Raw genomic sequence first — 57,671 nt, 5'->3', positions numbered from 1 at the left:
AATGAGTGGTATAAATATTATGCTGTAAGGATTTGCAAAGTGGAAAGCGAACGATTTTTTGAAGCCAATTAATCAATAAGCTTTAAGTAGGTAGACCAACATCTTACACTGGCTTGTGTTACAATCGGATTAAAAGCACGATTGAAAGAACCACTTATGTAAACGTAAGGGAGCAACGAATTGACCTATGCAATTGAATGCCAAGATAATCCTCGATAAATGTGGCCACGTCTCCTATAAAAGAGGTGAAGCCTACTTTCAAACCAATAAAGTTAAGTTAGAGCAACTGAATACTCAATCGTATAAAGCAGAGGTGACAACGGGTAGGGCAACCTTTCATGTCACTGTCATGCATGATGAGGCAGGGGAGCTTCACACGACGTGTACCTGTCCAAAACTCACTTCGTTTCATAAAGCGTGTCAGCATGTTGCCGCTGTCTTATTCGCTATTCTAGATGGTGAATCCACTACTTCTCAGCATGCAATCAGTGACGAGTTACGTTCGTTGTTTACTCAACACCAGTCAACCTCAAGCAAGCAGCGCCGTCATTTTGAAGATCGGTATTTGCTTAAGGTCGCATTCATCTGCCGCGTGATTTTTCTCCCAGATCAGCGCTCAATGCTCGGTATTGAAATAGAAATCGAGCAGGAAGCTGTAAAAGATATCCGAGCGTTTTTAAATCAACTCAAGACAGGAAGCGCTTATCGTTTATCTGAGGCATTTATTTTTGATCCGAGTCAGCACTGCTTTGCTGTGGAGGTTGATGCGATTCTGCGCCTGTTTATTCAGATTATGGATGATGAAGCGTTATATGGAGGGGGTGCAGACACTAGTCATCAAGAGAATCCATTGCTTCTTATTCCCCCTTCATTTTGGGAACGCCTTGTGCCGCGTCTTGTCATGGCTCAATGCGTGATGATCGCCTATCATGATCAGTGCTTTTCTGGCTTTCAAGTTGTGAATGAAGCTCTTCCGTTACAATTTGAATTTGTTGCACCGTCCGCTGACAGTTACGAGCTGAAAATCGGTGGATTTTCACATCTTGTCATCCTATCTGCCTACAGAACGGTTTTCTATGAAGGGAAGCTCTTCCGCTTAGAGAGTCAGGACAGTGAGCGCTTAATAGAGCTTGAAGCTCTATTATCAGGTCTACACAATGAAACCATTCCGATTCCCAAACAACACATTGGGTATTATCTTGAAAAGGTTGCTCCGGCGCTAAGAAAATTAGGTGATGTCACGATTGCTGAAACGATAACGCATCAGCTCATGAATACGCCGCTCATTGCCAAGCTCTATCTTGATCGTCTTAATCACAAGCTGCTTGCGGGGCTTGAGTTTCACTATGATCACTACGTGTTTAATCCAATAGAAACCCAAGCGCTCACTATTCCAATCATGATCAAGCGAGAGTTAGACAAGGAAGAGGCTATCCTACAGCTGATGCGTGCTAGTGCATTTACGCTGACAGACGGTGGCTATTATATGCAAAATGATGACTTAGAGTATGAGTTTTTAACCTATATGCTCCCAAAACTGGAAAAGCTCGTTCAGGTTTATGCTACCACAGCTGTTAGAAATCGAGTCTCAAAAGCCGCTTTTCGCCCTCGGATACGCGTTAGGCTGAGAAGAGAGCGGATTAATATGCTTGAATTTAACTTTGAGTTGGATGGCATTATCGGCAATGATATTAAGGCCATTTTAAAGGTTTTAGAGGAAAAACGAAAATATTATCGTCTGCGTAGCGGGACGCTTGTATCTCTAGAAACAAAAGAGTTTTTAGACGTTCAGCGCTTTCTACAAATGCCGCAGCTGGCAAATCAATCCATGGAGAATGGATTAGTTTTACCGTTAGAAAAAAGTCTTCAGCTTCTTGATAATGTGACGGGGAGTGAGACGTTTCAATTGGAGGCTGATTTTCAGGAATTTGTAAAGCATTTGTATGAACCTGGAGCCTTAACCTTTGAAGTCCCGTTGACTTTAAAGGCGAGCTTAAGACCTTATCAGGAACTTGGCTATCAGTGGCTTAAGACGCTGGCTCATTACGGATTTGGAGGGATTCTTGCCGATGACATGGGACTGGGCAAATCCCTACAAAGCATTGCCTTTATTTTATCAGAGCTGCAATCTGTTCGAGAAAAAAGGCAGCCCGTCATCATTATCTGCCCATCGTCATTGCTCTATAATTGGCTGAATGAAATAAAGAAATTTGCACCTGAAATAAAAGTAACGGTGACAGTGGGGAATAGGAGAGAGCGACGCGCGCTTTACGATACATTAGATGAAAGAGATGTTGTTATCACCTCCTATCCCATCGTGCGGGCAGATATCCATTGGTATGCGAAGCAGTACTTTTATGCCGCTTTTTTTGATGAGGCACAAGCCTTTAAAAATCCTTTGACACAGACAGCACGCGCGGTAAAACAAATCCAAGCGGGCCATCGCTTTGCTTTAACCGGTACACCGGTAGAAAATGCCTCTGAAGAACTTTGGTCGATCTTTCATGTCATTCTTCCTGAGCTTTTTCTTAGTTTAAAAGACTATAGTAAGCTGAGCAATCAAATGATCGCTAGACGCATTCGTCCCTTTTTATTGCGACGTGTCAAGGCGGATGTTCTCGAGGAACTACCTGAAAAGGTTGAAACGATTGATGCTGTCATGCTGTTACCAGATCAAAAGAAGCTCTATGCAGCATACTTAGCTAAATTGCGTGTTCAAGCTTTAAAGCATCTCGACCAAGAAACCCTTCGGAAAAATCGCATTAAAATTTTGGCGGGGCTAACACGGCTGCGGCAAATTTGTTGTCATCCCGCTTTATTTGTAGAAGGCTATCAAGGCAGTTCTGCAAAATTTGAACACCTGCTGCGACTTGTTGATGAGGCACAAAAAGCAGGGAGAAGAGTATTGATCTTTTCACAATTTACCAAAATGCTTGATCTGATAGGGAGAACGCTCATGACGAAGGGTTGTGCGTATTTTTATTTAGATGGGCAAACCCCTTCCGAGGAACGGGTAACGATGTGTGAACGTTACAATGCAGGGGAACGTGATATCTTTCTAATTTCTCTAAAAGCCGGGGGAACAGGGCTAAATCTCACGGGAGCTGATACTGTCATCTTGTATGATACATGGTGGAATCCAGCTGTTGAAGAACAGGCTGCTGATCGTGCACACCGCATGGGGCAGAAGAAAGTTGTGGAAGTGATTAAACTGATTGCTAAAGGAACGATTGAAGAAAAGATGCATGCCTTGCAGGCACAGAAGCGCGACTTGATTAACGCTATTGTTTCAGCAAATGCGGAGCCTTCAGCTGTATTAACAGAGGATGAATTAAGAGAGTTATTGATGTTGTAACAAAATTTCAATTATTGCTAGATTCTGCTGTTAATCTGTAACACAGAAGCGCAAAAAGGGGGAGGAGCGGATGGGGGACCTACTGATTCTTTTCGTTATGGGTTTTATCCTGGTTTTTATCATTGGTGCGAGTTTGTGCTTAATGGTTATCCAGCGTATCAAAATGTCGAGACAAGCAATGAAGAAGAAAATAGAGCACCTTGAGAGGGAAGTAGATGAACTTAAAAGAACGCTTCACTAATGCCTTTAAGGGAGGACTAGAGGGTGGCAATTCTATCCACAAATAACGAGAGCCGGAAGCGGCTCTCGTTTTTGCTATCTATAAAGGGGTTTTTGTTGTCTTTTTTCTTTGCATAAGCAGAAAAGGATAAAAGATGATACCAATACCGATGAAAAAGATTCCCCAAAGGAATGTTTTCATATCGGAGGTTCCAGCAACAACGACATAGAGGGCATAAGCTGTACCTAAAATCCCAATAATTCCTTGTGACCATCCTGCTTTGTGACGTTCGGCTGGATCGCTGAACACCACTTTGATTTGGAAAAAAGAGGAGACAAGATAAGGCAGCAAGTAAGAAAGTGTGGCGATCGTTGTTACGAAGTTAAAAGCTTCAGCAATGGAGCTCGAAATAGTTGAGAAAATTAGGAGCTGTGTCGCCACGTTTGTAATCGTTAATGCCCCTGTTGGTGTTCCTTTTTTGTTAGAGCGCTCAAAGGCTTTTAAAAACAAACCTTGTTTTGCCGATTGATAAGGCACTTCTGCACTTAATAATATCCAGCCAATAGTAGAACCGAATAAGCTAATGACAGCAAGAATGGCCAGCAAGTAGCCACCGCCACTCCCAATGGCTACAGTTAGTGCATCGACAAGCGGCTTGGATGAATGGATAAGAACGGCTTGTTTTAAGGAGCCCATGACAAGCAGGGTAATCGCAATGTAAATCCCTGTAGCAATGAGGAGTCCCATAATGGTCGCACGTTTGACATCCTGTCTTTTCTTGGCCCGTGAGGAAAAGACAACAGCTGACTCAATGCCGACGAAAGCCCATAAGGTAGAGACAGCAGCATGATTTAATTGACCAAATAAGCCGACAGAATGTCCACCATCGACTTTAGGTGCAACAAAGGGGAGCAGATGACTCGACTGGAAGACAAAGAGTGTGGCAATAATGAATAATAGGAAGCCGATGACTTTAGTCGAAGTAGCGATCAAATTAACCTTGCCCGCACCTTCAATCCCATTTAAGATCAGAAAATGAATCCCCCATAACAACACCGAGCAAACAAGAAATGTTAACAAATGCCCGACGGTTAAATGATAATGATGAATAGAAAAAGCTGTGGCTTCGCTATTTAATATTGGAAAAAACGTTGAAAGATAGCCGGCAAATGAAGTGATAACGGCCACATTCCCAGCAAAATTAGCGACCCAATAGCCCCATGAGACAAAATAACCCGCAAGTGACGAGGCAGTGCTTCCTTCTTTAAAAAGCCCCTTAGCATAAATTTGCGGACCTCCTGTCATGCTTGGGCGTTTCATGGATAGGTATCCAAATATCAGTGCAATAAAGAGAACGCCAACACCTGTGAAGATCCAAGCGAGTAACACGCCTCCGGGGCTGGCGACTTGTGCTAGACTACTGGGTAACATGAAGATTCCTGATCCAACCATATTCCCTACAACTAAAGCTGTTAAAATCCAAATACTTAATTTACCTTGAGATGACACAACGGAACTCCTTTCATATTGCAAAACACCAATCAATAATTTCTGTAACACATTAGCGGATTAAAGTATATACCGATTCTCTTGATGAAATCAACCCTTTTTATATAACAAGTTTTACCTATTGCGAGTAGGCCCTTTCATTTTTGAATTATAGGAGTTTTCAAGATTTAGTTAAAAAGGTAAAATGTGCTGATGATTTAAGTGTTTTGTCCACTCTTTTATAGAGACTCTTACATATTTTATGTATTGTAAAGACTATTGTTAAAGAGAAAGGAGATAAAGGGTAATGTCAGAGGAACACAAACAACAGCATGAGCATGAACACGCTAAGCCTTCATCGCCACATTTATTTCCGAAGCCACCAAAGACATCTGTACAACCCATAGCAAAAAATACCCCATTATCACCACAAGTTTCTTCCGGTGCAAGCATTGCTAAAGTCCCTGTTGTTCTCGCCGAAACAACTGTGCAAATCGACCTTGATTCCACCATTAAATTGCCAGAACCCGCACTAGAAATCAAAAGGGTAAAGAAAAATCTTAAGCTTGTCCAATGCCGTTTATTACTTCCAACCAATAAATTATTTATCAAAGGCTTTGTTCGTAAAAATATTCAATATGCTGCACCCAGATATGGCAGTCATCATGGCGTTCAATCCGTTATTAAATCTTATACCGTAGATATTCCATTTAATCTGGTGACAGAGGTAAACTTTATAAGACAACCTGAATTCAAAGCTCTACCTGAATCAAAAGAGTTCTCTTTCTTTAGCAGTCAGCCGCTTCCTGCTGGCTTCGCACAAAAAGATAGCCTCTTATCTGGCGATTTTTCAGAATTTAACCAAATCAGCGGAGAGGTTTTCAACGAATTGCCCTATTGTGAGTTATTATCAAGTAAATTTATTGAGTATGATGAATTTCTTGACAGAAAGATGGGCGATGTATTCTCTAATGACTATAAAATCGTTGCACCGTTTGAAGAGGGTACATTTACTAAGATAGAAGAAAAAATGGTCGTTGAACTCTCTCTAAAAGTCCTTCAAAATCAACAGATTAAAGTTGGGGAACAGAACGAATGTCCTTCCGATACTAAATTTTCTGCAGACGAATAACACCCCTAAAGTCTGCCACCTGTTATGTCAGAATTTAGAAGATAACTTTTACAACCGATTTTAGCCTAGAGCTGAGGTCGGTTATTTTTATTCATGGCTCAAAGGAATGGATAGGGGATAATTAACCCTTCATCTATCATACATATAACAGTAAAAGGGGGAATGTGTGATGAACGATGAAGGTAAACGCCCTATAAAGGATGGCAGTCATTTTCCACAATTCCCAAACATGAAAACAGCAAAGATCTTTCAGCCGAATCCCAATCAGAAACATGCGGTTCAGTCAGCTTCACCCGATAGTACACTAAATGTTTCATTGGAACGCTACTCACAAATGGAGATCGCACGTGTGGAGATTGAAATCGCCTTAGAGGACCAATTAAAATTTGCGGAAGGCATTGAAGCCATTGACGATGTCGATTGGTCCGTTTACATTGATGCCTACCATTTGAATATAGAAGCGGCTATTGTGAATTTGAGCGGCACTTTGAAAGGCGATATCATGTATATCAATAGATATGGATCGTATAGTAGAAAATGCACAATCCCTTGGCAACACACATGTCCCGTTACTTATATCACCACACCTCAGCTTCCTCAACAAAAAAGTAAGCGTGAGCATGTATTTAAGGATGACCTGGGGGAAAGCAGTATTCACCGCGAAGTGGTTTGGCAATTTCACTACCCTGTTGCCTGTCATTTAGAAGCAGCAAAAATCACTTCAAGTGAGCAATTAAGGTCATCGGAAACCCTTACGCATCTTGAATTTCAAATTGTTTTACATATGGCCGTCGGGTTTACACAGCTTCAACAGGTTAATACTTGGTGATAAGGAGACGATAAATTCATTGGGATATCACAAAAGAAAAAGGCACCCATAATGAGTGCCTTTTGCCATATGAGTATGAATTTTTAATTACTGCATTCTTCCGCCTAATTGTTGTTGTGCAGTAGCGACAAGGCGTTTTGTAATTTCCCCACCTACAGAACCGTTTGCGCGGGATGTGGTGTCTGCACCTAATTGTACACCAAATTCTTGAGCGATTTCTTGCTTCATTTGGTCAATTGCTTGCTCTACTCCTGGTACTAAAATTTGATTGCTGTTGTTGTCTGCCATTTCTAAAATCACTCCTTTTTTGATTTACAGGAGTATTTTGTGTCATGCGGCGGTTTTTATGTGAGGAATTTTTTAAATAAGCTTAGTAAATGTTGGAAGGATTTTAGCTCATTAAAAGGATTTTGGCAGGACTTTGTCGTAGTTTAATTATCAGAGTCGTTAGAAACAATGGGACTTTACTACATAGATCGAATTCATTACACTTATCTAGGATATAAGTAGGACTCGGTTGAAAAGGCGATGAAAGGATGGGTAAGAGATGCATCAATCCATACGTGATATTGAGAAGCTATTTTTTCAATATGTTAATAAAATGAAGCATTATGAAGAAGCGCTGGCTTTGATCGGTTGGGACTTACGGACCGGCGCACCAAAAAAAGGAGTTGAACAACGCTCAGAAGTCATCGGCTCTTTATCTGAAGATGTCTTTAAAATGACGATAGCGGATGAATTAAAGGATTATATCGATGCTCTGACTGATGAAGGGGTTCAAAAAGAGCTTTCAGAGGTAACGAAACGCTCAGTTGAAGTCTGTAAGAAACGCTATGAACAAAATATTAATATTCCAGCGAATGAATATAAGGACTATATCATCTTACAGTCAAAGGCTGAAAGTGTATGGGAGGAAGCAAAGAAGAACAGCGATTTTTCGATGCTCCAGCCTTACTTAGAAAAGCTTGTTGCTTTTAAAAAGCGCATGGTGGAATATTGGGGACATGATAAAAATAAATATAATGCCCTACTTGATTTATATGAGCCAGGTGTGACTGTCGAAACCATTGATCGTGTTTTTGGCCAGTTACGGGAGCACATCGTTCCATTAGTAAAGGCAATTGGTACAACAGCACAGCCTGAGGCCTCTTTTTTAACTGTTCCATTTTCAAAGCAGCAGCAACGTGACTTTAGTGTATGGATGTTAAAAGAAATGGGTTATGATTTTTCAGCCGGTCGCCTGGATGAAACCGCGCATCCTTTTCAAATTTCTATCAATCCAGGGGACGTGAGAGTGACCACCCATTATGATGAACAGGATTTTAGGCCTGCCATATTTGGAACAATCCATGAAGGTGGACATGCCCTTTACGAACAAAACATTTCCAAGGATCTTATTGGAACCCCTTTATGTGAAGGGACCTCTATGGGGATTCATGAATCTCAATCCCTCTTTTTTGAAAATTTCATCGGCCGTAGTCGACCATTTTGGGAGCATTATTATGGGGCTTTCCAAAAAGCAGCGCATGGCGCATTCGATCACATTGGTCTTGATGCTTTTTATCGGGCAACCAATTTATCTCAACCGTCCTTTATCCGAATTCATGCTGATGAATTGACATACCCTTTACATATCATCGTTCGTTATGAGATTGAAAAGGCTTTATTTGATGGAGATCTACAGGTGAAGGACCTTCCAGGTGTCTGGAATGATAAAATGGAAAGCTATTTGGGGATTCGTCCTCAGAACGATAGCGAAGGGGTTCTTCAAGATATCCATTGGTCGGGAGGAGATTTTGGCTATTTTCCATCCTACGCCTTAGGCTATATCTATGCTGCGCAATTTCAGCATATCATGCTGAGGGACCTTCCCAACTTTGATAGCTTGCTTCAGCAAGGAAACATGAAGCCTATACGGCTGTGGCTTTCAGAACAGATACATCAGTACGGCGCTTTAAAAAAGCCAATGCAGATTGTCCAAGATGTCACTGGAGAAGCATTAAATGCCCAGTATTTAATTGACTATTTAAATAAAAAATATCGAGACATTTACAATTTGCATTAATTTATCATATGATGAAAGGCGTCCATATGATTTGTGTGAAGATGGGTTCGGATCGATTGATTTATAAATCAAAGATAGACATAATCCCCCATCTTTTATAAGGTGGGGATTTATCACTTGGCCGGCGCTATTTACCAAGGGTTATGAATCCACCCATTTACGAAAATTTTCCAAGTAAAAAGAAGCTCTTTAAGCAGTATGAAAAAAGTAATGCTTTATTAGAAACATCCGTTCTGATATGCTTAATATTAGGATTTATGTTGTACGAGGGAGGTTGGGCATTTGCCTAAAACAACAACGACTTATACAGATGATACAATACAAGTACTCGAAGGCTTAGAAGCGGTTCGGAAACGTCCAGGCATGTATATAGGGTCGACGGATGCTCGCGGCCTTCACCATTTGGTTTATGAAATTGTCGATAATGCGGTAGATGAAGCGTTAGCTGGTTATGGGAATGAAATTATCGTGACCTTATATCCTGATGAAAGTGTCAGTGTCATAGATCACGGACGGGGAATGCCAACTGGAATGCACCGAACAGGCAAACCCACTCCAGAGGTTATTTTTACAGTCCTACATGCTGGGGGAAAATTCGGGAATGCAGGGGGATATAAGACCTCAGGTGGTTTGCACGGTGTTGGCGCCTCAGTCGTTAACGCCTTATCCGAGTGGCTTGTTGTGACGATCAAACGGGACGGCGAGGTTTTCGAACAACGCTTTGAGAATGGGGGACACCCTGTTACCACTCTCGAAAAGGTGGGGAAGACGAAACAGACGGGCACAAAGATTCATTTCAAGCCTGACCCTACCATTTTTAGCACGACGCATTATAACTTTGATATCTTAAGTGAACGTCTTCGTGAGGCCGCCTTTTTATTAAAGGGCTTAAAAATCACTTTAATCGATAAACGGACAAATCAAGAAGAGAGCTATTATTATGATACAGGTATTGAAGCGTTTATTGATTACCTTAATGAGGAGAAGGATACATTACATCCAGTGGCATCTTTCGAAGGAGAACATAACGACATTGAGGTCGATGTCGCTTTTCAATTTAATGACGGCTACTCAGAAAACGTCCTTTCGTTTGTTAATAATGTGCGAACAAAGGATGGTGGGACTCATGAATCCGGCTTTAAGACAGCTGTAACCCGAGCTTTTAATGATTATGCGCGAAAAGCTGAGTTATTAAAGGAAAAGGATAAAAATCTCGACGGTACAGATATTCGTGAGGGATTCACAGGGATTGTCTCTGTACGTGTACCAGAGGATAAATTACAATTTGAAGGGCAGACCAAAGGCAAATTGGGTACCAGTGAAGCCCGTTCTGCTGTCGATGCTGTTGTATCAGAACAATTGGCGTATTTTCTTGCCGAAAATCCAAAAGTGAGTGAAATGCTGATCAAAAAGGCAATAAAAGCTGCTCAAGCACGCGAAGCCGCTCGGAAAGCCCGGGAGGAGGCACGCAGTGGTAAAAAAGGCAAACGCCGTGATACGGTGTTAAGTGGAAAGCTTACTCCAGCCTCATCGAAAAATAGTCAGAAAAACGAATTGTACCTCGTCGAAGGGGATTCCGCAGGCGGTTCTGCAAAACAAGGACGCGATCGTACCTTTCAGGCCGTACTCCCGCTTCGCGGTAAAGTCATCAATACGGAAAAAGCGAAGCTAGGCGATATTCTTAAGAATGAAGAGATTAACACGATCATCCATGCCATTGGTGCAGGCGTTGGACCAGATTTTTCGGTAGACGATAGCAACTATAATAAAGTGGTTATTATGACCGATGCTGATACGGATGGCGCCCATATTCAAGTACTGTTATTAACCTTTTTCTATCGCTACATGCGTCCATTAATTGAGGCTGGCAAGGTTTTTATTGCCCTCCCGCCACTATACAAGGTCAGTAAGGGCAGCGGGCGCAAGGAAGTCATTGAATACGCTTGGGATGAAGCAGGAATGCGTGAGGCGATCCAAAAGATTGGGAAAGGCTACGTGATTCAACGGTACAAGGGTCTTGGTGAAATGAATGCCGATCAATTATGGGAAACAACAATGAATCCGGAAACTCGCACGCTTATTAGAGTGAAAATCGACGATATCACCCGGGCAGAACGCCGAGTGGCTGTTCTTATGGGCGATAAAGTTGAACCGCGCAGAAAATGGATTGAGTCCCATGTGGCTTTTGGCATGGAAGAGGACACTAATATCCTAGAAAATGAAAATATATCAATAACCGAAAACGAAGGAGCAATTTAACCTATGGCGAAACCAGAAAAATTATTAGACTTACCATTAGAAGATGTCATTGGTGATCGCTTCGGGATATATAGTAAATACATTATTCAAGAACGAGCGTTGCCAGATGTTCGGGATGGTTTGAAGCCCGTTCAACGGCGTATTCTCTATGCGATGGCACAGGATCACAATACTCACGATAAACCTTTTAGAAAATCGGCAAAAACCGTCGGGAATGTTATCGGGAACTATCACCCACACGGTGATAGTTCTGTGTATGATGCCATGGTGCGAATGAGTCAGGATTGGAAGGTGCGCAACGTTCTCATCGAGATGCATGGGAATAACGGTAGCATAGATGGAGACCCACCGGCGGCGATGCGTTATACAGAGGCTCGCTTATCTGCCATCGCTTCTGAGCTTTTAAAAGATATTGACAAGGAGACCGTTGGCTTTATTCCGAACTTCGACGATACAACTGAGGAGCCGACAGTTCTTCCTGCCAAGTTTCCCAATCTTTTAGTGAATGGTTCCACAGGAATTTCAGCAGGATATGCCACGGATATCCCCCCTCACAATCTTGGAGAGGTGATCGATGCGACAATCTTAGCCATGGAAAATCCTGAGTGTACCATTGACGATTTAATGGGACATATCAAAGGCCCTGACTTCCCAACCGGAGGCATTTTACAAGGTGTGGAGGGGTTAAAGAAGGCCTATCAGACCGGAAAAGGTAAGGTTGTTTTACGAGGAAAAGCTGAAGTTGAGCCTTTAAAGGCAGGGCGTGAACAGATTGTTATTACTGAACTCCCTTATGAAGTGAATAAAGCGAACCTTGTTAAAAAAATGGAGGAGCTGCGCTTAGACAGAAAGGTGGAAGGTGTAGCTGAGGTTCGTGATGAAACAGATCGAACGGGCACACGTGTTGTCATTGAGTTAAAAAAAGATGGCGACGCAGAGGGTGTGCTAAACTATTTTTATAAAAACACCGACCTGCAAATTACTTATAATTTCAATATGGTAGCGATTGAAAATAAAACTCCTAAGCTTCTTGGGCTAAAGTCAATTCTTATGTCTTATATCGCACACCAAAAAGAAGTTATTACGTTGCGCTCGCAATTTGAACTGCAGAAGGCAAAGGATCGCAGCCATATTGTTGAAGGGCTTATCCATGCGGTATCGATTTTAGATGAAGTCATTGACACTATACGCGCATCGAAGGATAAAAAGGATGCTAAAGAGAACCTTTCCAAAGCCTATGGATTTACCGATGCCCAAGCGGAAGCCATTGTTAATCTGCAGTTGTACCGACTGACGAATACAGATATCCAAACCTTGCAAAAAGAAGCTGATGAGTTGGAAAAAACGATCGCCCGTCTTGAAGCTATTTTAAGCTCTGATAAAAAGCTTATCGCTGTCATCAAGAAGGAACTGAAAGAGATAAAAGAGCGCTATAGTGATGCCCGTAGGACAAAAATTGAAGAAAAGATTGAAGAAATCAAGATTGATCTGGAGGTACTGGTTGCTTCGGAGGATGTCGTAGTCGCTTTAACCAAAGAGGGCTATATCAAACGTTCAAGCCTGCGTTCATATTCGGCTTCAAAGTCTGAGGAAACAGCGATGAAGGACAGCGATCGCTTGCTGTGGCAGTCAGAAGTGAACACAACAGATACGTTGCTCGTCTTTACTCAAAAGGGCAATTATCTTTATATACCTGTTCATGAAATTCCTGATAAGCGTTGGAAGGAAATGGGGCAGCCAATCGCCCAGCTCGTTCCAATTGATAATGATGATGTAGTGATCAAGGCCATTCCTATAAAAGACTTTAACGTGCCATTGTATTTAACATTTATGACAAAGCTCGGTCAGATTAAGCGTACGGAGCTTGAGCATTATACAGCACAAAGACGCTCAAAGCCACTTGTCGCATTAAAGCTGAAAAATGAGGACGCACTAGTTAATGTGTTCTTAACTGATGGTACTTCTAATGTGCTTTTTGTCACCCATAAAGGCTACGGGCTTTGGTTTGATGAAAGTGAAGCTAGTATTGTTGGTCAACGCGCTGCAGGTGTTAAAGGGATTAACTTAAAGGACGATGATTTTGTTGTCAGTAGCCATACTTTTTCAGTAGGGGGCAATCCGGATCTTGTTATCGCAACGCAGAGAGGTGCTTTGAAAAAGCTGGCGATTTACAGGGAATTAGAGAAGTCGACTCGGGCTAGACGTGGTTTGGTGATGCTTAGAGAATTAAAATCGTCCCCGCATCGTATTGTAAAGGCGTTATTGGTTCATGATGAGGACATTGTTCGTGTGGAAAGTGACAAAGGTAAACTTGTCGATGTCCAGGCTAACCAGTTACGTGCTGCCGATCGTTACAGTAATGGTTCCTATTATCTCGATCAGGATGAGGACGGCAAGCTTATCGATGCTTGGCTCCTAGAGAGAGTCGATGAAAGCAAGGAAGATTAATTAAGTATTTCAATGGACGGGCATTTACCCAGTTTTCTTAAGATCAGAAAGTATAAATTTCTTTATAAAAGTAAAATCAACCAGCTCGAAATGATGCTGGTTGATTTTTGTCTTTCTATATTTGTTATTTGCCAATAAACTCTTGGGTCCAATAAGAACCGTAGGAGCCACCTTTAACATAGCCGACACCAATGGTTGTGTAATTAGGATTGAGGATATTTTCACGGTGACCTTCACTATTCATCCACGCTGTGACAACCTCTTGTGGCGTTTTTTGACCTGCAGCGATATTTTCACCTGCGGATGTGTAAGAAATATTGTACGCCTTCATCATATCAAATGGAGAGCCGTAGGTGGGAGACTGGTGTGAGAAATAATTTTTGTTGACCATGTCTTGTGATTTATCTCTTGCCATTTTCGATAACTTAGTGTTGAGAGTGAGTGGCTTAAGTCCACGGCTTGTCCTTTCTTTATTTGTAAGTGTGACTACTTCCTTTTCATAAGCGCTTACTGTATCCGTTGATTTAGAACTTGGAGCGGCAGCGCTCCCTTTTGAAGGTGCTGGGGCAGCGGCCTGTTGCTTGCTTGTTTGTTGCTGTGTTGTATTGGCGGCAGCTGGCTTACTTGTGTTATTTTTGTTTTCTGCTGTTGATTCTCCATTACAGAAGCCTTTACCTTCCTTCAAGAACTTCGTATATAAGTCTTTATAATGCGATTGTAGGTCCTCTAATGATTTAAAGTTAACATGAATGACTTTCTGTTGGGTTTGCTGAGAAGGGCTGTCGGTTGTTTGCGCATTCGCTGTGTGTCCTTGAGTAAAAGGTAAGGCGACCATACCTGCGAACGCCAGCATAAGCATTTGCTTTTTCATCTTAGTTCCTCCTTGTTTACTAGATTCATAAACAGGTTTCGGAAATCTAGCGAATGGATGGGGGGTGCGCTTACTGTTGGTTAACATTACCAAGAAGGGCATGAAGCGTGAAGCCGATAAAAAACAACAAAAAATATTACTTTTTCACTTTACAGTGTAAAAGGATATTGCTAAAATTGACTAAAAATAAAGAATGAAATGATTTGAATGAATAGTAGACGTTTTGTATGATGTGCAAAAATAACAAAAATGTGCCGAGAACTTGGCAAAATGCCAAGTTTTAAAATTTCATAAGAGGCTTGGGAGGAAGATTATGATTATTAACCGATCACAAATATTAAGAACCCCTGGACCAACTCCGATACCAGAGAGCATTCAACATGCAATGTCTCAGCCAATGATTGGGCATCGGGGGAGTGCATTCAGTGATTTATATAAGGATGTTACCCGTCGCCTTCAACCTGTTTTTGGAACGAAGCAAGAGGTTTTTGTATTGACGGGGAGTGGGACCTCAGCACTTGAAACAGCCGTGGTGAATAGTACTCAACCCGGTGATGAAGTTGCTGTCATTGTCACTGGTGCATTTGGAGCGCGCTTTGCGGATATTTGTGAGGCCTTTGATCTCGTTGTTCATCGCTTAGACATTGAATGGGGCAAAGCTTGTGATCCTGAAGTGTTGCGGCAATTTATCTCAAGCAAATCAGAGTTGAAGGCTGTTTTTATGACTCATTGCGAAACCTCTACAGGTGTCTTAAATCCGATTGCTCAATTAGCAGATGTGATCCACGAAGCGTCTGATGCCCTTGTTGTTGTAGATACCGTCAGCTCAGCGGCAGGTGTTCCAGTAGAGATGGATCGAAACAGTTTAGATATTGTTGTGTCTGGTTCACAAAAAGCTTTCATGCTGCCCCCAGGATTAGCATTTATCGCTGTAAGTGAACGCGCATGGAAGGTGATTAAGGCCAATGATACAAAGGCGTTCTATCTAAATTTGGCTGCTTATCAAAAGAACCATGAAAAGGGAATGACGCCGTATACACCAGCCGTATCAATTATTTTTGGATTACAGCAAGCACTGACCTTGTTAGAATCAGAAGGTCTTGACAATGTCTATCAAAGACATGATTTATTGAAAAAAATGACACGAGCTGCTATTCAGGGACTTGGCTTGACTCTATTGACAAGTGACGAGGATGCTTCTCCCACCGTTACTGCTATTAAAGCAACAAACACATTTGACAGTGAGGGATTGAGGAAAACTGCTTCACAATCTTTTAATCTCGTTTTTGCAGGTGGACAAGGGAAACTAAAAGGGAAACTCTTTCGTATCGGTCATATGGGGGCCTGTACGCCAGCCGAACTTTTACAAACCCTCACCCTACTAGAATTATCATTGTATAAGATGGGCTACTCGATCGTACCAGGGACGGCTGCTCAGAAAGCAGAGGAGGTCCTTATCCATGACTTATAAAATTCTCATAAGTGATCCCATCAGTGATACAGGCTTAGCAGCATTAAAGGCTAGTGAAACAGTAGAGCTCAATGTACAAACCGAGCTTACAAAGGAAGAATTGGTAAAAATTATAGGGAACTATGACGGATTGATCGTTCGAAGTCAGACACAAGTCGATGCGGCTATTATTGAGGCTGCTGACCATCTTCGGGTGATTGGCCGTGCGGGGGTTGGTGTTGATAATATTGACTTAGATGCAGCAACCAAAGCAGGGATATTGGTCATCAATGCTCCCGATGGCAACACAATATCTGCTGCTGAACACACCATGGCAATGATGACAGCTCTATCCAGACAGATTCCGGATGCCTGCAAGTCTCTAAAAGAGGGCCGTTGGGAGCGCAAGAAGTTTAAAGGAGTGGAGTTGTTTAAGAAAACCTTCGGGGTCGTCGGCTTCGGACGTATTGGCATGGAAGTGGCCAAAAGAGCCAAAGCCTATCAAATGAATATACTTGCCTATGATCCGTTTTTAACCGATGAAAAAGCACGAAGAGCAGGCGTGACGAAAGCCACATTGGATGAGATTTATACCCAAGCGGATTTCATCACGGTCCACACACCTTTAACAAAAGAAACCCATCATCTTATAGGTGCGGAAGCCTTCAATAAAATGAAGGCAGATGTCCGATTGATTAATTGTGCCCGTGGCGGCATCATTGATGAGCTGGCTCTCTATCAAGCGATTAAAGAGGGAAAGGTGGCCGGAGCTGCCATCGATGTTTTTGAAAATGAACCACCTGAAAATCACCCATTGTTGACGCTCCCTCAAGTGATTGCCACACCGCACTTAGGCGCATCTACTGTTGAAGCACAGGAAAAAGTCGCTCGGGCTGTCAGTGAAGAAATCCTGCAAATTTTTAACGGAGAGCCTGCTCAGCATGCCGTGAATCTGCCCCCTATTTCTGATCAGGTGAGAAGGGCGCTAGAGCCTTATTATCAATTGAGTCGTCAGCTAGGGGTTACTGCCGTTCAGTTAGTTAAAGGGGCGCCTCAGGATATTGAAATTACTTATTCAGGTGAGCTGACAGATATTGAAACAGCACCACTCACGCGATCCATCCTACAGAGTGTGCTTGCAAAATACCTTGGCGATCATATTAATCCTGTTAATGTGAAATATTACATTAAGGAAAGCGGCGTTACCTATAATGTAAAGCGTACACAACAGTCGCACGGATTCACAGGATTGATTAAGGTGAGGCTAACTTCTGAAACCGATGAACGCTCGATTTCAGGGACATTGTTAAATGGGTATGGACCACGTATAGTCAAAATTGATGATTATAATGTTGATCTGCCAACGGACGTCCATTTGTTGTACATTGAGCATCACGATCTTCCCGGATTAATCGGACAAGTGGGTACGGTCCTTGGGGAACACCACATCAATATCGGCTCCATGCAGGTGGGAAGGAAGAGTGTCGGTGGTCACGCAATCATGGTGTTGACTATCGATAAAAATGTCAATGAAACCCCCATCGACGCCTTACAACATCTTGAGCATATTCAAGCGGTAAAACTCATAAATCTATAAAAATTTCAGACTGGGTGTATGCACATTTAATTGTAATGGTGCTACTATGTTATCTACTCTCATGATTTTTTAAATGACTTAAGGGCGGGTTGGGTACAAGACCTTGACGGAAATCCAATCCAAATTGTTTGTAAAAGAAAAAAACAAGTTCATTCAGCTGAATCAATATCATAATGGCTTTTTGACAAAAGCGTAGAAACAGCATTTTCAGTTTCTCTTTTAAAAAATTGAGGGCTTAGTTAGCTATGGGTGCGCAAAGACGCTCGCTTTCTGTTGGTGAAGCGAATCGTGCGCCATCTTGAGCGCGTATTTTGAGCTCTGCGAGGGCTTCATCTGGCCCGCTGTTCACGGTCGAGTCTCACGTATTTTTCGTTTATTTAATCGGAGTGGTGACTTAAAACAAGCAAGTTAAGTAAAAGTAAAGTAACTATTGGGCATGTGCCTGGTATTATATACCGGGTTCATGCCTTTTCATTTCCTTTTTATAACTTAGGAAAAGAGTGGATAAAATAGAGTTATGTGTCTATTAGGGGGATGCCAATCATTTTTACAGCAAGTATGGTATTTTTAATGGTCATTCACTGATTGTGAACATAGACATAAAAATAAGAGAAACATTCTTAATGAACTCTATGTAGACAATCTTCACACGTGGAGAGGATGCCTATGAGAAAAAAATTCTTACCTATTGTTTTTATCCTTATTCTGTCCGGTGCTATTATTGGAACGAGAGTCTTTAAAGTCTATTCGCAATCACTTAGCACGTCTGATCTCGTGATGTCACAGCAGACAAAAAAGAAAGCAACACCTGCAAAGCTTCAGACGAAAGAGTCAGAGGATGTCACGATGCAAGTGCGACAGCAACGATTAACTAAGGTAAAAGCAGAGCGAAGGCCTTTTAAACTGCCTAGTGAAGCCCACCTTAATGTACCACTTATCAAACAGCTGCCAGAGCTGCCTAGGGGCTGTGAGGTCACGAGCTTAGCCATGCTCTTAAATTATGCCGGCTATTCAGTTTCCAAAGAAACATTAGCAAAACAAGTCAAAAAGGATCCTACCCCTTATAAAAAAACAAATGGACATGTTCATTTTGGTAATCCCAATCATGGATTTGTCGGAGCGATGGATACCTTTGATAAACCAGGACTTGGTGTTTATCACGGACCGATCGCCGAACTCGCTGAACGGTATATGGGTGAGCGTGTTATCGATTTAACTGGGAAGTCCTTTTCTACTGTTTTAAAACAACTTGCAGAAGGAGCCCCCGTCTGGATCATCAATAATACGCTGTTTACCAAGCTTTCGGATACCTACTGGGAAAAGTGGAGTACACCAGAAGGACCTATAGAGATCACTTATAAAGAACATTCAGTGCTTGTTACTGGATATGATAACCAGTGGATTTACTTTAATGATCCTTTAGCAGGAAAAAAAGATAGGCGTATTAAGAGAGCCTCTTTTATCGAAGGATGGAAACAAATGGGGAGTCAAGCGATTTCTTATGACGTGACAGATGCAGCACAGCTCGTTAACAACACGGTTCGTCCCGCACCTTAAAATGCATTCAAATCACGAAGCCTGTGAGCATCTGCACAGACTTCGTGTGTGTTGACAGAGAAATTCTGGACCACGATTAGTTAGCAATCGTATTTAATGTAGTAATGAAGCGCTCAACCTCCAACACATTGGATAAAATCACTTCGGCATGATGGGCTTCAAATTCCTCACGAGCTGCCTCACCTGTCAATCCCGTTAGCACCGCTGCAAAATGGGCACCGATTTCTTGAGCAGCCAAACAATCTGCGAGGGAATCCCCAATAATTAGCAGTGAGTCTGCTTTAGCGAGTGGGAGAGACGCTTTTAAGACGCGTTCGGTTGCGGTTTGCTTTTTAAAGAACCCGTGCAGATAAGTATAGGGATGAGGTTTACCGAGTGGAAGGTACTCAGGAAACTGTCGCTCTGCCTCAATAACATCTGTTGCTGTTACCATGCGATCAGGGTCAATATAGTCAAGGAGGCCTAATGCTTTTAATGGTTCGTGGCTCTCTATTGCTGGTCGTCCTGTGCCAATCCCGATAACAATTCCCTGGTCCCGAATTTTCTTAAAAAGCTGTTGAAGCTCTTCGGTTGCTGCCAGTGGAATTTCCTCTTGCAAAAATCCGTGTTTTCCAGCCTGATAGGCTTTTTTTCCAATGGATGTCTCAATAAAAGCATCGCCGAGATACCATTCTTGATAGGTTTCTTGACCGATTTTCCACAGGGTGCCACTTCTAGAGAACAGTTTAGACGTGCGGCCCAATTTTTCTTCACAGATGGTGTCGATATAAAGTAATAAATCTTGTTTTGTACCGGGGCTTTTTTCGAAATCAGTGACAAACAACTCAAAGTTTAGTGGCACGTCTTTAGGGAGATGTGGTGCGAGTGCTTTAAGCGCTTGGCGGTCGATATCAGTACGGCTGAGAAAGGCTTCTCTTACTGGAGCAGATACATATTGTAATAAAGAAATAAGCTGATAGGAAAAGGTCAAATAGACCATATCCCAATTTGAATTCATCCCCCTTGATTTCATGAATGAAAGCACACGTTCGCCTGCGAACACTTCTTGTCTTTTTGTTCGTATGAATGCATCATTAGGAGTAACAGTAAAGTGTTCGGACCGAATATTGAGATAATTAGGGCTTTGCAGGAGCTCCCAAACAGATAGCGCTGAGGCATCAAAGCAGCGCTCTTCACTGAGTAATACACCATCAATATCAAATAAAACCGTTTGAATCATCTCTTTCCCTCCACAAGTTCATAGCGATAAAGAATTAAAGAATACTAGTTTTTTATAAGACTAACATATTTCCTATGGGAAAAGGCAATTATTTTAAAGAAAAATGTGAGTGTAAGAAAATTTCATGATGTATGCGCTATCATGTTAAAAATAGAAAATTTGCCCTTGATTGAAAAGAGTTAACTTACTATAATATTCTCTATACATCTATGTGAATACGGAAATGGTTTTTTAGGAGGAATCTTTTTGAAGCAAATCAATGTTGGTCTGTTAGGGTTTGGCACAGTAGGCAGTGGTGTTTATCGAATTTTAAATCAACATGAAGAAGAGCTCAAGCAAAGAGCAAATGCAACGATTAAGATCAAAAAAATCCTTGTGAATGATATTGAAAAAAAACGTGCTGTAGAGGTCGATCAGCATGTGTTTACACAAAGTGTTGATGAGGTGATTGCCGATCCTGATATCGATGTAGTGATTGAAGTGATGGGAGGCATCTCAGAAGCTCGAGATTATATTCTATCCGCGCTGCGCCATCAGAAGCATGTTGTGACGGCCAATAAAGATTTGCTTGCTTTATATAGTGGAGAGCTCCTGACAACAGCTGCTGAAAATCAATGTGATCTCTATTATGAAGCCAGTGTTGCAGGTGGGATCCCCATTATTCGCAGTCTAGTTGGCGGATTGGCTTCTGATCGAATTACGAAGATGATGGGCATTGTTAATGGTACAACCAATTATATTTTAACTCGAATGACTAAGGAGGGCGCTGACTATCAAAGTGTTCTAGAGGATGCACAGGCACTTGGTTTTGCTGAGTCTGATCCGACTGGTGATGTTGAAGGGCTCGATGCCGCTCGAAAAATGGTCATCCTAAGCACATTAGGCTTTTCGATGAAGTTTGAATTGGATCATGTCACAACAGAAGGCATTTCACAAATTACTGCACAGGATATCGATTATGCTAAGCGGTTGGGGTATACCATAAAGCTTTTAGGAATTGCCCAGCATGATGCCTGTGGGGTAGAGATCAGTGTGCAGCCGTCATTGCTTCCCAATGATCATCCGTTATCCTCTGTAAATAACGAGTATAATGCGGTCTATATTTATGGAGAGGCCATTGGTGAGACAATGTTTTATGGCCCTGGGGCTGGACAATTGCCCACTGCAACAGCTGTTGTCTCCGACTTGATTTCAGTCATTCAAAATAAACATATGGGCGTGAACGGTCAAGGCGTTGTACTTCCTCATAATCCAACTCGGTTAAAAAGTGATAAGGAGATTTATTCAAAGTACTTTTTGCGTTTCCAGCTAAAGGATGAAGCCGGTGCTTTTTCAAAGGTGACTGCCTTACTCGGTAAATATCAAATGAGTATTGAAAAGCTTATTCAGCACCCTTTGGAGCAGCAACAAGGTGTAGCTGAGATCGTGATGACAACCCATCGCACGAATCGTCAAGCTGTCAACGATGTATTATCCGAATTACAATCATTAGATGTTGTTTACGATGTCCTGTCAGGATATCGAATTGAGGGGGAATAGACATGGCCATGTGGAAGGGACTTATAGAAAGCTATCAATCATTTTTACCAGTAACAGAGAAAACACCTCGATTATCTTTACGAGAAGGCAACACTCCGCTGATTCCGCTTGAGAAACTTTCAGATCGATGGGGAGTTGAGTTATATGTCAAATATGAGGGAGCTAATCCAACGGGTTCCTTTAAAGATAGAGGCATGGTGATAGCAGTTGCCAAAGCTAAGGAAGAGGGCAGTGAGACGATTATTTGCGCATCAACGGGGAACACATCGGCCTCAGCAGCAGCCTATGGGACTCGGGCTGGACTGCGCACTGTGATTGTCATTCCAGAAGGAAAAATTGCCCTCGGTAAGCTGGCACAAGCCACTATTCTCGGCGCAGATATTTATGCGATTAGAGGGAATTTTGATCAGGCTCTGGAGATGGTGCGCAGCATCAGTCAGACGGAGAGGATGACATTGGTGAATTCTGTCAACCCTTACCGTTTGGAAGGCCAAAAAACAGCAGCGTTTGAGGTATGTGATCAACTGGGTGAGGCACCTGACGTATTAGCTATTCCTGTGGGTAACGCTGGAAACATTTCAGCTTATTGGAAAGGGTTCAAAGAGTACCATGAGGTGAAGGGGACAGGCTTGCCGCAAATGCGTGGTTTTGAAGCGGAAGGAGCGGCTGCCATCGTTCGCAATCAAGTCATTCCCAATCCAGAAACCATTGCGACCGCCATCCGTATTGGCAATCCGGCAAGCTGGCACTTAGCAGTTGATGCCGCAGAATCCTCTCAAGGCAAAATTGATGAAGTCACGGATCAAGAGATTCTTGAAGCCTATCGTTTATTGGCACAAACAGAAGGGGTTTTTGCTGAACCTGCCTCATGCGCATCTATTGCTGGTGTCAAAAAGCAATTGGCAAGTGGTGAAATTAAAAAAGGGGCCAAGGTTGTTGCTGTCCTGACCGGAAATGGATTGAAGGATCCAACAACAGCAATTGATGCAGTAGCCGTTGAACCGACCGTTATTGATTGTAACGAAGCGGCTTTAATAGAGCAGCTTAGAAAACAATCAGGAGTTTATTAAATGAAGCGCTGGAAGATGCGAGTACCTGGAAGCACGGCCAATCTTGGGACAGGCTTTGATTCCATTGGCCTAGCTATCGATAGGTACCTCACCTTAGACATACATTGGGCGAATGACTGGAACTTTTCTTACGTAACCCCAGGACATGAAATGCTTCCAAATGGTAAAGCCAATTTAATTTACAAGACCTTAGTATATACACTGAATCACTGGGATGTAGAAGCAGATGATCGTGCTTGTCATGTCACCATTGAAAGTGAACTTCCATTAGCAAGAGGCTTAGGAAGTAGTGCTGCCGCAATTGTTGCAGGTATTGAATTGGCTAATATTCTTTACGAACTCCGTCTTACCTCAGAAGAGAAGGTAAGAGTGGCCAGTCTTCTAGAGGGACATCCAGATAACGCTGCTGCCTCTGTCTATGGTGGATTAACGATAGGCACCCATGATGACACAGAAACGGTGGTGCTTCCATGTGGTTCGATTGATGTCGATCTCATTTGTGTGGTTCCCGATGAGCAGCTGTTGACTGAAGCATCACGACAGGTTTTGCCCGAATACATGAATTTTCGGAAGGCCATAAAAGGCTCAAGCCTGGCAAACGTTATGGTTGCCGCATTATTAAGAGGGGATTATGAGAAAGCAGGAGAGATGATGATCAGAGATGTATTTCATCAGCCGTATCGTCATTCCCTAGTCCCTCACCTATTGCCGCTTATCGAGTTTGCAAGTGAACGTCATATTTACGGTGTGGCTCTTAGTGGAGCGGGACCTGCGGTGATGTGCTATGTAAAAAAAGGAACAGGACCTGCGATCTTATCTGACTTACAGCACGCCTTTAACCGCTATGAAATGGAGTTACTGCAAATTGACAGAGAGGGCGTTATGGTTGAAAGAATAGAATAGTTTGCGTTGAACCACTTGATTAGAGTTGTCAGGTGGTTTTTTTATGATAAAGTATAATTAGTATACTTTGCTTACTATTTAACCATTAGGATAGGAATGAATGTGATGTTAGCTCTTTTCAAGTTTTTCAAACCTTATAAATGGTTTATTTTAGCTATATTAATCTTCACCCTTCTTCAAGCGCTTTCAAATTTGTATTTACCAACATTAATGTCAGATATTGTTGATAAAGGTATTGTGAATAATGATATCTCTTACATCATAAAAATTGGCATCTACATGCTGATCATATCAGTGATTGCTGCTGTTTTCTCTATCATTACAAGCTTTTTATCAGCTAAAACAGCGATAGGCTTCGGCAGAGATGTCCGAAATGAGATGTTTTCACGTGTAGAATCCTTTTCTCTTCAAGAATTTGATACGATCGGAACAGCCTCGATCATTACGCGTACGACAAATGATATCTTACAGGTCCAGCAGGTATATATGATGATTTTTCGTGTCATGATCACCGCTCCAATGATGTGTATCGGTGGCATTGTGATGGCACTCTCAAAAGATAAAATGCTATCGCTTGTCGTTATTGTTGCGATGCCCATTCTTTTTGTCATCATTTGGAGTATAGGTAAGCGTGGTATGCCTTTGTTTAGAGCTATTCAAAAAAGGCTTGATCGCATGAATCTTGTGCTTCGCGAGCGCTTGACAGGCATTCGTGTCGTTCGAGCGTTTAACCGCAGTGACCATGAGGAGAAGCGATTCGAGAAGGCCAATCACGATTTGGCGGCGTCTGCAATTAAAGTCAATAAGATTATGGCAATGATGATGCCTTCAATGATGCTCATTTTAAATCTTGCTACCATTGCGATTGTATGGTTTGGCAGTATTCGGATTGATCATGGGCACATGCAGGTTGGGGATCTGATGGCATTCATTCAATACGCTATGCAAATCATGTTCTCATTGATTATGCTTTCCATGATGTTTGTCATGGTTCCTCGGGCGTCTGCCTCCGCGACCCGTATCCAAGAAGTGTTAACAACAGAGCCCTCGATTATTGAAGATGGAGCGGTAGAAGCCGAACAGCCTATTAGTAGGAAAGAAGGAATAACCTTTCAGAAAGTGACCTTTAATTATCCCGGTGCTGAAAAACCTGCACTAGCGGATATTACGTTTACTGCACGCCCTGGAGAGGTGACAGCGATTATCGGTGGGACAGGCTCCGGCAAATCAACGCTTTTAAAACTCATTGAGAGGTTCTATGATTATCAAGAAGGTCAGATTACTATAGGGGGACGCGAGATTACTCAGTGGCCGCTCAAACAGTTGCGCAGTCAGATTGGTTATGTTCCCCAGAAGGTTGCGCTTTTTTCTGGAACAGTTAATGAAAATATTAAATTTGGTAAGAGAGAGGTAAGTGACGAGGAGATTAGACATGTGGCTCAGGTTGCTCAAGCTTCTGAATTTATTGCGCGAATGAAAGAAGGCTATGAGACCTATCTGACTCAAAACGCTAGTAATCTTTCTGGTGGGCAGAAACAACGCCTATCAATCGCACGCGCCTTGATACGAAAGCCAGCCATTTATCTCTTTGATGATAGCTTTTCTGCTCTCGATTATAAAACGGATGCTGCGCTGCGATCTGCACTTGTTGAGGAGACTAAAGAGGCGACCATGCTAATTGTTGCGCAAAGAGTGAGCACAGTCATGCACGCCGATCAAATCATTGTGCTGGAGGATGGTCATATGGTTGGTATCGGTACTCATGAGCAGTTACTTAATGAGTGCAGCGTGTATAAAGAAATCGTCGCATCACAGATCAAAGGGGAGGGAATTGCATGAGTCAAACCAATCGTGGGCGTGGTCCAGGCCTTCGTGGCGGACGCGGGCCAGGCGCTCCCTTCCCAGTCGAAAAGCCCAAACAATTCAAGCAAACCTTACGGCGTTTGCTCAACTATTTAAAACCATATAAGTGGCGGTTGTTGAGTGTCTTATTTGCAACCATTATTAGCACCCTCTTTACAATTTATAGTCCTAAGCTTCTTGGCAAAGCCACTACAACGATTTTTGAAGGATTCGTGTCAAAGCAAACGGGAGCACTAGGAGGAGGCATTGATTTTCAGTCTCTCTTACACCTCTTATTGATTTTGCTTATGCTCTATGTCCTCAGCTCCTTATTTAATTATTTACAGCAATATATCATGGCTGGTATTGCTCAAAAGGTCGTCTATGATATCCGTGAGGAAGTCAATAAAAAGCTTAAACGGCTTCCTTTACGTTATTTTGATGCCACCCCGCACGGCGAGGTACTCAGTCGCGTTGTCAACGATATGGAGAATGTCGGAAATACCCTTCAGCAGAGCTTAACTACCATGATTCAATCGCTTGTCACGATCATTGGTATCATTATTATGATGTTGACCATCAGTCCGTTGATGACCTTGATTGTTGTCCTGACTATCCCTCTGAGTCTTTTTGTCTTGAAGCCGATTACTCAACGCTCACAAAAGCATTTTAAGGAGCAACAGAAACAGCTCGGAGCTCTTAATAGTCATGTAGAAGAGATGTTCACGGGGCATGAAATTGTAAAAGCTTATGGTCATGAAAAACAGTCGATGGCCCGTTTTGGATCCATTAATGCTGAGTTATATCAAGCGGGATGGCGGGCGCAATTTATTTCTGGTATGATCATGCCACTCATGATGTTTATAGGTAATCTAGGCTATGTGTTTATCTGTATTGTCGGCGGCGTGCTTGTCACGCGGCAAACCATACAAATTGGTGATATTCAAGCGTTTATCCAGTATGCACGACAATTTACACAACCCATTAACCAGGTTGCAAATATTTCAAACATCATTCAGGCAACGATTGCTTCGGCTGAACGAGTATTTGAAGTATTAGACAAGCAAGAAGAAGAGCAGCTCACCTCTAAGCCGGAGGTCCTTAGCTCGCCGAAGGTCGAGGTTCGTTTTGAACATGTTCACTTTAGCTATCGTCCAGATGAACCGTTGATTGAGGATATGTCGATTGATGTCAAGCAAGGACAATCGATTGCCATTGTTGGCCCCACTGGAGCGGGAAAAACGACACTTGTCAATCTATTAATGCGTTTTTATGAAGTGGATAAGGGTCGGATTACTATTGATAATGTCGATATTACCAAGATGGATCGTGGGGACTTAAGAAGCTTGTTTGGAATGGTGCTTCAAGAGACTTGGCTCTTTAATGGCACCATTAAAGAGAACATTGCTTACAGTCAAGATCATGTCAGTGACGAGGCTATTGTTAAGGCAGCGGAGGCAGCTTTTGCTGACCATTTTATCCGCACCCTTCCGGAGGGGTATGAAACGGTTTTAAATGAAGAGGCTTCAAATATTTCACAAGGTCAAAGGCAGCTCTTAACCATCGCTCGCGCCATCCTGGCTAATCCTACCATTCTTATTCTTGATGAAGCGACAAGCAGCGTGGATACCCGCACGGAAATTCATATTCAACAAGCGATGGATAATTTATTAAAGGGACGGACGAGCTTTATCATCGCTCATCGTTTATCCACCATTCAGAACGCTGATCTTATCCTTGTCATGGATAATGGTACGGTTATTGAACAAGGTACGCACAATGAATTGTTAGAGCGTCAAGGGTTTTATGCAGAGTTGTATCATAGTCAATATCAACAGGCGACTTCTTAAAAAATTAGGGCTAGGCAAAGACCTAGCCCTCTTTTATACTTTAAAGGAGTAGAAGATTTAATCATACCTAAATCGTGTGACAGATTAAATCAGCCATCAAGCCTAGTTATAAGAGAAAGACAGTTTTTAAGGAGGCATTTTTTTGAGCATTCGCAAGGCGGTTATTTTAGCAGCTGGATTGGGGAAGCGGATGTGGCCAATGACCAAAGCTGTTCCAAAGCCGTTACTGCCACTGATTGATCGACCGATTATTGATCATATCATTGAGGAGGCTAGAGCCTCAGGCATTGAAGAAATTGCGGTAGTTGTTCACTTTCAAAAAGAAGTGATCATAAAGCATCTTGCAGATGAACAGCAGATTCAAATCATCATTCAACCTGAGCTTAATGGAACAGCAGCTGCATTAAAGGCCGCAGAAGCTTTTATCGACCACGAACCCTTTGCTTTGCTGCTGGGGGATGAAGTGGTACAAAGCAGGACGCCTTGTCTCCAACAGCTGATGGATGTTTTTCAGTTAGACCAAGCAAAATTAGTGACGGGCGTTGAACAAACCACGCAAGAAAAAATTTCAGCTTATAATACATTGGCTTGTGATGAATGGGGAAGGCAAATACTTAGAATTACGGAGATTGTTGAGAAGCCTATTCATCCTATTTCTTTATATACATCGATCGGCCGTTATATCCTGTCACCTGTCATTTTTGAGTATTTGCCTGATCATCTTTTGCTTTGTAAACGGGATGAGATTCCGCTGACGGAGAGCTTTAATACACTGGTCGAGCAGCATCTAGCTCTAGGGTATCTATTTGAAGGTAGACGGTTTGATTTAGGAAATAAAAAAGATTGGTTATATGCGAATCAGCATTATTAAGTTATTTATTGAAATAAAGCTTTGTGTAATTGTAATGAGAGGTTGAGTTTAACTATGGAACAGGATTTAAAGGATTCAGATCAACGATCAGCGGCACTAACACGTGGCAAAAGATTATGGTTCGCACTGGTTTTAGGGGCTTTAGCTGCTTTTGGCCCGCTTTCTATTGATATGTATTTACCTTCTTTACCTATGCTAACAAAAGATATGGCAACGACAGCATCATTAGCCCAGCTCACCTTGACTGCATTTTTATTAGGGCTGGCTTCGGGACAACTGTTTAACGGTCCAATGAGTGATGTGCGTGGAAGGCGGATGCCATTAATAATTGGCTTATGTGTGTATACAATAACGTCTCTACTCTGTGCTTTTTCACCATCGATTGGACTGTTGATTCTATTAAGATTTATTCAAGGGTTTGCAGGATCGGCTGGAATTGTCATTGCGAGAGCTGCCGTTCGTGATCTTTATTCGGGAACGGAGTTAACGAAATTTTTCTCACTGCTGATGCTTGTCAATGGTGTTGCCCCAATTCTTGCTCCAGTCACTGGTGGGTTATTGCTCAAGGTAACGTCTTGGCGCGGTGTGTTTTTCATTCTCACGCTTGTGGGAATTGTCATGCTACTGGCGGTTATCTTTGGGTTGCCTGAAACCTTGCCTAAAGAAAGACGTTCGAGCGGCGGTTTCACAACAACTGTTAAGCATTTTGGAAGTCTATTAAAAGATCGCGTGTTTATGGGCTACGCTTTGTCACAAGCGCTCGTAATGGGAGCGATGTTTGCTTACATCTCAGGCTCCCCCTTTGTTCTTCAAGAGATCTTTGGTCTTTCTCCGCAAATGTATAGTGTGATTTTTGCTATCAATGGTCTAGGCATTATTATTGCTACACAAACAACAGGCAGGCTTGCAGGACGCGTAAAAGAGCAGAGTATGTTAAAGGGGGGGCTAGTGATTGCGGCGGTCGCAAGTGTCGCTTTATTTCTCTGTACCTTGAGTCATGCGCCCTTATTTTTGCTTATTCCAGCACTCTTTTTCGTCGTAGCAATGGTTGGCATCGTCTCGACGAATAGCTTTTCTTTAGCCATGCAGAATCAAGCAAAAGCTGCCGGGAGCGCCTCAGCATTATTGGGGCTTTTACCCTTTGTATTGGGTTCAATCACCTCACCGTTGGTGGGTGTTGCTGGCAGTGACACTGCGGTACCGATGGGGATTGTTATTGCTTCTTGTGATGTCATGTCAATCGTTATTTATATTGGCTGCGTTGTTTTTCGAATGAAGCGCTTTTGAAGTATGATCAATATCTTATTTTTATTTTCTAATCTAATCGCATAAAAAGGAGCATCTAGAAAGGAGTCTATGGCCATGAGCATTATTAGTGAAACGGCAGTCGCTTTACGTTTTTATGATGCAAAAAGAGATAAAGAGCATTTAGATTATAGCTTACCAGAGGAACAGCGCCCCTTTACCGCGTTACCCTATGAAGCTTTGCAAGCCTGTGAACAGGATCGGAAGCGCATGCCGATCACTATTACAGTAGCTGAAAAGAGCGTTGGTTTTTTTGTCCTCCATCATGGGTCTCCCATTCATGAGTATACCTCTTCAACGTCAGCGTTTTTGTTACGTGCTTTTTCGGTTGACCCAAATTTCCAAGGAAGGGGCTATGCAAAACAAGCCATGCTCGCTTTACCTGTTTTTATTCGGCAGCATTTTCCAAACTTTACAGAGGTTGTTTTAGCCGTAAATTTTAATAACAAATCTGCCAAAGCGTTATATGAAAAAGTGGGATTTCAAGTCATTGGCATGCGTGAAGGAAAAAAAGGACCACAAGATATAATGCGTTTACTTTTATAAATGTATTTATTATGAAAAGGATTTGCCTCTCAGAGAGAGCGAAGGAGGAAGTGAGAGAATAATGAAAACGCAGCAGCGAAAAAAAGGAATGGGGCTTGCATTTGTACTTATTTCAGCGACATTGTGGGGCGTGTCCGGTACGGTAGCTCAATACTTATTTTCTCAGCATGGATTGACTCCGGCTTGGTTGGTCGATATTCGGCTATTATGTTCTGGGGCAGTGCTGCTTCTCATTACCGCCGTTAAACAGCCACAGCAGTTTATCCTGTTATTAAAGTCAAAGCGGGATATTATGCAATTGTTATTATTTGGCTTAATTGGGATGCTCGGGGTGCAGTACACCTATTTTGCAGCTATTAAGGCTGGAAATGCTGCAACAGCAACATTGCTGCAATATCTTGCTCCTGTCATTATTGTCTTTTATTTATCAATCAGAACAAAAGCACTGCCGCATTTTGTAGAGTGTATCGCCATCTTATTGTCCATTATAGGCACTTTCTTGCTTGTTACGAATGGTTCAGCTGGCACATTATCTTTATCAAAAAGTGCATTGTTTTGGGGTCTTGCCGCTGCTTTTGCTTTGGCTTATTATACCTTGCAGCCTAGCGCCCTTCTCAGTAGATGGAGCTCGCTCATGATTGTGGGTGGGGGGATGGTCATTGGTGGTGTTGTCTTTAGCTTTGTTCAGCAGCCATGGAGGTTTTCAGGTTCATGGTCAATGTGGTCAATGCTAGCTATTGTGTTTGTTGTTATACTTGGGACGCTTGTCCCCTTTTATCTGTACGTGGAGAGTCTCAAATACATACAGCCCTCTGAAGCGAGTTTACTTGCTTGTGCAGAACCGCTATCTGCTGCTATTCTATCGGTCATTTGGCTCCATGTAAAGTTCGGCCTATCTGAATGGATAGGGGCTCTTTGTATCATCATGACGATTATTCTTTTAGCGCTTAAGCAAAGAATGGCAGCTTCAAAGCAGGAAGTAAAGAAAATTAAACTTTAATGCTTTGTCTCATTTTCAAGAAAGCTTGCATGCGGGCAACGCTTTTTCAGCTTTTTTAAGAATAACGCGCGCTCTTTGGGCGAGATCTTCACGCTCCCTAACAGGGCTGCATCATAAGTGATCTCTAGAGCTGTCCTAGAGGAGAGCAGGCGATAACCACTAAAAATATTGGATGAGGGAGAAATCTTGCTGATGGTGTGTGATAGGGGATACGACTTTTGAATGGGCCTCCCCTCACAAGTAAATAATCTTTGTAATGGATATAACGAACGGAGAAGGTCAGCCATAAAATGAATCCAATAATCACAATTAAAAGTGAGAATGTGATAAATATTAGCAATGGAGTTTTGGTGTTCTCAGCAAAAAAAGGAATGAATAGGACAGCGCCGAAAATACATAGCGTTATCGCAATAATCACAAAAAAATACCCATCTATTTTTGATCAGAATAGCATGGTCCTTCTTCAGGTGTGTTTAACTTATTAGAATAACCTTACGATTCATATCAATAATGGTTTCAAATCAATAAGGGTGTTTTGTAGCCCTTAGTTAACAGAGGTGAATCGCATGATTCTCATGATTGATAATTATGATTCTTTTACCTATAATCTCGTTCAATATGTTAAAGAGCTGGGATATACTGTTACAGTTTATAAAAATGATCAGATCACACTTGAAGCTATTGAACGCTTAAACCTATCAGCAATTCTTCTATCTCCAGGTCCTGGACGTCCCGAAACCGCTGGGGTGACTTTAGATGTGATCAGAGCTTACAAAGAAAAAGTAGCGATCTTAGGGATTTGCTTAGGCCACCAAGCGATTGTTCAAGCCTTTGGAGGCAACATTATCAAAGCGAGGCATCCAAGGCACGGGAAGAGAGAGAGGGTCTATCATGATGGTCAAACGATATATCACGGACTCCCACAATCCCTACAAGTTGCTCGCTATCATTCATTAATAGCTGATGAGAGGACATTGCCACAAGAGCTTCAGGTGACAGGCTATTCCACACAACAGGAAATGATGAGTGTGAGGCATAAGAATTATCCAATTGAGGGCGTGCAATATCATCCTGAATCGATTCTTACAACACATGGCCGTGCCATCTTGTCGAATTTTTTTAAGCATTATGCTACGAATTCTCGCATAAAGGAAATGATCTTTTGAAATCGTGTTATTTAGAATTTCATTTTTCTCATGAGTATCTTTCAAACCAGGGACTAGCTTTTTCTAATCCTGTTGCTGTCTTAGAAACAATGGAGATAGAGCGTGTCCGGCCGCTCTTAAAACAACTCGAAGAATATGTCAAAGCGGGGTATTATGCGGCGGGCTTTCTCAGTTACGAGGCTGCTCCAGCTTTTGATCGTAAGATGAAGGTTAGATCCAGCCAGCGAATGCCTTTGTTATGGTTTGGTATTTTTTTAAAGCCGACTGCATTTCAGTCCTTAGATCGGCCCATGGATGTTCCTTTACAGTGGCAGCACACCCAATCTAAAAAAGCCTATGAAGAGGCATTGCAGACTATTCATCACTACATCGAAGAGGGAGAGAGCTATCAGGTCAATTATACGACGCGATTAACGACTGCTTTTACTGTAGAGGATTTGACTTATTTTGCTGGTTTAAGATCGGCACAAGAGGCAAACTATAGTGCTTATCTTAATATCGGGACGCAACGCATTTTATCTAGCTCACCAGAGTTGTTTTTTGCGTGGAATGGACAAGACATTATGACAAAACCGATGAAAGGCACTATTGCTCGTGGATTAACCTTTGAAGAGGATGAGAAGCAACGAGATGTTTTGGCAAACTCTGAAAAGGATCAGTCAGAAAATGTGATGATTGTCGATCTTCTTCGTAATGATCTTGGGAAAATTGCTGTTCCGGGGAGTGTACAAGTTAGTCATCTCTATCAGATTGAAACGTATCCGACCGTCCATCAAATGACATCAACCGTTACAGCCAAGACGCTTCCGACGACCACTCTAACAGATATTTTTACGGCATTATTTCCTTGTGGGTCGATTACGGGAGCTCCCAAGATAAGAACAATGGAAATCATTGCAGAACTAGAAACTTTACCACGTGATGTTTATTGTGGGGCTATTGGCTATCTTACACCGGACGGTTCAGCAGTATTTAATGTGCCGATCCGCACGGTTTGGGTGGACACTGAAACAAAGCGTGCGGAGTATGGCGTTGGTGGAGGGATTACTTGGGAGTCTGCTCCTGATAGTGAATATGACGAAATCCTGACCAAAGGCAAAGTGTTGAGCGCAACCAAGAGGGAGTTTCAATTGCTGGAAAGCTTAAGATTAGAAAAACATAACTATATTCTTCTTGAAAAGCATTTGCAGCGTTTAAAACGTTCTGCATGCTACTTTCATTTTCGTTATGATGAGATAAAGGTTCGCAGTGCATTAGAACAGTTAAAAGGAAAGCTGGAGGACGGTATATATAAAATTCGCCTGTTGCTAGATAAGAACGGGAAACTGACGCTTGAGCACCAGAGAATTGCTTCTCGCCTGACTCAATACCGCGTAGCTTTGGCAAACACGCCCATTATTAGAACCTCTCCATTTCTGTATCATAAAACAACACAGCGTGAGATCTATGCACAACAAAGAATAGCTCAGGAAGACTACTTTGACACTTTGTTATGGAATGAAAAAGGGAATCTTACTGAGTTTACTACAGGAAATGTCGTCTGCTTATTGAATGGAAGGTATGTGACACCTCCAATAACAGACGGACTTTTAAATGGCTGCTTTCGTCAGGAGCTTTTGGAAAAAGGAACCATTCAAGAGGCTACGGTATCGATTAATGATTTAAAACAGGTTACAGCACTGTGGTTAATCAACAGTGTCAGAGGATGGGTGCCAGTAACTCTTGAAGAATATGGCACTGACGGAAAATAGAGAGAGGTCATCAAACAACGGATGAGCTCTTAATGCTCTAAACTGGCCGAATATTTGGGTAGCTTGGCGTCCACATTATTTTAGAGACGGCCTTTTCAAGGTCGTCCGGCATGATGCGAGCAACACCTTCTTCGATGGCTTTCTCAGCGACTTTAAGAGCAACTGCTTTTGAGACGTTAGTGATTGCTTTTACCTCGGGCAGCAATGAAGGGCTACCGGTCTTCTTTTGATCCATAAATTCAGCGATTGCTTCTGCTGAGGCAACAAGCATGCCATCAGTCACTCGCAAGGCACGCGTGACAATGGTACCGAGACCAATCCCTGGGAATACAAAGGCATTATTCGCCTGACCAATTATAACCTTTTGGCCGTTCATGCTGACGGGATCAAAGGGACTGCCTGTTGCGATGAGTGCACGTCCCTCTGTCCAACGCAGTAAGTCTTCCGGAACTGCTTCAGAAGCACTTGTTGGGTTAGATAATGGCAATATGACAGGGTGCTTAACATGCTTGGCCATCTCTTTCACAATGACTTCATTAAAGGCTCCTGCAACAGTCGATGCACCAATAAGAAGAGTTGGTTTGACCTGCTTAACGACTTCAAGAAAATCAGCACTTCCTTGCTTATTGTGTGTCCAATGATCAATTTCCTCATGTGCTCGGGCGTAGGGACGCTGAAAATCACGGAGCTCATCTAGTGTATCAATAAGCAAACCAGGGCGGTCGATGCACCAAAAACGCTTCTGAGCTTGTTTTGGAGTGAGACCCTCACGGACCATCGCATCGCGAATTTGCTCGGCAATGCCAATACCTGCAGAACCAGAGCCAAAGATGACAATACGTTGTTCAGAAAGAGGCATTTTAGTTAAGCGAGCAGCCGTCAGAACAGCAGCTAAGGAGATAGCACCAGTCCCTTGGATGTCATCATTAAATGTGCATATTTTGTTCTTATAGCGCTCGAGAATGGGGCGGGCGTGACTCTGAGCAAAATCCTCCCAATGAATTAGCGCATGAGGAAATTTTCGTGTGGCTACTTCAACGTAGCGATCGATAAAGGCGTAATAAGCTTCACCACGCACGCGTTTATGCTTTATTCCTAAGTATAGTGGATCGTTGAGCAGAGAGTCACGATCCGTTCCAACATCGATAACAACAGGAATCACGCGGCGTGGATCGATCCCTGCGGCGGCAGTATAGACGACGAGTTTTCCATTGGCAATATCAATTCCGCCAACCCCCCAGTCGCCAATCCCTAATATTCTTTCACCGTCTGTTGCAACAATTAAATCAATCTCATCACTATCCGCACCAAAGTGATCAAAGGCCCGCTCGATGTCCTCGGGTTGATCAATGGATAAATAAATTCCCAGTGAGCGCCGGAATTCCTGACTATAATGTTGGATGGCGGTTCCGACTGTTGGCGTATAAACGATGGGCAGCATTTCTTCAATATAGCGAGTAAGCAAGCTATAAAATAATACTTGATTTCGGTCATGTAAGGCGGTTAAATAAATGTTTTTTAAAAGCGCATTAGGCTGTTGTTCAAACTGTTTATATGTAAGCTCCACTTGTTGATCGAGTGTCATAACCGCTCGAGGAAGCAATCCGGTTAAGCCTAACGTCTCTCTTTCAGAGTGAGTAAAGGCAAGGCTTTTATTTAAAAATGGGGATTTCATTAATTGATAGCCACGCAAGGAGGTTCCGACTGATCCATCAGGCAGGACACGAAAGTGACGCATGGTGATCACTCCATTCTCAAATTCATGCTTTTAGTGTGACCCATTATTAAGATTTCTACTAAAAGTGGGGGCTATTCATGTTACAATAAAACATATTTGTGTATGACGTTCATGTTAAAGGGAGTTAATCATGGTAGATTTTAATATGTTATATCTTTCTTTTTTTGTTATTCAAGTTGAAGGAAAAGACGAGCTTGCAAATAAAAGCGTTAAGCATTATCAAACCTTAGATGAAGCGACATACCAAGCGAGTGCCTTGAAGGACTTTTTAGATGGCGAGCTTATGAAAATTTCAAAGCGTAAGGTTGAGAGGCATCCGAAGTCTGAACAGGTGCCTACCAAAATTGGTCGTTTTATTGTTGAGGCAGGGCATGAGCTGACCTCTAATCCAAATTACAATCAATTTCAAGCACTTCGTAAGGCACAAACACTTGAAAGCTTCCAAGCCAATGCGGAGACTGTTGTAAAGACTTATATGGATACAAGCAGCGTGCGCGGCGGTGTTTTTCTTGTCGCTTTAGCTAAGCTGAATAAATATTTCGATGAACCGTTTGTGTTCCTCTTGAAATGTGATTTTGAAACAAAAGTCGCATCGATCTCTGATGAACAGGCCTTAATTCAAAATATTGATCGTGCGATAACGACAAAAAATATGAAATCGATTATGTATCCTTACATGCCTGAAGAAGGCATGCTTGAGGAGGCGGAGTTAAAGCTCCATCAGGCGTCTCATGCTCGTTACTTTGAAGATTTTTTGAAGTTTGTATCATACGGAGAATCCATGCCATCCATAGTGAAAGAGCAGGTGCTGGAGATGGCCCACCAGCATATGGAAGAAAGCTATGAGGAAGAAAGCGAGGAAAGAGAACATTTCGAAACAATGCTTGAAACATGGTCAGAAAGTCCTGAAAGAGAGCTCAAGGAAACGTGGTCGAACGATCAGGTTCAAGAAGCTGCCGCTACATTAATTGAACAGCAGCCTGACCTGGATTTGAAAGTGAATCTAGATCATATTTTTGTTAAAGCCTTGCTTTCCGATTTTGGTGAGTCGATTCATTTTGCCAAAATCAATGGAAAATATGTCATGATGATTGAAAGTGAATCGATTTCTTTTAACAAAGGTTATTCCCCAGTAGAATTTTTAAAACCTGATGATTTTCAGCAGGTTGTTGAACGGATCGGTCGCAAACATCAAGGAACATGACAAATGTAGCAGAGCTGTAATGCGTTTGTAAGATAATGAGTGACCAATCCGGGTATCTCTTTTGTAAGGAGGAGATACGCATGAAATACGACAAAGTACTGATAGCTTTCGATGGGTCTGAAGGGAGTTGTCGTGCCCTTGAACATGCTATTGACCATATCCAAGGTGAATTGACTGTAGCGACAGTTGTCAAAGTGGACAAAGGCACGCCTCTTGTTGCAGCGCCATCGGCGGCGCAAGCAGAAGTCAATCCGGTCATACTCAATAATGCTAACTATCAGGTGCCACCTAATCCAGGTGGTGCGATCGTCACTCCGGATCAAGAAGTATTCAGACAACAAAAGGAAGAAGAGCTAAGGGTTAAAGGGGAAAACGTGTTACATGTAGCTAAGCAAATCCTGGCAAGCCGGCAGGCAAAAGCCCATACTGAAATCCTCGAAGGAAAACCAGAAAAACGCATTGTCGAGCATGCTGAGATTCATGATTATGATCTCATTGTCGTTGGAAGCCGAGGTCTTTCTGGATTGAAGAAACTGATGTTAGGAAGTGTCAGTCAAAAAATTGTCCAAGATGCTGAATGTGAAGTGCTTGTCGTTAAATAAGTAGGCACATGTCAATGCACAATAGAAGGGATCCAACAGCCTCGTTCACGGCTAGAACGGGGCTATTTTTTGCACTTTAAGAAAGAAGCCTTATTGGAGTGATTCATGCTGTTATCGCTTCAAGTTGTTCGTACGAGAAAAGATTAAACCTTTATGAAAAATGTTTTATTTTCAGTAAACACAAGTGATTTGCCTTCAGGTTACGTTATAATAAAACCATAGAGATAATATAGATGGGAAGGGATATTATGGAGAGAATTGCTATCGATATGGACGAGGTCATGGCTGATTTTGTCAGTAAGCATCTAGAGGTTTATAATCGAGAATTTGGTGATCAAGTGTCCAAAACCGACTTAAATGGTATTAAATTATGGGAGTTAAAAGCTGAGCACGCGAAAAGCATTTTGAATTATATTGATGAGCCAGGTTTTTTCCGTGACTTACCTGTGATGGAAGGGAGCCAGGAGGTTGTTTACGAGCTATCTAAGCACTATGATATTTATATTGCGACAGCCGCAATGGAACGCCCTACATCCTTTGCGGCAAAATACGAATGGTTAAAAGAGCACTTTCCCTTTCTTTCAGATTTGCATTTTGTATTCTGTGGAGATAAGAGCATCATTCATGCGGATTATCTAATCGATGACAACGCAAGGCACTTTAAACATTTTACTGGTCAAGGGTTGCTTTTCACTGCACCACATAACATTCATGAGACGGGGTATGTTCGAGTGAACAACTGGTACGATGTCAGAGATTATTTCTTAAGCAAAGGATTGAATGTAGCAGATGGACTTAGAAAGGCTTAAAATCTTTCAAGAAACAGGTGAATCGATAGGGAGTGCAACCAGAGGGGAGGTTCATCAAAAAGGCTTATGGCATGAGACCTTTCATTGCTGGTTCGTAGGGAAAGAAGCGGGAAAACCTGTGATTTATCTACAACAGCGGAGTACGCATAAAGAGGATTTCCCTTGTCTCTTAGATATCACAGCGGCTGGTCATCTCTTGGCTCATGAATCTGTAGCCGATGGTGTCAGGGAAATAGGCGAAGAGCTTGGCATTTCTATTTCTTTTGAAGAGCTTATATCGCTTGGGACCATTAAAAATAGAATAGAGCAACCCTGTATCAAGGATAACGAATTTTGTCACAGTTATTTATATGATAGCACAGACACTGTCTTATCATTTCATGTGCAACAAGCGGAGGTAGAGGGTCTGTATAAGGCGGATTTTGATGCCTTTTACAAACTTTGTATGGATGCAGACTATCCCTTGATGCTTACAACCGTTCCTGTACAGGGAGAGGACAAAAAAGTTAGGCAAAGAAAAGTGACTCGAAAAGACTTTGTGCCACATGATCCCGACTTCTTGGCAACGGTAGCAAGCCGCATTAACCAATATTTTGCTGGCCTTTAATATAAAGGTCGAAATTATAGATATTTTCTGATAATAGACGAGTGGCACCTTCCTTTGATTCTAGCAAGCGGTGTGTTAGACTAATAGAGCAGCCTTGATCTTCTATGAAAATGAAGAGCAATGGGTGTTCCTTTTTTTGTTATTTAAGAACGGATAAGGGCAGCGCAGTTTTTAAAATACATTAAGCGTGTGATCAATAGATTTAGGAAGTGATGAAATGAAGCTGGTATCATGGAATGTCAATGGACTTAGAGCTTGTGTGAAAAAGGGTTTTTTAGATTATTTTAATGAAGTCGATGCCGACTTTTTTTGTGTGCAAGAAACAAAACTTCAAGAGGGACAAATCGAACTAGAGCTTGAAGGCTATAGACAGTACTGGAATTATGCAGAGAAAAAAGGGTATTCGGGCACGGCCATTTTTACAAAGAAGGAGCCTCTTTCTGTTACTTATGGTCTCGGAGAAGACGAAGATTCTGAACCAGAAGGTCGAATCATTACGCTTGAGTATGAGCGTTACTATGTGGTGACGATGTATACGCCAAATGCTAAGAGGGATCTTTCGCGCCTGCCTTATCGTTTAGAGTGGGAGGAGCGTGCCTTTAATTACTTAAACACATTGAATAGCAAAAAACCGCTCATTTTTTGTGGGGATTTAAACGTGGCTCATCAAGAAATTGATATCAAGAATGCAAAAAGTAATAAAGGAAATTCAGGTTTTACTGATGAAGAACGTGCTTGCATGAGTAAGCTCCTTGATTCGGGGTTTATTGATAGTTTTCGCTATCTTTATCCCGATAAAGCGGAGCACTATACATGGTGGTCCTATATGAACAAGGTAAGAGAAAGAAATATTGGCTGGCGTATCGATTATTTTATCACGTCAGAGCAGTTAGCTGATACTATAAAGGCTGCTGAAATCCATTCCGACATTTTAGGAAGCGATCATTGCCCGATCTTATTGGATATTCAGCTTTAATCCTACTGATCATAGCCTTTTCGTAGGGGGGCGCTGTGATATATCGCTCAACAAGGGGCTAAATTGCATGGACACAATGCTTTTTTCTTTTCATCTTTTTATGTTTTTGTTACAACATGAGTAAGAGATTAACGACATATAAAAAAAGGAGCAGGTAAAATGTCTGAGCAACTATATAGTGGAACGATGCGCTCTTATAAGCTAACCCAACCGGGAAGTATTGATCATTTAACACTGCAGACAGAGCAAGTTCCTACCGTACAGCGTGGCGAAGTGTTAGTACGTGTCAAAGCATCATCATTGAATTATCGTGACCTGGCGATCGCTCAAAATGCCTATCCTGGGGGCATCCGTGACAATGTCGTCCAGTTATCTGATGGGGCAGGGGAAATCGTTGCTGTCGGAGAAGATGTCCGCCGTTTTCAAGTTGGAGACCGTGTGGTTGGCAACTGGAGTCTCGAATGGTTTGGAGGAGAACGACCAAACTACATTGAGCCCTATGGCTCCCATAGTCATGGCTGGTTGACAGATTATAAAGTCATTCATCCTGAGCTACTTGTTAAGATCCCTTCGCATTTGTCATTTGAAGAAGCGGCAACCTTACCTTGCGCAGCAGTCACTGCCTGGAATGCGCTCCATGGTCCCTATGCATTATCTCCTGGAGACACTGTTTTGACACTTGGAAGTGGCGGTGTCTCTGTTTTTGCTATTCAGCTGGCAAAATTGATGGGATTACGTGTGATTTCTACAACTTCTAGTGATGAAAAGGCTAAAAAGCTGAAGGCGCTTGGCGCAGATGAAGTCATTAATTACAAGACAACACCTCATTGGGGTGAAGCGGCTAAGGCATGGACGGGTGGACTCGGTGTGAATCGGATATTGGAGGTCGGTGGTGCAGATACCTTCGCTCAATCTCTTCAAGCTATCGCTCCAGGAAATGAAATAGCTTTAATCGGTGTTCTCACGAGAACTGGAAACAAAATTGATTATTTTGACCTGTTTGGCAAGGCGGCCATCCGCACCATTAGCGTGGGTAGCCGTGCGGATTTTGAAGCGATGAATCGCTTTATCGAATATAAGGGATTAAAGCCGGTCATTGATCGCGTTTTTGCTTTTGAAGACGCCAAAAAAGCGTACGAACACCTGGAGAGTCAAGCTTTCTTAGGCAAGATTGTCATTTCTCATGAATGAGAGGGTGGCTTTTGAATGAGCGCTGTTTTAAAATGAAATAATTTTTTCACTTAAGCGCGGATGGACCGCTTAATGACCAAGGGAAATTGCGAGACGCTTTGTGGGAACGAGACCCCGCTAAAGCTCAAAAGTACGAGCTTAAGGAGGCCTGCACTTCTCCTACGAAAAGCGAGCATATTTCAGTGATTAAAACGAGGCAGCAAATTTTGCTGAAATGATTTCCTTGTGTTTTTGATAACAAAGCTTTAAACTCACAGTAACAAGATAATGAATGACACGGGAGCTTGTGGAAGCAGGCTGAGAGTATGACTATACCGTCATTAACCGTTTGAACCTGTTGGATAATGCCAGCGTAGGAAAATGTGTGTATTTAAATTTAGACACTTTGCTTACGCGAAGTGTCTTTTTTAATTTCTGTGGTTTCTCATCTGTTCATGATTATCAAAAAAGCAGATAGAGAAAATCTATTTCTAAGTTTCTGCACCGCTCTTTCTTATCAGGGAAATGATATCAATGGACAACACATTTCCTCAGGCTTATCTCTTCTAGGGAGCTCGTATTTTTCTGGGAGGAGAAAGACATGACGAGTCAAAGAATAGATCAACATTCAGACGCTATTCATAAGGGAATTGACGAGAAGTTACCACCACTAAGTACTTTTTTATATGGCCTACAGCATGTTTTTGTTTCAAATGTATGGCTAGATCCTGTTTTTGTCGGGGCGATGATTGGCCTCCCCCTGTCCTTATCCTCTAATATAGTTAACGCTATTTTCATAGCCGCTGGGTTAGTCACACTTATTCAGGCCACTCAATTAGTACGGCTGCCGATCCTACAAGGACCATCAGCTGCCTTTGATTCTTTAATGATTTCAACAGGAAAGGCGAATGGTCTAGCAGCAGCTGGAGGTGGCATTCTTTTAAGTGCAATCATTGTTTTTTTTCTATCAATTACAGGCATTATTGGCCGCCTAAAGGCTTTGTTCACGCCAGTATTATCTGGCACAGTTATTTTTGTTGTTGGTGTTGCTTTATCAGGCTTTACACTCTCTGAATTCCTTGGGGGTGAGCCTGGAACCTCAGGATTTGCTTCTGGACCAACATTACTCATGGCGATTCCAACGACACTGATCGTGATGGGGCTGTCGCTATTTGGAAAAGGAAAATGGCGCTCGTTTGCTTTCTTGATTGCTTTAATTGTTGGGGACATCATTGCTATGCTACTAGGAAAGGCCAACTTTTCAGAGCTAGCGGGGCACTCATGGTTTGGTTTGCCACATGCTTTTCCATACGGACACTTAACATTTAAGTGGGATACTTTTGTCATGTTTTTTGTCGCCTATGTTGTGGCGTTGATTGAGGCGATGGGCGTTTATGAAGCTGGGGCTGAAATGACTAAGACGCCTTTGGATAGCAGACGGATTCGCAACGGTTTTGCTGGTGAATCCATCGGTTCCATGCTCTCTGCCGTTATAGGGGGATTTCCAACAACAGCCTATGGACAAAATGTTGGCTTGCTGCGATTAACAGGGGTCACTTCTCGTTACCCAGTCATCGTTGCTGGCATACTTTTTCTAATTCTCGGGTTCATACCAAAGGCAGGAGCCATGCTTGCGTTAACCCCAGATCCTGTTGTTGGGGGAATCTTCTTACCTGCCGCCGCTTCATTGATTTTCACGGGGATCTCCATCCTAGCTAAAATGGAAAAAACTGAAGTGAATTTCATGATCGCAGGCATGGCCATATTGCTGTCTATTGCATTGCCAAATTATTTCACAGCTGATGCGGGCGTGATCGGCACCTTTCTTTCAAATAGTGTGCTAGTTGGTACAGTCACAGCTATTCTCCTGCAGTTTATCTTCATTACTCTTCCACGTTGGCTTAGAAAGGATGAAAAATATGAAGGATGAAAAATCAGAGATAACGGCTGAATTATTAGCCTTTATACATAAATATTCTGAGAATCAGAACTTAGGAGAGTCTTATGAGAGAGCATTCAACGCACTTGCACTTAAACTCTTCACGTATCAATTTAAGCATAACCTCGCTTATAAAAAGCTTTGTCAGTCGAAAAGAAAATCACCACTTACAGTCAAACACTGGAGGGACATACCACCGATGCCACTTCAAGGCTTTAAGGAATTAACCTTATCATGCACACCTGTGGAAGAGGCAGAAGCTGTCTTTATGACAAGCGGGACGACCAATCCTGAAAAAAGAGGACGGAATTATCATCCGAATTTAACCACATGGGACGCATCAATGCGAGCGCCTTTTAAGGAGTTTGTCTTACCTGATCGAGAGAATATGACCATCTTCGTTCTTTCGCCTGCTGAAGATATGAATCAGCAGTCATCCCTTTCAAGATATTTAACCAATGCGCTGAAATACTTTGGCACAGAGCGAAGCGAAAGTTTTTTTCATGAGGATGGCTTGGAGATGGAGCGGCTCGTCGATGCTTTACGGGAATCAGAGAGACGAAAGGAAGCTGTTCTTTTGATGGGCGCTTCCTTTGCCTACGTTCACTTTTTAGATTACTGCAAAACCCATCAGCTTCATTTTAGTTTGCCAGAGGGGAGTCGCATTTTTGATACTGGTGGTTTCAAAGGACAGTCTCGCGAGGTTTCACCTGAAGCATTAATTCAAGATTATGCTCAGTATTTTCATAAAGTAACGCTCTAAGTGATCGCGTGATCCATGATAAAAAAGGACCAGCTTGGATTAAAACACAGGTGTTAGATACGAACACATTGGAGCCTCTACCTATTGGTCAAGTAGGCGTGCTGGCCCATTATGACTTAGCAAACTGGAATGCTTGTGTGGCGATTTTAACAGAAGATCTTGGGTATTTGACAGAAAACGGTTTTGTCCTGCTTGGTAGGGTCAAAGGTTCCGAGGCTCGAGGCTGTTCCGTTGCCGTTGACCAATTATTACAATCCAATCAGCATTGATCATGCACAGAGTAGGTGGTGTGAAGCCCTTGGCAAAATATGCAGAAGCAGAGCATATTAAGATGTATAAAGTGCCAACAAAGATTCGAATTGACGAACATACAGAAAAGATCATTGAAACAACAGATGGTAATGTTGTTCTGCAATTTCCGGTGTTAACAGGCGATAAACTAAGAGAAATTGGCAAGGAAATCCTCAAGGCACAGGAGCGCTATTTATCAACACTAACCGTGCAAACGATTGTGACAGTGATCGATCAAGCCGTCCAAAAATGGTTGGATCCAGAATATCCCTTCCGGCAATTAGCGGAAAAGCTTTTACCGGAGATCACTGGCTACAGCAAGGAAATGATTCGCATTTCGCTTAAAAGATATATGAGGACCTTTCGTAAAAAGGAGCTACTGCGCTTCTTAGATGAAGAATTCGATCAAGTGGCTATGCTCGATGAATTCCGACCTAGAAAATCAGGAGGATTAAGCCGAGCTTTCGGGCCGCGACTTATCTTTCATATTTTTTCCGGAAACGTACCAGGTGTGCAGCTATGGAGCTTAATCATGGGGTTGTTGGTCAAATCCGCAGCCCTTGGAAAGACGTCTTCGACAGAGCCCTTGATGGCTGTTTTATTCAGCAAAACACTCGCAGAAATCGATCCATTACTTGCTGAGGCGCTAGCAATCCTGCCTTGGAAGGGAGGGACCGCCTCTCTAGAGACAGAAGCGATCGAGCTTGCTGAAGCAGTAATTGTTTATGGTTCGAACCAAACGGTTGAAAGAATCAAACCTAAGGTCCCACAAACTAAAAGGTTATTAGCCTATGGCCATAAAATCAGCTTTGCCATGATAGGTAAGGAAGCCTTAACTCCTGATCGCTACTATGATGTCGTCCATCGCTTGGCTGAAGATATTGCCATGTACGATCAGCAGAGCTGTCTTTCACCACAAACCATTGTCGTTGAAAAAGGTGGTGCCATCACACCAAAGCAATTCGCACAAATGCTTGCTGCTGAATTGCAAAGATTTGATTTGAAGTGGCCACGCGCCGAACTCACAGATGAAGAGGCTTTGGCGATTCATTCAGTGCGTCATCATTATGAATTGGAAGCATTGAATGGCCAGCAATGTTCGGTGGTTTATGCCAGTTCAAAAGATACAGCATGGACGGTGATCTATCACAGCGACGCAGCTTTTAATGGGTCACCGTTAAATCGGACTGTCCATATTTGTGCGACAATTCAATTGGAAGCAGTAATGGATATCCTCAAACCTTATCCGTCTTATTTACAATCGTGTGGGTTAGCGGTGCATCCCAACCGCTTATTACAACTCGCTGCTCTTTTAGGCAGTCATGGTGTGGATCGCGTAACTGCTATTGGTGAAATGAATCGTGCTCAAGCTGGCTGGCATCATGATGGTGGGTTGAACTTACTTCAATTAGTCCGTTTTATTGATATCGAGTCATCTGCTGAATGGGACGCTGAGCGCTATGATCCTGATGTAGAGTAATAGAGTCTAGAAGGAGAGGGTTATTCGTGGATTTTAAAGATAAAGTGGTTTTAGTCACTGGCTCCAGTCGTGGCATAGGGGCAGCGCTTGCTAAGGCCTTTGCCCAAAGAGGTGCTTGTGTCATTATCAATTATTTAAAGAATGAAACTTTAGCAGAAAAAGTAGTCGAAGATATCAGCGAGGGAGGTGGACAAGCTGTCGCTATGCAGGCTGACGTCACAGACGAAGAGAGCGTCAAAAAGATGATGGCAGATATCATTGAGGCTTTTGGTGTCATAGATATCGTTGTCAACAACGCCTTAAGTCACTATTCATTTAACCCAAAAACAAGAAAGACTGCTTGGACAATCAAGTGGGAGGACTATCAACAGCAATTTTCAGGAAGTGTACAGGGCGCTTTTAATGTATGTCAGGAAGCCATGGTGTATATGAAGGCACAAATGTCTGGTCGAATGCTTAACATGGTCACTAATCTCATCGATTTTCCTGTGGTACCTTATCATGATTATACGACAGCAAAGACGGCCTTATTAGGCTTTACACGTAATTTAGCCAAGGATTTGGGAAGTTATGGCATTACGGTAAATGCCGTAGCACCAGGGTTAACATATCCAACTGATTCTTCTAAGGAAACCAAAGAAGATGTCAGAAAAATGATTTTAACTATGACCCCATTAAACCGATTAGCCACTCCTGAGGATATTATCGGTCCAGTGCTTTTTCTTGCTTCTGATTTGGCAGCATTTGTAACAGGACAATGCTTAAGAGTAGATGGCGGGCTTGTAATGGTATGAGGCCATAAAGGGTAGCGTCAGAAATGTAAAGTTACAACTTTCCTAATGAATGCGCAACATATTTTATCAGCAAGACTGCTCGCCGATTTTTAAAAGATAAATGTCGCGCTTGAAGCAAAGGATAGTGGTTGGGGAACTTTATCAAAGGTATTTTAGCGAGCTGGTGAACAATTTTATTAGTGTCATTTTCATTGATTCCTATAATATATATTATGTAAACTAAAATACAAAACAAACTAAACACTTTTAATGTTAGTCTGTTTTATCATCATAGCGATCCATATGATCAATGGCTTCCTTCATCTCTTTATTTGTCATATGTGTGTATAACATGGTTGTTTGTACTGAGGCATGCCCCAGGTGTTTCTTTAGCTTAGGAATATCGTTATTTTCCTTGTGATACCTTGTGGCAAACGAATGACGTAATTTATGAACAGACAATGCTGGTTTTCCGAAAGCTTTCGCATATTTTTCAATGATTTTTTCAATAGCTCTATTTGACAGTCGTCTTGTCGCCTTATTAGGGCCGATTGCTGTTGATACGAATAAGGCTTTTTCATTTTTAGGTAGCTGATAGCGCTGTTCGCGAACTGCTAAATATTCAAGTAAGTCATTCATCGCTTGTTCACTAAAATAAACAAATTGTGCTTTGCCACCTTTGCGTATCACATGCACGCTATGTTTCTTATAATCAATATCATCAAGATTCAAATCGGAAACCTCAGAAAGTCGTAGCCCGGAGCCTAAAATAAGTGAAACTAATGCGGTATCTCGTTCGCGATTTTTCAGATGGAAATTATAGATCCTTTGATTGTCTTTGTAGCGTTTGCCATAATCAAAAGCAATAAACTGTCGAAATTGTTCATATTCATGATCATGTAAAATTTTTCCTTCGATGCGATTGGCAACTGCTTCAATGTCTTCCTTGATGGGGTTAAACGCTATTTTGGCCATGATATTCCTATAAATATAAGGCTCAAATTCCGCAGTTTCTGCAACATTTTGCAAATAATTAAATAAAGATTTTAGGGCTGAAAGTTTTCTGTTTACAGTTTGCTTGCTATTGGCTAACGCGGTCTCCAAATAAGACAAAAATTGTTCAACTTGCTTAATGCTAAGTCTTTCGAGCGTTGCTAAAGAAATCTCTTGCCTTTTTCCTTCATGAAAACCCGAAGTAATTAGCCAATCAAAGAAAATCTTAAAATCATGGCAATAATTCAATAAAGTGCTAGCTGACATTTGCCGGCGATGATGATCAATAAACTCGCTGACGTACCAGGGAAGCTCTGTCAATTTTTGATTAATACGTTCATACAGATGTTGTTTATTCATATAACCTCCAATTTTATTGTCATTCATGAAGAAATCCTGTTTTTCTGTAACGCTAGGCCATTGTCCTGTGTATAAATAATAAGATAAATTTACGGCAATGGAGGGATATCTGTGAATGATGAGATAGAAAGCCGAGAACACCAATCCATCAGTGTTCATCCTGTTTTAGACAAAATATTGGAAAGATGGAGTGGGATTCAAAAGGAAACCGTTTATTTATTAATCCATAAGTATGGTTTGCCTAATGAAGCGAGCACACGCCACATCATTTGGTACAATAATGGTCCCTGGAAACGGACGATTGTTTATCTTGAAGCCCATCCTCATAATTTCCCAACACCACACATGGACTACTTAGAACAAACCATTGACTATAAAGTACCCCTACACTATTTCGATGACTTAGCGCAGTTCGATGGCAGTTTATATATTGATCGAACCGCCGGTGAAGCCTCTGCAAAGTGTGATCAAGAAGCTGCGAATTTTATGGCACTCAACTTAATGCATGACATTGTGACCGGGAAACGTAATGTAGAAAATGCGCGACGCTTCGCCACTGAAATTGAAAAAGGCCTCCGTCTACAAGGTCAATCTTCACCCTACTTTGAAAAATTTCTGTTTTCAAAGCAAAGTCACACCGCTGATCCAGATGTTCGTTATTTTTGATCTTAAAAAGTCAATGAATGAAGCGTCTTCGGGCGCTTTTTATATCTTTCTCCCATCCCTCCACTCTCAACTGTTATTAGCCATCCTATCCATATATTTATTCAAAGGGTACATTGTTCTTATTTTATTATAATAACAAAAAAGATAATTACGTAAAATATATTTTTGACGTAATTATCTTATAAAGTCCCCTTGATTTATTTCTGAATATTTAAATTTAAAACAAAACTATTAATATTTATTTAATTTCGACTTATTAACACTCCAAAAAAATAGGATTTATAGCCAAGGCCAAGCTTTTTTTGAAAATAATATTGAGAGATTCACTGCGACAAAGCATTTATAATAATCGCACAGTACAAAGCTACCTGTTTTTGGGCAGACTTCTCCCTTGATGCCAAAATAAATGTTGAAGTTAGGTATGGCATTGACGGGTGATTTGCGCTTCTGGCGCTCGCTTTCCGCGGGCACGGCCTTAGCCTCCTCCCTCGCAAAAGACGCTCAGTGCGGGGTCTTCGGACGCGTGCTGTTCCCGCAGGAGTCTCCCGCCATACGCTCCAATCACTCTAGTTTTAGCCTTTGAATGTGCTGTAGTATTTCCCAAAAAAATGTGTGATAAACAAAGCTGGAAGATAACTTGAAGTACAATGATCGACCTGATCTCACTAATGTACTGGCGACTTTAATGCTTTGTCCTTATTGTTTGAATTGGCATATTCTTTTGTCCCTCTGGAAAGCAAAGTGTACGAAACCAGTTCGTTAGGTTGTACGCCAGCAGGCTTAAGCATCATTCTTACCTCATTAACTTGGAAGGAATGGCTGCATATTCTATCGAAGTTAAAACTATTCTTTGCTTCCTTGATGTAATTTTCCATCTTTCCTCTTTTCTGATTCTGTCAGATTTTCTATGAATAATCTAGGCCAAATATGATTTCATAAATTAAGCCGATAATTCTACTATTTTAATATGTAGCTTTTATCGGCTGAGCGGTTATTGTTATTTTTTAAAGGAGATAAATTCTTTTCCAACGGTTAGTTGTAAGTCAGAGACCATGTTGTTAACGGCACTAAATAAAGCTTTTACGGATGAAGTCATAATATCAGTGTCCATTCCACTCCCCCAATAGACAATGCCATTCTTTGCAGTTATTCCTACATAGGATATCGCTTTTGAGCCTGAACCGATTTCTAGCGCATGCTGCTTATAAACCAAATCCGAGTAGTCAAGCCCTAGCTTTGTTTGCAGAGCATTGCTGATGGCGTCAAGTCTTCCATTTCCAAAACCGGTAAATTGACGTTCTTCATCATCTATCCGGATTGTTACGATTGTTTCATATTGACTGTTTTGGGTGTATTTATAACGAATAAACTCGATAGGGAGACCAATGTTCACATAGTCATTGATGAAAATATCATAAATTTCATTCGGCATGAGTTCCTTATGCTTTTGATCTGAAACCCTTTTTACACTATATCCAAAGCTCTCACGCATCGCTACAGGGAGATCTATTCCATACTTTTGCTGAAGGATATAACCGATGCCTCCCTTACCTGACTGACTGTTAATTCGGATAATATCTCCTTCATATTCTCTGCCAATATCCATTGGATCAATTAATAGATAAGGTACATTCCAATACTGACGGTCTTCCTCCTCACGCCATTTCATTCCCTTAGCAATGGCATCTTGGTGAGAACCAGAAAATGCAGTAAAGACCAGTTCGCCAGCATATGGATGCCTTTCGTGGACCTTCATTCTTGTTAATTTCTCATATTTGGAAATGATTGAAGGGATATTTTCAAAATTTAACTTTGGATCTACCCCATGCGAAAACATATTTAATGCGAGCGTAACAATGTCTACATTCCCTGTTCTTTCCCCATTGCCAAACAATGTTCCTTCGACCCTCTGTGCCCCAGCAAGAAGGCCTAGTTCGGCATCCGATACGCCAGTGCCTCTGTCATTGTGCGGATGAAGTGATAGAATCACATGCTCACGGTAGCTTAAATGATCACTCATGTACTCAATTTGACTCGCGTAAACGTGAGGCATAGACATGGATACTGTAGCGGGTAGATTGATAATTACTTTGTTATCAGCCGTCGGCTGCCAAATATCAAGCACCTTGTTGCAAATTTGCAGTGCAAACTCCATTTCTGTGCCCGTAAAACTTTCGGGAGAATATTGAAATTGAAAATTCCCCTCGGTTTCAGCAGCGTATGTCTTAAGCAGTTTGGCTCCAGTTACAGCAATATCAATAATTTCTTTTTCAGATTTTCTAAAGACTTGCTCCCGTTGGGCAACGGAAGTGGAATTATATAAATGCACTACTGCTTTATTTGCGCCTTGTAACGCTTCAAATGTTTTTTTTATAATATGTTCTCTGGACTGTGTTAAAACTTGAATGGTCACATCGTTGGGAATCAGATTATCTTCAATTAATGTCCGTAAAAAGGCATACTCTGTTTCTGAGGCAGCGGGAAAACCCACTTCTATTTCTTTAAAGCCCATTTGCAAAAGCAACTGGAAATACTCTAACTTTTCCTCTAGATTCATAGGCACGACCAAAGCCTGATTGCCATCCCGAAGATCCACACTACACCATGTAGGAGCCTCAGTAATATACTCCTTCTCTGTCCACTTTAAGCTTTTCACTGGGGGCATAAAGTAACCCCTGCTATATTTACTAACATTTTTCATTCTGTCTCACGCCTTTCATTTAATGTTCGGTGTATTTAACCTAAATAAAACCTGACTTGTCTGCTTCACTGGGACTGCTAAAAAATAAAAAGCCTCGTCTCTATTTTTAAATAGAGACGAGGCTTGCTCGCGGTACCACTCTAATTGATTAATGATAATCCTATTAATCCACTCATTTCGGTGGCAATAGCCACCTATCCTCATAACGGTAGAACACCGACATCCCCTACTGGCTCCGTTCAGGGAGTAGCTCATGGACGAGTTCAAAGGCTATAATTACCGATTCTCACCACCCATCGGTTCTCTAAAAAATTATAAATCCTTTTACTATTTCCAATCTTTGCTGTTATTCTTTAATTAAATACGATGATATATCGAGAAAGTTAAGATGTCAATGGTAAATTTATCGAAAATAATGAATGACTATAAATTTATTTCAATTCTTAAAGGATGGATACGAAAAAACACTCGCTTTTCGCAAGCGAATCGTAAGCGTCCTCCGAGCATGTACATTTGGACTGTGCTGAATTTTACACTTCCCACAGGATTCTCGCAATTTTGTGTTCCCTTTAAGTTATCTGGCAACAGAACATGCGTTTGACACAATCACAAGCCTGTGTTGGGATACGTTCAATAATTCGAATAAAAAGTGGCTGCCTCATTGCCGCATAATACAACATATTAAAGAAGAGTCAGGTTAATCATAACCGCGACACTTTTTTTACGAATAGGAAAGCTGTAAATGGAAAAGATGAAATAGTACAGGATTGCGTAAAAAGGAGATTATAAGTGACTTTCTCAACTGGAAAACGCATTTCAAATGTACATATCGTCTTAATTAGCATGTCGGCTATAGGTATACTGGATCATGTCATCATTATACCTATTCTTCTTAAAATCTCTGGACGAGATGCTTGGCTCTCGGTTCTGACATCAGGCCTTCTTTTATTCTTATGGCTACCCATGCTCTATTTCATCATTAAACGGACAAAACAACAGAATCTATTTCTCTGGGTAAAATCCAAATATGGCGTTCTGCTCTCCTCCTTTATTAGGTCTTCTTTTTTTATTAACTTTCTTTTTATTTCCACCATGACAACCAAAGATGTCACGGATTGGGCAGATATGTCCTATCTACCTGAAACGCCAAAGGTGATTTTGATTGCGTCTATCCTTTTGGTGTCGTGCTATGTTGCTTATTCTGGCATTCGAACATTGGCGATTGTCAATGGTATTCTACTGCCCTTCATCGTCCTTTTTGGTTTTTATGTTGCTATATCAAATAGTTCTAAAAAGGACTATACCTTGCTCTTTCCCGTTTTTGAGCATGGTATGCAGCCTTATTTACATGGTGTGATTTATGGATGTGGTGGATTCATGGAGTTAATTTTTATTCTGTCATTCCAACACCTCATACGAACAAAAATACGTCGTTTGACCTTAATTATCACGGCGTTTATATTGATTAATTTAACTTTAAGCCCATTAACAGGAGCTATTGCTGAGTTTGGCCCGATTGAAGCGGCGAGCATGCGATTTCCAGCTTTTGAAGAATGGCGCCTTGTCAGTTTTAGTCATTATATCGAACATACTGATTTTTTATCTATTTACCAATGGCTATCGGGTTCCCTGATTCGCTTATCACTAGCATTATGTCTGCAGGCTGAAGCACTGAATATCACAACTCCCTTTAAACGGATGATTTGTATCATTGCGACAACAGTGTTCATATTAATTTTTGGTATACTCCCCATCAGTGACATTACATTTATACAATTATTGTTGCAATCACTCCCTTATTTTTTATTGTTTAACCTCGGCATTTCCTTACTATTATTTGTATTAGTTTTGGTAAAGAAGGAGAAGGTGACGATGTGAAGCTCTTTCAAAAACGAAAGGATAAAGCAAAGAGTCAAAAGGTATTGCAGGACAAAAAACACGCTATCCAAAAGGTTTATCACCAGCTTCATAACAATGAAGAATGGCTCCATAGGTCCTTGGATAACTGCCAGGATATTATAATAAAAAGGATTGACATCGAAAACTGGCCAATTTTAATTGCCTATTGTGAAGGTATGGTGGATGTCAAGCTTTTAAATATCAGTATTCTTCCCCATTTAAGAAATCTTGTTCATCGTGTCACTTTAAAGGATAAACAAGCTGAACATGAACAGGAATGGATCACCTTTCCTTCTAATACCCTTGATGATTTGAATCAGGTGGTTTCAAGCCTATTTGATGGTGAATTACTTGTGTTTATTGATCAATTTGCTCAAGCCTATTCCTTTAATATTTCGGAACATCCCAAGCGTCAGCCAGAAGAAACCAACACTGAGCTTTCGATTCGCGGAGCTCGTGATGGATTTATTGAAGAATTATCGGTGAATACGGCGTTAGTTAGGAAAAGACTACGGACTCCTAGTATGGTTTATGAGAAACTTAAAATTGGTAGCCGAGGAGAAACGGATATTGGCCTAATTTATATTAAAGATATTATTAAACCTGAAATCGTATCTAACTTAAAACAACGGCTAAATTCAATCTCCATTGACACAGTTGGTAGCAGTGCGGAATTAGAGGGATTGCTCCAAAATAAGAGGCTCTCTTTGTTTCCAATATTCGGCTATACAGGAAGACCAGACTTTGTTGTCGATGCCGTACTGCGCGGACGTTTTGCTCTTCTTGTTGATGGTTCGCCTACAGCAATTATTGGACCGGCAAACTTATCCTTTTTGTTAAAGTCCACAGAGGATAAAGAAAATAACGCCTTATTAACATCAATTGAAAGACTTATTCGTCTTCTCGCCTTAGCTATCTCTGTATTATTACCTGGTTTTTTTATAGCACTATCCACATTTCATCCCGATCAACTCCCTTTACCATTATTGTCAACAATCGTCATGTCGCGTAAAGGCGTCCCCATGCCAACCCCTATAGAGGCGATCTTAATGCTTTTATTATTTGAGATTTTTAGTGAAGCAGGAAAACGTCTTCCTAATGCTATTGGACAAACGTTGGGCGTGGTGGGAGGACTAGTTATTGGTGATGCAGCGATCAGTGGTGGTTTTACAAGCCCTACGATGTTAGTTGTTATCGCATTAACGATTGTTTCCTCATTTACCATTACTAATCAGTCACTTCAAGGTGTTGTTAAGTTTTTAAGGCTATTTACGGTCGTTTGGGCTTCATTTCTAGGAATATACGGGTTTCTGCTAAGCTTTTTTATTATACTCACCTATCTCGCCAATTTACGCCCGTTTGGCATCCCATATCTTGCTCCAGCTTCTCCCTTTAATGGAAAGGATTTAGCGAAAAGTTTGCTCCGTCCGATGATGCTAAAAAATAAGGAGAGACCAAATTTATTGCAGCCTACTGATCCGGATCGCACGAGTGATGAGAAATGAATAAACAAACCATTGCTCTGTTCATCGGCTTATGTTTTCTTCTAGTAGGATGCTGGGACATGAGAGAAATTGAACACATGTATTATGCAAATACAATTGGACTGGATTATAAAGATCACCATTATATTGTTTATACACAAATCGTTAATTTCGCAACAATTGCTAAGCAAGAAGAAGTGGGCGGAGGCGACGTTAACACAGAAAGCTGGGTTGGTCAAGGTCAAGGGGATACACTTATTGATGCTGTAAATAATTTGTATAAACGCTCACAACGAAGAATTTATTGGGGACACTTAAATACCATTGTGCTCAGCCCAGCGATCTTGCAACATGGCATTGATGATCTTATTGACTTTTTGACTCGCTACCGTGAATTTCGTTATACGTTGTGGATGTTTGCCACCAATAATTCGATAAAAGAGGTGCTTACAACACCCGCTATTTTTGAAAAGTCTCCGGTTTATTCACAGCTTGGTGAACCTACTGATATGTATAATCAGAGCTCTTACATCAAGCCTATTCAATTGCATGAATTTATTTCTACTAAAAATGAACCAGCGAAAACACTATATCTTCCTATTCTTTCAGTTGCTTCACATTCTTGGAGAGACCAATCAAAAAAGTATCCTGCCTTAGAGGTTAATGGGAGTTATTTCTTTACTAAATATTATGACATAAGACTTATGAATCGCGACCAGCTCAAGGGTTTAAGATGGTTAACTGAACAAACAAATCGCACAAATATCGATATTTATAAACACCAAAAGCCAGTGGCCTCTCTTGTCATGAGAAAGCCCAACCATTCTATTCGATATTTTATAAAAAATGGTAAACCGTATTTTAATATTACAATCAAAACAAGAGGAACCGTAGAAGAGCTCAATCAATCGATATCTCGCGAAAAGTTAAAAAAGACTGTTCAAGAGTATATACGCATGGATGTTTATCATACCTACGCACTCTCTCTTAAAGAAAAAGTAGATAGTTATAATTTGCTTTATGACATTTATAAAGATAACCCTAAAAAATGGCGATCAGTCACTCGAAAAAGCCCATTTCCCTTATCAAACGCTTCCTTAAAGCGTGTAAGGGTTAATGTGATCCTTGATAATGCTGGAAAGAAAAGATTAGAAGAAGGAGGAGATTGAGGGAGTCACTTCATCTCAAGGAGTGAGCAATGACAAGACCTCTTTCCTCCTTCTTGATAGAAATGATTTGTCATTATAGGTGCGTACAACCAAAAAAGTTGAAACTTTGCTGGCAATAAATATGCTGTATTGATATGACTGTATAGAGGGAAGTGACTCTAAAATACGGGGGCAAAGTCCGCTTTTACTTGAGCTTATATTTTTTTGTATAAAGGGGTCCTGAAATAGCTCATTTGCGCATTCTTTAATTGATTGGATGAATGGTTCATTAAATTTTTGGCGAAACTTGTCGAAAGTTAAATTTATGGTATAATCAAATTAACCATTTTACAGCATCTTGCATGATACTCCAATAAACTCCTGCTTTTTGGGCAGGAGTTTTTGTGCAGAAGAGTGGCTTTTTAGAAAATGCTATGAGCCCTACTATCCTCTTTGCTCTTTAGAGATTGAAGGCAATTAAAAAAGGCCCTTATGCTTGGGGCATAAGAGCCTTTGAGTTGTCGCAATTATAGATTATAATTTAACAACGTTGCTTGCTTGTGGTCCACGTTGACCTTCTTCAACATCGAAGGAAACCTCTTGGCCTTCTTCTAAGGTTTTGAAGCCTTCCTCTTGGATAGCTGAGAAGTGTACAAATACGTCGTCTCCGCCTTCTACTTCGATAAAGCCGAAGCCTTTTTCAGCGTTGAACCATTTTACTTTACCTTGAGCCATGTTATGTGCCTCCTGTTGTGGCATTAAGACCACATATGAATTACTATTCTTGCTCTGTAAATGTTCCAAGGAGAATCTAAATTAATATGCATTAATATTATATTCTGACTATGTAACACCGAACAACAATAATTAATAATAGTATAGCATCTTTGTAAGCGAATATCAAGCCTATCCATTTCATTTAAATTTAGGTAATAATGATCGGATTTTCTTCTAATTTTATGGATAATTTTCAATCTTTTCTTTAGTCCTCTTCACTTCTTGATTGCTGATGGAATGCGGACTATACCGTGCTTTTTCGTAAAGTTTTTCTAGTGACTCTAATTCAATGCTTTGTCCAGGATATTGCTTTTTAATTTTATCCAAAGTTTCCCTGGGTGTATGATGAGATTGATAGATATACCCTTGTTTCATTTCTTTAAATAACAGCTGTCTGAATAAAAATCGAATCCTTTCTTGGTTAGTCTGGAGGTCTTCCCATCGCTGCGTACGCTGCCATTGGGACAACCCTCTTTTCAACTTTTCTTTTGTCTCATGGCGCCAGTCTTGAAAAAGCATTTCCCTCTCTTCCTGATATCCTAATGCTTGAGACTGATCTTCCAATTGTTGAAATAATTGATTCATATAAAGAAGGAGTTTTTGAAAATATCTAGTTATTGCAGGTTTAAGTTTTTTATAAATAATAAAGATTAGAAAAAGAACTGCAGCACATAAAAATACATATGCTAATCCCATCATTATTTTTTCTAGCACTTCACCCCCTATAGAGGGATGTCGGGCTTCTATTTTGAGAAATGGTGGGACTTGGGCTGTTGATGGTTGATTAATAGTACTTTTACTACGATGGGGAAAGATGGCTAATACTACTTGAATAATATAAGAGAATAAAGATGCGAGTTTGGAAAAAAGATAGGGAAACAAACGATAATTGATAACCAACAAAATGATGAGTAATAAAATCACGATATACCCACGATTTTGCCATAGCACTGCTCGG

Annotated in this window: 47 protein-coding genes, 1 pseudogene, 1 riboswitch and 1 other annotated feature (2 of these 50 cut by a window edge); of the genes and pseudogenes, 37 read left to right on the top strand and 11 right to left on the bottom strand. The window is 41.5% G+C overall.

Features of this window, described 5'->3' with window-relative positions; genetic code table 11:
• From IEW82_RS09360 to IEW82_RS09350, 3 genes are all read left to right on the top strand, one after another.
• On the top strand, positions 1-72 hold the final stretch of the coding sequence (locus IEW82_RS09360) for an antibiotic biosynthesis monooxygenase family protein (protein WP_188692773.1). It extends 258 nt beyond the left edge of the window; the window shows 72 of its 330 coding nt (coding positions 259-330); its start codon lies beyond the left edge, outside the window; the stop codon is at positions 70-72.
• A gap of 115 nt (positions 73-187) precedes the next feature.
• Complete coding sequence (locus IEW82_RS09355; protein ID WP_188692770.1) at positions 188-3,355, top strand: DEAD/DEAH box helicase; 3,168 nt, start codon at positions 188-190, stop codon at positions 3,353-3,355.
• 70 nt (positions 3,356-3,425) lie between these two features.
• Positions 3,426-3,596 (top strand): LapA family protein, encoded by a 171-nt coding sequence (locus IEW82_RS09350; protein WP_188692766.1) that lies wholly within the window; start codon positions 3,426-3,428, stop codon positions 3,594-3,596.
• A gap of 78 nt (positions 3,597-3,674) precedes the next feature.
• On the opposite strand, the gene IEW82_RS09345 is transcribed toward IEW82_RS09350, so the two are convergent.
• On the bottom strand, positions 3,675-5,084 hold the full coding sequence (locus IEW82_RS09345) for an amino acid permease (RefSeq protein WP_188692763.1): 1,410 nt from the start codon (positions 5,082-5,084) through the stop codon (positions 3,675-3,677).
• A 286-nt stretch (positions 5,085-5,370) separates the two neighbouring features.
• Between IEW82_RS09345 and IEW82_RS09340 the strand changes: the two genes are divergently transcribed.
• Entirely contained in the window at positions 5,371-6,195 is an 825-nt protein-coding gene (locus IEW82_RS09340) for a CsxC family protein (protein WP_188692759.1), read from the top strand.
• A 169-nt stretch (positions 6,196-6,364) separates the two neighbouring features.
• Positions 6,365-7,024 carry a hypothetical protein gene (locus tag IEW82_RS09335; RefSeq protein WP_188692756.1) on the top strand — a complete coding sequence of 220 codons (660 nt, stop codon included), beginning with the start codon at positions 6,365-6,367 and terminating at the stop codon, positions 7,022-7,024.
• An 87-nt stretch (positions 7,025-7,111) separates the two neighbouring features.
• Here IEW82_RS09335 and IEW82_RS09330 read toward each other — a convergent pair whose 3' ends face one another.
• Positions 7,112-7,312: an alpha/beta-type small acid-soluble spore protein gene (locus IEW82_RS09330; RefSeq protein ID WP_188692752.1), complete on the bottom strand. Its 201-nt coding sequence runs from the start codon at positions 7,310-7,312 to the stop codon at positions 7,112-7,114.
• 259 nt (positions 7,313-7,571) lie between these two features.
• On the opposite strand from IEW82_RS09330, the gene IEW82_RS09325 reads away from it, so the two are divergent.
• The 3 genes from IEW82_RS09325 to parC all read left to right on the top strand — a co-directional run bounded on the left by IEW82_RS09325 (position 7,572) and on the right by parC (position 13,796).
• Positions 7,572-9,089 (top strand): carboxypeptidase M32, encoded by a 1,518-nt coding sequence (locus tag IEW82_RS09325; RefSeq protein ID WP_188692749.1) that lies wholly within the window; start codon positions 7,572-7,574, stop codon positions 9,087-9,089.
• A 282-nt stretch (positions 9,090-9,371) separates the two neighbouring features.
• Entirely contained in the window at positions 9,372-11,348 is a 1,977-nt protein-coding gene (parE, locus tag IEW82_RS09320) for a DNA topoisomerase IV subunit B (RefSeq protein WP_188692747.1), read from the top strand.
• A gap of 3 nt (positions 11,349-11,351) precedes the next feature.
• The gene (gene parC, locus IEW82_RS09315) at positions 11,352-13,796 is read left to right on the top strand and encodes a DNA topoisomerase IV subunit A (protein ID WP_188692744.1); all 2,445 of its coding nucleotides are present in this window, start codon (positions 11,352-11,354) and stop codon (positions 13,794-13,796) included.
• A 124-nt stretch (positions 13,797-13,920) separates the two neighbouring features.
• Here parC and IEW82_RS09310 read toward each other — a convergent pair whose 3' ends face one another.
• Positions 13,921-14,667, bottom strand: a complete 747-nt coding sequence (locus IEW82_RS09310) for a CAP domain-containing protein (protein WP_188692742.1) — start codon at positions 14,665-14,667, stop codon at positions 13,921-13,923.
• A 313-nt stretch (positions 14,668-14,980) separates the two neighbouring features.
• Here IEW82_RS09310 and IEW82_RS09305 point away from each other — a divergent pair, with 313 nt between their 5' ends.
• The 3 genes from IEW82_RS09305 to IEW82_RS09295 all read left to right on the top strand — a co-directional run bounded on the left by IEW82_RS09305 (position 14,981) and on the right by IEW82_RS09295 (position 19,271).
• Positions 14,981-16,138, top strand: a complete 1,158-nt coding sequence (locus IEW82_RS09305) for a pyridoxal-phosphate-dependent aminotransferase family protein (RefSeq protein WP_188692740.1) — start codon at positions 14,981-14,983, stop codon at positions 16,136-16,138.
• Positions 16,128-17,714, top strand: coding sequence for a phosphoglycerate dehydrogenase (gene serA, locus IEW82_RS09300; RefSeq protein WP_188692738.1), 1,587 nt, complete (start codon positions 16,128-16,130; stop codon positions 17,712-17,714). Before IEW82_RS09305 ends, serA begins: the two co-directional genes overlap by 11 nt.
• A gap of 666 nt (positions 17,715-18,380) precedes the next feature.
• Positions 18,381-19,271 (top strand): C39 family peptidase, encoded by an 891-nt coding sequence (locus IEW82_RS09295; RefSeq protein WP_229672489.1) that lies wholly within the window; start codon positions 18,381-18,383, stop codon positions 19,269-19,271.
• Between the two features lie 76 nt (positions 19,272-19,347).
• On the opposite strand, the gene IEW82_RS09290 is transcribed toward IEW82_RS09295, so the two are convergent.
• A complete protein-coding gene (locus tag IEW82_RS09290) occupies positions 19,348-20,490 on the bottom strand; it encodes an HAD family hydrolase (RefSeq protein ID WP_188692734.1) in 1,143 nt (380 codons plus the stop codon).
• 246 nt (positions 20,491-20,736) lie between these two features.
• On the opposite strand from IEW82_RS09290, the gene IEW82_RS09285 reads away from it, so the two are divergent.
• The 9 genes from IEW82_RS09285 (at position 20,737) to IEW82_RS09245 (ending at position 31,416) form a co-directional block, all read left to right on the top strand.
• Positions 20,737-22,029 (top strand): homoserine dehydrogenase, encoded by a 1,293-nt coding sequence (locus tag IEW82_RS09285; RefSeq protein ID WP_188692732.1) that lies wholly within the window; start codon positions 20,737-20,739, stop codon positions 22,027-22,029.
• A gap of 2 nt (positions 22,030-22,031) precedes the next feature.
• Complete coding sequence (gene thrC, locus IEW82_RS09280) at positions 22,032-23,099, top strand: threonine synthase (protein ID WP_188692729.1); 1,068 nt, start codon at positions 22,032-22,034, stop codon at positions 23,097-23,099.
• Positions 23,100-24,002 (top strand): homoserine kinase, encoded by a 903-nt coding sequence (gene thrB, locus IEW82_RS09275; protein WP_188692727.1) that lies wholly within the window; start codon positions 23,100-23,102, stop codon positions 24,000-24,002. It abuts the gene before it with no gap.
• Positions 24,003-24,107: 105 nt separating this feature from the next.
• Positions 24,108-25,841, top strand: a complete 1,734-nt coding sequence (locus IEW82_RS09270; protein WP_188692725.1) for an ABC transporter ATP-binding protein — start codon at positions 24,108-24,110, stop codon at positions 25,839-25,841.
• A complete protein-coding gene (locus IEW82_RS09265) occupies positions 25,838-27,694 on the top strand; it encodes an ABC transporter ATP-binding protein (RefSeq protein ID WP_188692723.1) in 1,857 nt (618 codons plus the stop codon). Before IEW82_RS09270 ends, IEW82_RS09265 begins: the two co-directional genes overlap by 4 nt.
• A 142-nt stretch (positions 27,695-27,836) precedes the next feature.
• Positions 27,837-28,565: a sugar phosphate nucleotidyltransferase gene (locus IEW82_RS09260; protein ID WP_188692722.1), complete on the top strand. Its 729-nt coding sequence runs from the start codon at positions 27,837-27,839 to the stop codon at positions 28,563-28,565.
• Between the two features lie 54 nt (positions 28,566-28,619).
• Complete coding sequence (locus tag IEW82_RS09255) at positions 28,620-29,852, top strand: Bcr/CflA family multidrug efflux MFS transporter (RefSeq protein WP_188692719.1); 1,233 nt, start codon at positions 28,620-28,622, stop codon at positions 29,850-29,852.
• Positions 29,853-29,927: 75 nt separating this feature from the next.
• Positions 29,928-30,416: a GNAT family N-acetyltransferase gene (locus IEW82_RS09250; protein ID WP_188692716.1), complete on the top strand. Its 489-nt coding sequence runs from the start codon at positions 29,928-29,930 to the stop codon at positions 30,414-30,416.
• A 61-nt stretch (positions 30,417-30,477) separates the two neighbouring features.
• Complete coding sequence (locus IEW82_RS09245; protein WP_188692713.1) at positions 30,478-31,416, top strand: EamA family transporter; 939 nt, start codon at positions 30,478-30,480, stop codon at positions 31,414-31,416.
• Here IEW82_RS09245 and IEW82_RS20015 read toward each other — a convergent pair.
• Positions 31,413-31,703 carry a PH domain-containing protein gene (locus tag IEW82_RS20015; protein WP_229672487.1) on the bottom strand — a complete coding sequence of 97 codons (291 nt, stop codon included), beginning with the start codon at positions 31,701-31,703 and terminating at the stop codon, positions 31,413-31,415. The two genes, IEW82_RS09245 and IEW82_RS20015, sit on opposite strands and share 4 nt — an antisense overlap.
• Positions 31,704-31,982: 279 nt before the next feature.
• Between IEW82_RS20015 and IEW82_RS09235 the strand changes: the two genes are divergently transcribed.
• Both IEW82_RS09235 and pabB read left to right on the top strand, forming a co-directional pair.
• Positions 31,983-32,582: an anthranilate synthase component II gene (locus IEW82_RS09235; RefSeq protein WP_188692709.1), complete on the top strand. Its 600-nt coding sequence runs from the start codon at positions 31,983-31,985 to the stop codon at positions 32,580-32,582.
• Positions 32,579-34,333, top strand: coding sequence for an aminodeoxychorismate synthase component I (gene pabB, locus IEW82_RS09230; protein ID WP_229672486.1), 1,755 nt, complete (start codon positions 32,579-32,581; stop codon positions 34,331-34,333). Before IEW82_RS09235 ends, pabB begins: the two co-directional genes overlap by 4 nt.
• A 37-nt stretch (positions 34,334-34,370) precedes the next feature.
• On the opposite strand, the gene IEW82_RS09225 is transcribed toward pabB, so the two are convergent.
• On the bottom strand, positions 34,371-36,071 hold the full coding sequence (locus IEW82_RS09225; protein ID WP_188692703.1) for an NAD-dependent malic enzyme: 1,701 nt from the start codon (positions 36,069-36,071) through the stop codon (positions 34,371-34,373).
• Positions 36,072-36,201: 130 nt separating this feature from the next.
• Here IEW82_RS09225 and IEW82_RS09220 point away from each other — a divergent pair, with 130 nt between their 5' ends.
• The 11 genes from IEW82_RS09220 to IEW82_RS09175 all read left to right on the top strand — a co-directional run bounded on the left by IEW82_RS09220 (position 36,202) and on the right by IEW82_RS09175 (position 46,706).
• On the top strand, positions 36,202-37,275 hold the full coding sequence (locus IEW82_RS09220) for a DUF3900 domain-containing protein (RefSeq protein ID WP_188692700.1): 1,074 nt from the start codon (positions 36,202-36,204) through the stop codon (positions 37,273-37,275).
• An 80-nt stretch (positions 37,276-37,355) separates the two neighbouring features.
• A complete protein-coding gene (locus tag IEW82_RS09215) occupies positions 37,356-37,877 on the top strand; it encodes a universal stress protein (protein ID WP_188692699.1) in 522 nt (173 codons plus the stop codon).
• Between the two features lie 248 nt (positions 37,878-38,125).
• Positions 38,126-38,686: a 5' nucleotidase, NT5C type gene (locus tag IEW82_RS09210; RefSeq protein WP_188692696.1), complete on the top strand. Its 561-nt coding sequence runs from the start codon at positions 38,126-38,128 to the stop codon at positions 38,684-38,686.
• The gene (locus IEW82_RS09205; protein WP_188692693.1) at positions 38,667-39,293 is read left to right on the top strand and encodes an NUDIX hydrolase; all 627 of its coding nucleotides are present in this window, start codon (positions 38,667-38,669) and stop codon (positions 39,291-39,293) included. The genes IEW82_RS09210 and IEW82_RS09205 overlap by 20 nt, the downstream gene beginning before the upstream one ends.
• Before the next feature lie 217 nt (positions 39,294-39,510).
• Complete coding sequence (locus tag IEW82_RS09200; protein ID WP_188692691.1) at positions 39,511-40,269, top strand: exodeoxyribonuclease III; 759 nt, start codon at positions 39,511-39,513, stop codon at positions 40,267-40,269.
• Positions 40,270-40,428: 159 nt separating this feature from the next.
• Positions 40,429-41,460, top strand: coding sequence for a zinc-dependent alcohol dehydrogenase family protein (locus IEW82_RS09195; protein WP_229672485.1), 1,032 nt, complete (start codon positions 40,429-40,431; stop codon positions 41,458-41,460).
• A 266-nt stretch (positions 41,461-41,726) separates the two neighbouring features.
• Positions 41,727-41,836, top strand: a riboswitch (TPP riboswitch).
• A 204-nt stretch (positions 41,837-42,040) separates the two neighbouring features.
• Positions 42,041-43,369, top strand: coding sequence for a solute carrier family 23 protein (locus tag IEW82_RS09190; protein WP_188692689.1), 1,329 nt, complete (start codon positions 42,041-42,043; stop codon positions 43,367-43,369).
• A complete protein-coding gene (locus IEW82_RS09185; protein ID WP_229672484.1) occupies positions 43,359-44,141 on the top strand; it encodes a LuxE/PaaK family acyltransferase in 783 nt (260 codons plus the stop codon). Before IEW82_RS09190 ends, IEW82_RS09185 begins: the two co-directional genes overlap by 11 nt.
• Positions 44,142-44,149: 8 nt before the next feature.
• Positions 44,150-44,410 carry a LuxE/PaaK family acyltransferase gene (locus IEW82_RS20010; RefSeq protein WP_229672483.1) on the top strand — a complete coding sequence of 87 codons (261 nt, stop codon included), beginning with the start codon at positions 44,150-44,152 and terminating at the stop codon, positions 44,408-44,410.
• Positions 44,411-44,439: 29 nt separating this feature from the next.
• Positions 44,440-45,912 (top strand): acyl-CoA reductase, encoded by a 1,473-nt coding sequence (locus tag IEW82_RS09180; protein WP_229672481.1) that lies wholly within the window; start codon positions 44,440-44,442, stop codon positions 45,910-45,912.
• A gap of 26 nt (positions 45,913-45,938) precedes the next feature.
• A complete protein-coding gene (locus tag IEW82_RS09175) occupies positions 45,939-46,706 on the top strand; it encodes a 3-oxoacyl-ACP reductase (protein ID WP_188692685.1) in 768 nt (255 codons plus the stop codon).
• 252 nt (positions 46,707-46,958) lie between these two features.
• Here IEW82_RS09175 and xerS read toward each other — a convergent pair whose 3' ends face one another.
• Positions 46,959-48,038 (bottom strand): tyrosine recombinase XerS, encoded by a 1,080-nt coding sequence (gene xerS / locus IEW82_RS09170; RefSeq protein ID WP_188692683.1) that lies wholly within the window; start codon positions 48,036-48,038, stop codon positions 46,959-46,961.
• 111 nt (positions 48,039-48,149) lie between these two features.
• Here xerS and IEW82_RS09165 point away from each other — a divergent pair, with 111 nt between their 5' ends.
• Positions 48,150-48,704, top strand: coding sequence for a hypothetical protein (locus tag IEW82_RS09165; protein ID WP_188692681.1), 555 nt, complete (start codon positions 48,150-48,152; stop codon positions 48,702-48,704).
• A gap of 561 nt (positions 48,705-49,265) precedes the next feature.
• On the opposite strand, the pseudogene IEW82_RS09160 reads toward IEW82_RS09165, so the two are convergent.
• Positions 49,266-49,594: pseudogene (locus IEW82_RS09160) on the bottom strand (transposase); the annotation flags it as partial.
• A 107-nt stretch (positions 49,595-49,701) separates the two neighbouring features.
• Positions 49,702-51,405, bottom strand: a complete 1,704-nt coding sequence (locus IEW82_RS09155; protein ID WP_188692678.1) for a 2-isopropylmalate synthase — start codon at positions 51,403-51,405, stop codon at positions 49,702-49,704.
• A gap of 109 nt (positions 51,406-51,514) precedes the next feature.
• Positions 51,515-51,755, bottom strand: a binding site (T-box leader).
• A 439-nt stretch (positions 51,756-52,194) separates the two neighbouring features.
• Between IEW82_RS09155 and IEW82_RS09150 the strand changes: the two genes are divergently transcribed.
• The 3 genes from IEW82_RS09150 to IEW82_RS09140 are packed head-to-tail and all read left to right on the top strand — an operon-like array spanning position 52,195 to position 55,957.
• The gene (locus IEW82_RS09150) at positions 52,195-53,283 is read left to right on the top strand and encodes an endospore germination permease (protein ID WP_188692675.1); all 1,089 of its coding nucleotides are present in this window, start codon (positions 52,195-52,197) and stop codon (positions 53,281-53,283) included.
• Complete coding sequence (locus IEW82_RS09145) at positions 53,280-54,809, top strand: spore germination protein (protein WP_188692672.1); 1,530 nt, start codon at positions 53,280-53,282, stop codon at positions 54,807-54,809. The genes IEW82_RS09150 and IEW82_RS09145 overlap by 4 nt, the downstream gene beginning before the upstream one ends.
• The gene (locus tag IEW82_RS09140; protein WP_188692669.1) at positions 54,806-55,957 is read left to right on the top strand and encodes a Ger(x)C family spore germination protein; all 1,152 of its coding nucleotides are present in this window, start codon (positions 54,806-54,808) and stop codon (positions 55,955-55,957) included. The genes IEW82_RS09145 and IEW82_RS09140 overlap by 4 nt, the downstream gene beginning before the upstream one ends.
• 513 nt (positions 55,958-56,470) lie before the next feature.
• Here the strand turns inward: IEW82_RS09140 and cspD are convergent.
• Together cspD and IEW82_RS09130 are read right to left on the bottom strand one after the other, a co-directional pair.
• Positions 56,471-56,671, bottom strand: a complete 201-nt coding sequence (cspD, locus tag IEW82_RS09135; RefSeq protein ID WP_188692666.1) for a cold-shock protein CspD — start codon at positions 56,669-56,671, stop codon at positions 56,471-56,473.
• Between the two features lie 222 nt (positions 56,672-56,893).
• A protein-coding gene (locus IEW82_RS09130; RefSeq protein WP_188692663.1) for a DUF4129 domain-containing protein crosses the window boundary here: on the bottom strand, positions 56,894-57,671 show its 3' portion. 533 nt of this gene lie beyond the right edge of the window; only the last 778 of its 1,311 coding nucleotides appear in the window; the start codon falls outside the window, past its right edge; it ends in the stop codon at positions 56,894-56,896.

The sequence above is a fragment of the Pullulanibacillus camelliae genome (genome assembly GCF_014642655.1).
Classification (GTDB): domain Bacteria; phylum Bacillota; class Bacilli; order Bacillales; family Sporolactobacillaceae; genus Pullulanibacillus; species Pullulanibacillus camelliae.
Note: the sequence above shows the minus strand (reverse complement) of the source record. Positions and strands in the feature narration are given on the sequence as shown.

Excerpts from the sequence above, each read along its gene's own strand:
- thrC (WP_188692729.1), top strand. The coding sequence starts at position 22,032 with ATGGCCATGTGGAAGGGACTTATAGAAAGCTATCAATCATTTTTACCA.
- IEW82_RS09140 (WP_188692669.1), top strand. The coding sequence starts at position 54,806 with ATGAATAAACAAACCATTGCTCTGTTCATCGGCTTATGTTTTCTTCTA.
- IEW82_RS09200 (WP_188692691.1), top strand. The coding sequence starts at position 39,511 with ATGAAGCTGGTATCATGGAATGTCAATGGACTTAGAGCTTGTGTGAAA.
- IEW82_RS09355 (WP_188692770.1), top strand. The coding sequence starts at position 188 with ATGCAATTGAATGCCAAGATAATCCTCGATAAATGTGGCCACGTCTCC.
- thrB (WP_188692727.1), top strand. The coding sequence starts at position 23,100 with ATGAAGCGCTGGAAGATGCGAGTACCTGGAAGCACGGCCAATCTTGGG.
- IEW82_RS09270 (WP_188692725.1), top strand. The coding sequence starts at position 24,108 with ATGTTAGCTCTTTTCAAGTTTTTCAAACCTTATAAATGGTTTATTTTA.
- parC (WP_188692744.1), top strand. The coding sequence starts at position 11,352 with ATGGCGAAACCAGAAAAATTATTAGACTTACCATTAGAAGATGTCATT.
- IEW82_RS09335 (WP_188692756.1), top strand. The coding sequence starts at position 6,365 with ATGAACGATGAAGGTAAACGCCCTATAAAGGATGGCAGTCATTTTCCA.
- IEW82_RS09205 (WP_188692693.1), top strand. The coding sequence starts at position 38,667 with ATGGACTTAGAAAGGCTTAAAATCTTTCAAGAAACAGGTGAATCGATA.
- IEW82_RS09325 (WP_188692749.1), top strand. The coding sequence starts at position 7,572 with ATGCATCAATCCATACGTGATATTGAGAAGCTATTTTTTCAATATGTT.
- xerS (WP_188692683.1), bottom strand. The coding sequence starts at position 48,038 with ATGAATAAACAACATCTGTATGAACGTATTAATCAAAAATTGACAGAG.
- IEW82_RS09295 (WP_229672489.1), top strand. The coding sequence starts at position 18,381 with ATGAGAAAAAAATTCTTACCTATTGTTTTTATCCTTATTCTGTCCGGT.
- IEW82_RS09195 (WP_229672485.1), top strand. The coding sequence starts at position 40,429 with ATGTCTGAGCAACTATATAGTGGAACGATGCGCTCTTATAAGCTAACC.
- IEW82_RS09290 (WP_188692734.1), bottom strand. The coding sequence starts at position 20,490 with ATGATTCAAACGGTTTTATTTGATATTGATGGTGTATTACTCAGTGAA.
- IEW82_RS09350 (WP_188692766.1), top strand. The coding sequence starts at position 3,426 with ATGGGGGACCTACTGATTCTTTTCGTTATGGGTTTTATCCTGGTTTTT.
- IEW82_RS09235 (WP_188692709.1), top strand. The coding sequence starts at position 31,983 with ATGATTCTCATGATTGATAATTATGATTCTTTTACCTATAATCTCGTT.
- IEW82_RS09190 (WP_188692689.1), top strand. The coding sequence starts at position 42,041 with ATGACGAGTCAAAGAATAGATCAACATTCAGACGCTATTCATAAGGGA.
- IEW82_RS09245 (WP_188692713.1), top strand. The coding sequence starts at position 30,478 with ATGAAAACGCAGCAGCGAAAAAAAGGAATGGGGCTTGCATTTGTACTT.
- IEW82_RS20015 (WP_229672487.1), bottom strand. The coding sequence starts at position 31,703 with ATGGCTGACCTTCTCCGTTCGTTATATCCATTACAAAGATTATTTACT.
- IEW82_RS09250 (WP_188692716.1), top strand. The coding sequence starts at position 29,928 with ATGAGCATTATTAGTGAAACGGCAGTCGCTTTACGTTTTTATGATGCA.
- IEW82_RS09215 (WP_188692699.1), top strand. The coding sequence starts at position 37,356 with ATGAAATACGACAAAGTACTGATAGCTTTCGATGGGTCTGAAGGGAGT.
- IEW82_RS09265 (WP_188692723.1), top strand. The coding sequence starts at position 25,838 with ATGAGTCAAACCAATCGTGGGCGTGGTCCAGGCCTTCGTGGCGGACGC.
- IEW82_RS09255 (WP_188692719.1), top strand. The coding sequence starts at position 28,620 with ATGGAACAGGATTTAAAGGATTCAGATCAACGATCAGCGGCACTAACA.
- IEW82_RS09340 (WP_188692759.1), top strand. The coding sequence starts at position 5,371 with ATGTCAGAGGAACACAAACAACAGCATGAGCATGAACACGCTAAGCCT.
- IEW82_RS09210 (WP_188692696.1), top strand. The coding sequence starts at position 38,126 with ATGGAGAGAATTGCTATCGATATGGACGAGGTCATGGCTGATTTTGTC.
- serA (WP_188692738.1), top strand. The coding sequence starts at position 16,128 with ATGACTTATAAAATTCTCATAAGTGATCCCATCAGTGATACAGGCTTA.
- IEW82_RS09220 (WP_188692700.1), top strand. The coding sequence starts at position 36,202 with ATGGTAGATTTTAATATGTTATATCTTTCTTTTTTTGTTATTCAAGTT.
- IEW82_RS09330 (WP_188692752.1), bottom strand. The coding sequence starts at position 7,312 with ATGGCAGACAACAACAGCAATCAAATTTTAGTACCAGGAGTAGAGCAA.
- IEW82_RS09185 (WP_229672484.1), top strand. The coding sequence starts at position 43,359 with ATGAAGGATGAAAAATCAGAGATAACGGCTGAATTATTAGCCTTTATA.
- cspD (WP_188692666.1), bottom strand. The coding sequence starts at position 56,671 with ATGGCTCAAGGTAAAGTAAAATGGTTCAACGCTGAAAAAGGCTTCGGC.
- IEW82_RS09155 (WP_188692678.1), bottom strand. The coding sequence starts at position 51,405 with ATGAAAAATGTTAGTAAATATAGCAGGGGTTACTTTATGCCCCCAGTG.
- IEW82_RS09310 (WP_188692742.1), bottom strand. The coding sequence starts at position 14,667 with ATGAAAAAGCAAATGCTTATGCTGGCGTTCGCAGGTATGGTCGCCTTA.
- IEW82_RS09225 (WP_188692703.1), bottom strand. The coding sequence starts at position 36,071 with ATGCGTCACTTTCGTGTCCTGCCTGATGGATCAGTCGGAACCTCCTTG.
- IEW82_RS09305 (WP_188692740.1), top strand. The coding sequence starts at position 14,981 with ATGATTATTAACCGATCACAAATATTAAGAACCCCTGGACCAACTCCG.